The sequence below is a fragment of the Xylanimonas oleitrophica genome, assembly GCF_003244315.1.
Taxonomy (GTDB): Bacteria; Actinomycetota; Actinomycetes; order Actinomycetales; family Cellulomonadaceae; genus Xylanimonas_A; species Xylanimonas_A oleitrophica.
This window is the reverse complement of record NZ_QKWH01000007.1, coordinates 57672-113070: the sequence shown is the minus strand read 5'-3', so window position 1 is coordinate 113070 and position 55399 is coordinate 57672. Positions and strand designations below refer to the sequence as shown.

Here is a 55399-nt window from a genome sequence, read left to right as displayed (position 1 = left end):
CCCGACGGCACCGGCGAGCTCGCCGACGCCCTGGCCGCCGAGGACGCCGCCGTGCACGTGCTGCACCGCACCGGCAAGGGCGGCCTCGGCGCCGCCTACGTCGCCGGGTTCCGGTGGGGGCTCGAGCGCGGCTACGAGCTGCTGGTCGAGATGGACGCCGACGGGTCCCACCGCGCCGTCGACCTGCCGCGCCTCCTCGCGCGCGCCGCCGCCCCGGACGGCCCAGACCTCGTCGTCGGCTCCCGCTGGGTGCAGGGCGGGGCGGTGGTGAACTGGCCGTGGTACCGCTCCGCGCTCTCCCGCGGCGGCAACACCTACGTGCGCCTGGCCCTCGGCATGCCCGTGCGCGACGCCACCGCGGGGTTCCGCGCCTACCCGGCCCGTACCCTGCGGCGCATCGACCTCGGCTCGGTCGCCTCGCACGGCTACTGCTTCCAGGTGGACATGACGTGGCGCGTGGTGCGCGACGGCGGACGTGCCGCGGAGGTGCCCATCACCTTCGTCGAGCGCGTGGCCGGGGTGTCCAAGATGAGCCGCGCCATCGTGGTCGAGGCGCTGACGCGCACCACGGCGTGGGGGCTGGCGCACCGGGGCCGTCAGCTGCGTTCCTTGCTCCGCGGCACGGACAGGCGGCGCTGACCGACCCCTGGGTGGGCAGCAGCACGACGCCCTCGGCGCGGCGACCACGACGACGAGGGCCGGCACCCGTCACGGGTGCCGGCCCTCGTGGGTCGGTCGGGGTGGGCGCTCAGGCGCCGCGGCGCAGCTTGCCCGCGCGCAGCAGCTCCAGGCGCTCGTCGAGCAGCTCCTCGAGCTCGGCCACGGTGCGACGCTCCAGCAGCATGTCCCAGTGGGTGCGCTGCGGCTTGGTCGCCTTGGGCTCGGGCTTCTCGGCGTCGCGCAGGAGCGCCTCCTCGCCGCAGCGGCACTCCCACACCGGGGGGACCTCGGCGTCGGTGGCGAACGGCAGGATGATGGTGTGCCCGTTGGGGCAGTCGTAGTAAGCCTGGAAGCGGGGAGCGAAGTCGACGCCCTCGTCCGACTCCATGCTCTTCGCACCGATGCTCATACCGCGCAGGGACCGGTCAGGCATGTCGTCCTCCTGGGGAGTCGGGTTCGGATGACCCCTCGTGCCGGCTGCGGCACCCGGGGTCGGAGCATGTCAACGCTTGCCCACAGCGGCTTGTTCCAGGACACCCTGAGACCCGCGACACAGCACAAGCGATGCTGCGTGTCAAGGGTCCTCGGTCTTGCCCCGACTCGCAAACCGACACGCGCATCAGGTGACACATCCCACGCGCACAAGCCTCCCGCACGGGACCGCGAGCGCCGGGCGCGACACACTGGTGCGGGAATGAACCGGGCGGGGGCGTGGTTCTTCGTGCCAGTACATGCAGATGCATGGACCTTCTTTCGACCTTGGAGCTGAGCAGCGTGCAGTTCGGGATCTTCTCCGTCAGCGACGTGACCACCGACCCGATCACGGGTCACACCCCGGACGACACGGAGCGTGTGCGCAGCATGCTGAGGATCGCCCGGCACGCCGACGAGGCGGGCCTGGACGTCTTCGCGACGGGGGAGCACCACAACCCGCCGTTCGTCGCGTCCTCGCCCACCACCATGCTCGGGTACCTGGCCGGGGTCACCGAGAACATCGTGCTGTCGACTGCCACGACCCTGATCACGACCAACGACCCGGTCCGCCTGGCGGAGGAGTACGCGATGCTCCAGGTGATCTCCGGCGGCCGCATGGACCTGATGATGGGGCGCGGGAACACCGGTCCGGTCTACCCGTGGTTCGGGCAGGACATCCGTCAGGGCATCCCCCTGGCGATCGAGAACTACGCGCTGCTGCGCCGCCTGTGGACCGAGGACGTCGTCGACTGGCAGGGCAAGTTCCGCACCCCGCTGCAGGGCTTCACCTCCACCCCGCGCCCGCTGGACGGGGTGCCGCCGTTCGTGTGGCACGGGTCGATCCGCAGCCCGGAGATCGCGGAGCAGGCCGCCTACTACGGTGACGGGTTCCTGCACAACAACATCTTCTGGCCCATGAGCCACACCAAGCAGATGATCGCGTTCTACCGGCAGCGGTTCGAGCACTACGGCCACGGCCGGGCCGACCAGGCGATCGTGGGCCTGGGCGGGCAGGTGTTCGTCCGCAAGAACAGCCAGGACGCGTGGGACGAGTTCCGCCCCTACTTCGACGTGGCGCCCGTCTACGGCCACGGGCCCTCGATGGAGGACTTCACGCGTGAGACGCCGCTGACGGTGGGGTCCCCGCAGCAGGTGATCGACCGCTACGGGGCGTTCGTGGAGGAGGTCGGGTACTACCAGCGTCAGATGTTCCTGATCGACCACGCGGGGCTGCCGCTCAAGACGGTCCTGGAGCAGATCGACATCCTGGCCGAGGACGTGGTGCCTGAGCTGCGGCGCATCGTGGAGGCCAAGCGTCCTGCCGAGGACGTGCCGCTGAACCCGCCCACGCACGCCGAGCGCGTGGCTGCGGCGAAGGCCGCCGGGGAGGCCGGGGCCGGCCACGTGGGCGGTACGGAGGACCGGTGGACGGGGCTGCGCGCCGAGGAGGCCGACCCGGACCAGGCGCAGCCGCGCGCCGGGCGCGCCTTCGGCCTGTGACCCTGCCGCGCCAGCGCCGTGCGAGCCCGGCGACCCCGTCTCGAGAGGATCTTCCCGTGAGCACCCCCCGCACCCTCGCCGTCGTCTCGGCGGGCCTGTCCAACCCGTCCTCGACCCGTCTGCTGGCCGATCGGCTCACGGGCGCCACGGCGCGCGAGCTGGAGACGCTCGGTCACGACGTCACGGTGGAGACGATCGAGCTGCGCGACCACGCGCACGCCGTCATGGACGCCATGCTCACCGGGTTCCCGACGGGCGACCTGGCCACGGCGATCGAGCACCTGGTCGCGGCGGACGGCGTCATCGCCGTCACGCCGCTGTTCACCACCACCTACTCGGGGCTGTTCAAGTCGTTCGTCGACATCCTCGACAAGGACGCCCTGGGCGGCATGCCGGTGCTGCTGGGAGCCACGGGAGGCACGGCCCGTCACTCCCTGGCCGTGGACTACTCGATGCGCCCGTTGTTCACCTACCTGCACGCGGACGTGCTGTCGACGGCGGTGTTCGCCGCGACCGACGACTGGGCGGGCGCCGGTGACCAGGTCAACCCGCTGCCGCGGCGCATCGAGCGGGCCGGCAAGGAGCTGGCCGAGCGGGTGCACGTGCGGCAGAACGTCGGCCCGGCAGACCCGTTCGCGTCCACGCCGAGCTTCCTGGACATGCTCGGCGGCGCCTGAGCACCCCGCCCGGCCACCCGCCCGGCCACCCGCCCGACCTCAGAGCACCGAGGTCGGCTCCGTCAGCTGCAGGCCGTGGGCCTGGGCGACGCCCACGTGCATGACCTGCCCGGCGTGCACGTTGAGCCCGCGCGCCAGCACGGGGTCGGCGCGCAGGGCCTCCTGCCAGCCCAGGTCCGCGAGCGCCACGGCGTAGGGGAGGGTGACGTTGGTCAGGGCGTAGGTGGAGGTGTGGGGGACGGCGCCGGGCATGTTGGCGACGGCGTAGAAGACGGAGCCGTGCACGGGGTAGGTGGGCTCGGCGTGGGTGGTGGGGCGGGAGTCCTCGAAGCAGCCGCCCTGGTCGATGGCGATGTCGACGAGGACCGAGCCGGGCTTCATGCGGGCGACGAGGTCGTTGCTGACCAGGACGGGGGCCTTGGCTCCGGGGACGAGGACGGCTCCGACGACGAGGTCGGCGTCCAGGACGGCCCCTTCGAGGGTCCAGGCGTTGGAGGCGAGGGTCTGGACGCGGCCGAAGAGCTCGCGGTCGGCGGCCTTGAGGGCGTCGGGGTTCTTGTCGAGGAGGGTGACGCGTGCGCCCATGCCGACGGCGATGCGGGCGGCGTTCATGCCGGAGACGCCGGCGCCGATGATGACGACGTGGGCGGGGGCGACGCCGGGGACCCCGCCGAGGAGGGTGCCGCGGCCGCCGGCTGCCTTGAGGAGGGTGGCGGCGCCGACCTGGGGGGCGAGGCGGCCGGCGACCTCGGACATGGGGGCCAGGAGGGGCAGGGTGCCGGCGGGGGTCTGGACGGTCTCGTAGGCGATGGCGGTGACGTCGCGGGCGAGGAGCTCTTCGGTGAGGGCCTTGTCGGCGGCGAGGTGCAGGTAGGTGAACAGGACCTGGCCGGGGCGGATGCGGTGGTACTCGGCCTCGATGGGTTCCTTGACCTTGAGGATGATCTCGCCGGCGGCCCAGGTGGCGTCGGCGTCGGGCTCGATGAGGGCGCCTGCGGCGGCGTACTCGGCGTCGGGGATGGCGGAGCCGGTGCCGGCGCCGGTCTCGACGTGGACGGTGTGCCCGTGGCGGACGAGCTCGTGGACGCCGGCCGGGGTGAGGGCGACCCGGTACTCGTGGTTCTTGATCTCCTTGGGGACTGCCAGGTGCATGGGTGTCGCCTTCTCGGTCGTGGCTGACGGGGAGCAGGTGGCTGGGGCGGGGGTGGCCCGCGTCACCCATTCTTCCGTGCTCGCGTGCATTTCTTCGGCCGGGCGGTCAGATTCCGTGGAAGATTCTGTATGGTCGGGCCATGCCCTCGGATGATTCGCCCGCACCTGGCGCGGCGCCGCTCTCGCCGAACGATGTTCGGCCGGCGGCGACGGGGCTGGAGCCGCGCACCACGGCACCGGTGGTGCTCGACGCCGTGGACCACCGGTTGCTGGCGGAGCTGGCCGCTGACGCGCGGATCCCGAACAACGCGCTGGCGCAGCGGGCGGGCATCGCTCCCTCCACGTGCCTGGCGCGGGTGCGGGCGCTGCGGGACAAGGGGGTGATCCGCGGGTTCCACGCGGACATCGACCCGGCGTTGTCGGGCAGGCCGCTGCAGGCGATCATCGCGGTGCGGATGCAGGGCAGCGCCCGTTCGCGCCTGACGTCGTTCCTGCGGGAGCTGGGTGCGCTCCCCGGGGTGCTGAACGTGTTCCTGCTGGGCGGGGCGCACGACTTCTTCGTGCACGTGGCGGCGCCGGACGCCGACGGGCTCAACGACTTCGTGGTGGAGAACCTGTCGGTGAACCCGGGGGTGGCGTTGACGGAGACGAACCTGATCTTCCAGCACGTGCGGGCGCCCGTCTTCTGACGGGTCGCCGCCCCCGGGCCGAGACCTCTTGCCGGGGCAGTGCGGGTGCGGGACCATGCGTGGCATTCGGGTCCCATCCGGGGACGCTGCGAGGGGAGCGAGCATGCCTGACGACGGTGCCACCACCTCCGCGGTCGAGCGCACCCCCAGCGGGGTGCGGCCGCCGACCCCGCCTGCGGTGCGCTGGGACCCGGGTGCCCGCTACCGCCCCTCGCGGCTCACCGCCCCCGCGCACTGCCTGGAGACCCGGGCGCAGACGCTGCCGGCGGGCGCGGCGCCCGGCGCTCTGTCGCCGGCCGGCGCCGGGCAGGATGCCCGCACGGCGCCCGCCCACCTCCCGGGCCGCCTGTTCCGCGGCCCGGCCCGTCGTCGCGCGGTGTTCGAGCGCGACCTGTGGCAGCCGGCCCCGCCCCGCAGCCTCGCCCGGTCGGCGGCCCTGGCCGAGGCGGTGGACCGCTACCGCCTCGGTGTGCTGGACACGACGGGCCTGGTGCGCGCCGTCGGGCACGTGCTGGCCGCCTGAGTGTCTCGGCGTGAGCTGGTCGTGCTCGGCACGGCCAGCATGGTGCCCACCCGCAGGCGCAACCACAACGGGTACGTGCTGTTCTTCGACGACCAGGCGATCTTGTTCGACCCTGGTGAGGGCACGCAGCGGCAGATGACGCACGCCGGGGTCTCGGCCACAGACCTGACCCGCATCGCCCTGACGCACCTGCACGGCGACCACTCCCTGGGTCTGGCCGGGGTGGTGCAGCGGATCTCGGGGGACCAGGTGCCGCACACCGTCCCCGTCTCCTTTCCCGCCTCAGGGCTCGGCTGGGTGGAGAACCTCGTGCACGCCTCGGCGTTCACCCACCACGAGCGGCTGGTGCTCCAGCCGCTGGAGGCCGACGGGGTCGTGCCGCGCCTGGCGGGGGAGCGCGGTGCCGGCGTGAGGCTGACGGCCCGCCGCCTGGACCACACGATCGACACGTTCGGGTACCGCCTGGACGAGCCCGACGGCACCTCCCTGGACCCGGTCGCCCTGGCCCGGCACGGCGTCGCGGGGCCCGACGTCGGCCGGCTGGTGCGCGAGGGCACGTTCACGCCCGACGGCGGGCGCCCCCTGTCCGTCACCGAGGTCGGCGTGCCCCGCCCGGGGCAGTCGGTCGCGTTCGTCATGGACACCCGCCTGTGCGACGCCGTCGGCGAGCTCGCCGACGGCGTGGACCTGCTCGTCATCGAGTCCACGTTCCTGCACCGCGACGCCGACCAGGCCACCCGCTGGGGGCACCTGACCTGCCGGCAGGCCGCGCAGGTCGCCGCGGACGCCGGGGTGCGCCACCTGGTCCTGACGCACTTCTCCCAGCGCTACAGCGACCCGCGCGAGCTCGAGGACGAGGCGCGCGAGGTGTACGACGGCCCTCTCACCGTCGCCGCCGACCTCGACCGCGTCCCCCTGCCCCGTCGGCGCACCACCACCCCGTGACCCCGTGACCCCGATGACCCCGATGACGTCGCCGCCGCCCCGGCCTGGCAGGAACCCCGCCGCGAGCGCCACGGGCCCCTTGCTGACCGCCGCGGAACTGGCCAGGGCTGTCGACGCCGCGGCAGACCCGGAGGTGGCGGCCTCCTCGCGACGGTTCTTCCAGACGGGGCCGGGGCAGTACGCCGAGGGGGACCGGTTCGCCGGGGTGCGCGTCCCCGTGCTGCGGGCCCTGGCGCGTGAGGCGGCCGCCATGCCCCTGGGGGAGGCGTCACGCCTGCTGACCAGCGAGGTGCACGAGCACCGCCTGGCGGCGCTGCTGGTGATGGTGGACGGGTTCTCCCGTGCCTCCCGGGCTCGCACCCGGGACGAGGCGGTCCGCGACGAGCTGCACGACCGGTACCTGGACGCGGTGCGGGCCGGGCACGTCGACGGCTGGGACCTGGTGGACACCTCGGCCCCCACGCTGGTGGGGGCGTGGCTGCTGGGCCCTCCCGCCCACGACCTCGCCCCGGTGCTCGACCCGCTGACCGCCTCGCCGAACCTGTGGCAGCGACGCGTCGCGATGCTCGCCACCTTCGCCTTCACCCGCGCGGGTGACCCTGGCCCCGCCCTCACCTACGCCCACCGCCTCCTGGACGACAGGGAGCCGCTGCTGCACAAGGCCGTGGGCTGGATGCTGCGGGAGGTCGGCAAGCGGGCCGACGCCGCGGCGCTCGCGGACTTCCTGGAGCGGCACGCCCACGCCATGCCGCGCACCGCGCTGGGGTATGCGACCGAGCACCTGGACCCCGGGGAAAGAGCGCGGCTGCGGGCCCTGTGAGCCGCCCTCCCCAAGGCGCCGCGACAGCCGAACACGCGATTCCTGCCCGAATTCGGGCAGGAACTTGCCGCACGCGGGGACGAGGTGCAGGCTTCCGGTCATGACACCGGATCGCGCGCTCGTGGACCACGTGGTGTCCACGACCGGTCTCAGCCCGGCCGAGGCCACCCGTGTCATCGAGGACGTCGTGGCCTTCCACGCCGAGCCGCTGGAGGAGTACGTGCGCCGCCGGCACGCGCAGATGCAGACCTACGGGGCCAAGAACCCGGAGATCTTCGCGCGCATCGCGGCCGAGCTGGCCGGGCGGGTCGTGGCGGCGCCGCCCCTCAGCGAGCGGCAGCTGCGGCGCATCGTCTACGGCTGACCCGCACGACCCCTGCGGCCGCCCGCGCCAGCCCGGTCCGGCCGCTGGCTCTTCCCCGGTCCCTGGTCTGGGGCGCGGCCCGCGCGCCCGACCCGCCATCAGCCCCATCACCCACCTCGCCCATCGTCGAAGGAGAACATCTATGTGCGGCATCGTCGGCTACGTCGGCGCCCAGCAGGCGGCCCCGCTGCTGGTCGAGGGCCTGACCCGCCTGGAGCACCGCGGCTACGACTCGGCCGGGGTGGCCGTGCTCGGCTCGCGCCTGCAGGTCACCAAGAAGGCCGGGCGCGTGCGCGACCTGTCCGAGGCGCTGCCCAAGCGCCTGGCCGGCAAGGTCGGCATCGGTCACACCCGGTGGGCCACCCACGGCCCCGCCACCGACACCAACGCCCACCCGCACACCGACACCAGCGGCACCGTCGCCGTCGTGCACAACGGCATCGTCGACAACGCCGCCGCCCTGCGGGCCCGCCTCGTGGCCGACGGCGTCGAGCTGGCCAGCGACACCGACACCGAGGTGTTCGCCCACCTGGTCGCCCGCTCCGGCGCCGACACCCTGGAGGGCAAGGTCGTCGAGGCGCTCGGCCAGGTCGAGGGCACCTACGGGCTGGCCGTGGTCCACGCCGACTTCCCCGACCGTGTCGTCGTGGCCCGCCACGGCAGCCCCCTGCTCATCGGTGTGGGGGAGAAGGAGATGTTCATCGCCTCCGACCTCGCAGCGGTCGTGCGGCACACCACCACCGTCGCCCACCTCGACGACGGCGAGCTCGCCACCGTCACCGCCGGCGGGTTCACCACCTTCCGCCACGACCTGACCCGCACCACCACGCAGGCCAGCGCCGTCGACATCGACCCGTCCGCGTTCGAGCACGGCGACGTCAGCGGCGAGCCGCGCATGTACACCGAGATCCTCGAGCAGCCCGCCTCCGTGGAGCGCACCCTGCGCGGACGCCTCGACGAGCGGTTCGGCACCGCCCACCTCGGCGGCCTCGACATGGACGCCCGCGACCTGCGCGCCTTCCGCCGCGTCAAGATCCTCGGCTGCGGGTCGGCCTACTACGTGGGGCAGATGGGCGCCTCCATGATCGAAGAGCTCGCCCGCGTCCCCGCCGACGCCGAGCCCGCCTCCGAGTTCCGCTACCGCAACCCCATCATCGAGCCCGACACCCTCTACGTGGCCGTCTCCCAGTCCGGCGAGACCGTCGACACGCTCCTGGCCGTCGAGGAGATCCGCCGCAAGGGCGGGCGCGTCATCGGCCTGGTCAACGTGGTCGGGTCCGCCATCGCCCGCGCCTGCGACGGCGGCATCTACCTGCACGCCGGCCCCGAGATCGCCGTCGCCTCCACCAAGGCCCTGACCACCATGTTCGTCGGCTTCTCCCTCCTGGCCCTGCAGCTGGGACGCGTGCGCGACCTGTCCGTGGCCGACGGGCGCCGCCTGGTCAACGGGCTGCAGCGCCTGCCCGCCCAGATCGAGGAGATCCTCAAGACCGAGGACCACATCGCCGACATCGCCCGCGACCTCGCCGACGCCGAGAGCATGTTCTTCGTCGGCCGCGTCCGCGGCTACCCCGTGGCACGCGAGGGCGCCCAGAAGCTCAAGGAGATCACCTACCGCCACGCCGAGGCCTACCCCACCTCCGAGCTCAAGCACGGCCCCCTGGCCCTCATCTCCCCGAAGGTGCCCACCGTCGCCATCGTGCCCGCCGACGAGCTCACCGACCGCAACGTCGCCGCCCTGCACGAGATCGACGCCCGCGGCGGCCCCCTCGTCATCGTCACCCACCCCGAGGTCGACCTCGGCGACCTGCACGCCCGCCGCATCGACGTGCCCCGCAACGAGACCGAGCTCGACCCCGTCCTGCTCACCGTGCCCCTGCAGCTGCTGGCCTACCACGCCTCGGTCCACCTGGGCCTCGACGTCGACAAGCCCCGCAACCTCGCCAAGTCCGTCACCGTCGAGTAACCCCGCGACGCCCACCACCACGACGGCGCTCGCAGCCGCACCCCTGGGGGCGGCCGCGAGCGCCGTCGTCGTCAGGCCCGCACGTGCGGACCGGGCAGGGGCAGCGTCATGAACACGCTGTACGGGTCCTCGACGTAGGAGCCGAAGGGGCCGCACTCGACGAACCCGTGCCGGGCGTACAGGCGCCGGGCGGGAGCGAACGAGTCCTGCGACCCCGTCTCCAGACTCACCCGCTCGTACCCCCGCTCGCGTGCCACGCCCAGCAGGTGGCCCAGCACCGCCGTGGCCACACCGCGCCCGCGAGCGCCCGTCGCGGTACGCATCGACTTCAGCTCACCGTGGTGGGCGTCGAGCTCGCTCAAGGCACCGCACCCCAGCAGGGTGGCGCCGTCGGGTCCAGGTTCGCGGGCAGTGACGAACGTGATGGACGGCGCGAGCAGCGCCGTCACGTCCAGGGCGTGCACGCTGCACGCCGGGGACCCTGCGCGCATGTCCCGCAGGTGCTCGGACAGCAGCGCCGTCACGTCGGCGCGGTCGGGGGAGTCGAGAGAGACGATCACCCCCGCATCCTGCCCTGCCCGGAGCTGCTGGACGACGACGGCGCGACGGCGGCCACCCACTGGCCGCCGAGCACCGGCTAGAGCGACCGGTCGACCTCGATACCCAGCTCCCGCGCCGCACCGGTGATCTGCCGCGCCAGGTCCACGTCCCGCTGCGACAGCCCGCCCACCTCGTGCGTGCTCAGCCGCACCGTGACCCGGTCCTGCGCCACCTCGACGTCCGCGTCATGGTTCGCCGCCGCACCCAGCTCACCGATCCGCTCCGCCAACCGCTCACCCGTGGCCCGGTCCCCGGAGGTGAAGATCGCCGTGGCCACCCCCGAGTCGTTCGTCACCCACCCGTCCACGCCGTGGGACTCCAGGAACTGCTGCGCTGTGATCTGCTCCACCATCTGGCCACCGTACGCCGGGCCGCCGCGGCTCGCGGGCCGGGCCTGCGACGACGACCTCGACTCCGTCCTCAGGAGGAGCGAGCACCCTCAGATCCCCCGGCCGGCACGCACCACCCGGATGCACCACCACGGCGCTCGCGGTTCCATGGAGCGGTGAAGAACATCGGTTTCCTCTCCTTCGGCCACTGGACGCCCTCGCCGCACTCACGCACCCGCACCGGGGCCGACGCCCTGCACCAGGCGATCGACCTGGCGGTCGCGGCCGAGGAGCTGGGGGCCGACGGCGCCTACTTCCGGGTGCACCACTTCGCGCGCCAGCACTCCTCGCCGTTCCCGCTGCTGGCCGCGATCGCCGCACGCACCAGCCGCATCGAGATCGGCACCGGCGTCATCGACATGCGCTACGAGAACCCGCTCTACATGGCGGAGGAGGCCGGTGCGACCGACCTGATCTCCGACGGCCGCCTGCAGCTCGGCATCTCCCGCGGGTCACCCGAGCAGGTGGTCGACGGATGGCGCTACTTCGGGTACGAGCCCGCCGAGGGGGAGTCCGACGCCGACATGGCCCGCACCCGCGCCGAGGTGTTCCTCCAGGTGCTCACCGGTGCCGGGTTCGCCGAGCCCAGCCCGCGCCCCATGTTCCCCAACCCGCCCGGCCTGCTGCGCGTCGAGCCGCACTCCGAGGGGTTGTCCGAGCGGATCTGGTGGGGCGCCGGGTCCGACGCCACGGCCCGCTGGGCGGCAGTCAAGGGCATGAACCTCATGAGCTCCACCCTCAAGGACGACGAGACCGGCGAGCCCTTCCACGTCCAGCAGCGCAAGCAGATCGAGGCGTTCCGGCAGGCGTGGGCCGAGGCCGGCCACCAGCGCGAGCCACGCGTGTCCGTCAGCCGGTCGATCTTCGCGCTCGTGAACGACGAGGACCGCGCCTACTTCGGCCGCGGCGAGCAGGAGCACGACCAGATCGGCATGATCGACGAGACCACCCGCGCCATCTTCGGCCGCAGCTACGCCGCGGAGCCCGACGCGCTCGTGGAAGAGCTCCGCAAGGACGAGGCCGTGGCCGCCGCCGACACCCTCCTGCTCACCGTGCCCAACCAGCTCGGCGTCGACTACAACGCCCACGTCATCGAGGCGATCCTCACCCACGTCGCCCCAGAGCTCGGCTGGCGCTGAGGCCCCTGACGCCCGGCGGCCGCGCTCGCCCCGGGCGTCAGGCACGTCACCTGCTCAGGGCCTCGTCGATCGGCGTCGTCCCCGCGTTGAACCGCACGGTGCGCCCCACCAGGTCCTCACGCCCGGCGACGGCGGCGACGACCGCCGCCACGTCGGCACGCGGCACCGTGCCCGGCTCCAGGCTGCCCTGCGGCTCGTCGACCGCGATCGCCCCCGTGCCCGGGTCGTCCGTCAGGCCGCTCGGACCCAGGATCGTCCAGCCGGGGGCATGAGCGCGCACGTGCTCGTCCGCCGCCGCCTTCGACTCGGCGTACGCGAAGAACCCGTCCGACTCGGGCACCCCGTGATCCGGCCGCGCACCGAAGTAGGACACCATCACGTACCGCCCCACCCCGGCCGCGAGCGCCGCGTCCACCGACCGGATCGCCGCGTCGCGGTCCACCGCGTACGTCCGGGCCGGGTTGCCGCCCCCGGCGCCGGCCGACCAGACCACCACGTCGGCTCCCGCGAACGCCGCGGTGAGCGCCTGCGTGCTCGCGTCCTCCACGTCCAGCAGCACCGGGTTCGCGCCCGTCGCCCGCACGTCCCCGGCCTGGTCCGCACGCCTGATCAGCGCGTCCACCTCGTGCCCCGCGCGCACCAGCAGCGGCTCTGCCAGCAGCGCGACCTTCCCGTGCCCACCCACGACCACGATCTTCGCCATGCCGACCTCCTCGGTCCTCGGTCCTCGGTCCACGTCCTGCGTGCTGTCGATCGTGGCAGACACCCCCGCACCCCGCTGCAGACGAGCCCTCCACCGGTACCGCAGGCCCGCCGGTGGCGGGTGGGCCCACCCCGTCGTACTGCTGAGGGATGGCCATGAGCGAACCACTCCAGCCCCACGCCTCCGAGCCCCGCGAGGAGATCGCCGCAGCAGACGCCGGCACCGGCGCCCCCGAGCCGGCCCCCGGGTTCGGCATCGGCGGCGAGGAACCCGACGCCCCGCACGACACTGACGACACGGACGACCGGGCCGCACCCGACGCCGACCCTGACCAGGACACCCCGTTCCGCACCCCGGGCACCTCCGGCGCCGACCCCGACGAGCTGCGCGAGACCCTCCGCCAGAACGACTGACCCCACGGGCCACGCTCCTGCACGCACCGGGAGCCAGTGCGCGCACGGCGCTCGCGGACGTGGCAGCATCCGTGGCAGCATCACGCAGGTGACGGCTCCTGAGGATCGGCGGCTGAGCGACCTGGTGCGCCTGCGGCGGGTGCGTGACCGGATCGACCGGGACCACGCGCAGCCGCTCGACGTGGAGGCACTGGCGCGCGGTGCGCACATGTCGTCCGGGCACCTGAGCCGGGAGTTCCGTCGCGTGTACGGGGAGTCGCCGTACAGCTACCTGATGACGCGGCGCGTGGAGCGGGCGATGACGCTGCTGCGCCGAGGCGACCTGACGGTGACCGAGGTGTGCTTCGCCGTGGGGTTCTCCTCGCTGGGCACGTTCAGCACCCGGTTCACCGAGCTGGTAGGGGTCGCGCCGAGCGTGTACCGGCGTACCGCGGCCGGCACGACGGCGGGAGTGCCGGCGTGCCACGCCCTGCTGGCGACGCGACCGGTCAGGAATCGAGAAGCGCGCCCGCCAGGGGCGGCCTAGCGTCGGTGCCATGAACCCGACGAGCGTCACCGTCCACCACGCCTTCCTCCCGCACACCGACCCCGAGGCTTCGCTGTCGTTCTACCGCGACGTCCTGGGGTTCGAGGTCTGGCGCGACGTCGGCTACCAGGGCATGCGCTGGGTCACCGTGGGGCCGCCAGGCGGCGCGGGCACGTCGATCGTGCTGCACCCGCCGGCGGTGGACCCAGGGCTGACCGAGGACGAGCGGCGTACGATCCTGGAGCTGATCGCCAAGGGGAGCTACGGTGCGCTGACGTTGGCCACCGACGACCTCGACGCGCTGTTCGCCCGGGTGCAGGCCAGCGGTGCGGACGTGGTGCAGGAACCGATGGACCAGGACTACGGGGTGCGTGACTGCGCGGTCCGTGACCCTGCGGGCAACCTGCTGCGCATCAACGAGGTGCGCTGAGGCGACGGCACCGGGACGGACGGTCCGCGTACCAGCAGGGGGAGAGACGATGAGCACGGTCACCAGCACCGACAGCACGCAGGCAGCCGCGGCGGCGGCGCGTGCGGACAGCCATGACGTGATCCGCGTGCAGGGCGCACGGGAGAACAACCTCAAGGACGTCACCGTCGAGATCCCCAAGCGGCGGCTGACGGTGTTCACGGGGGTGTCCGGCTCGGGCAAGAGCTCCCTGGTGTTCGGGACGATCGCGGCCGAGTCGCAGCGCATGATCAACGAGACCTACTCAGCGTTCCTGCAGGGTTTCATGCCGAACCTGGCGCGCCCCGAGGTGGACGTGCTCGAGGGCCTGACGACGGCGATCGTCGTGGACCAGGAGCGGCTGGGTGCCAACCCGCGCTCGACCGTGGGCACCGTGACGGACGCGAACGCGTTCCTGCGCACCCTGTTCAGCCGGCTGGCCGAGCCGCACGTGGGCTCGCCGAACGCGTACTCCTTTAACGTGCCGTCGGTGACGTCGGCGGGCGCGATCTCGGTGGGCGGCAAGAAGGCGGTCAAGGCGACGTTCAACCGGCTGGGCGGCATGTGCCCCCGCTGCGAGGGGCGTGGGCAGGTCAACGACATCGACCTGGGCGAGCTGTTCGACGAGACGAGGTCGCTCGCCGAGGGGGCCATCACGGTGCCCGGGTACACCCCGGACGGCTGGTACGTGAAGCTCTTCAGCGAGTCGGGGTTCCTCGACCCGCACAAGCCGATCAAGGACTACACCGAGCGCGAGCGGCACGACTTCCTGTACCGGGAGCCCACCAAGGTCCCGGTGGGCGGCGCCAACATGACGTACGAGGGCCTGGTCCCCAAGATCCAGAAGTCGATGCTCTCGAAGGACAAGGACGCGATGCAGCCGCACGTGCGCGCGTTCGTCGAGCGTGCGGTCACCTTCACCACCTGCCCCGAGTGCGACGGCACCCGCCTGGCCGAGCACGCCCGCACCTCCACCATCGGCGGCGTGAGCATCGCCGACGCCTGCGCGATGCAGATCACCGACCTGGCGGACTGGGTGCGCGCGATCGACGACCCCTCGGTCGCGCCCCTGGTGGCGGGGCTGCAGCACCTGCTCGACTCCTTCGTGGAGATCGGCCTGGGGTACCTCTCCCTCGACCGCCCCTCGGGCACGCTGTCCGGGGGAGAGGCGCAGCGCACCAAGCTGATCCGCCACCTGGGCTCGGCGCTCACGGACGTCACGTACGTGTTCGACGAACCCACCATCGGCCTGCACCCGCACGACATCCAGCGGATGAACGAGCTGCTGCTGCGCCTGCGCGACAAGGGCAACACGGTGCTCGTCGTCGAGCACAAGCCGGAGACCATCGCGATCGCCGACCACGTCGTCGACCTGGGGCCCCGCGCCGGCACCGCCGGCGGCACGATCTGCTACCAGGGCACCGTGGAGGGCCTGCGCACCAGCGACACCCTCACCGGCCGCCACCTCGGCGACCGCGCCACCCTCAAGGACACCGTGCGCACCCCGACCGGGGCGCTGGAGATCCGCGGCGCCAGCACCCACAACCTCCAGGACGTCGACGTCGACGTCCCGCTCGGCGTCCTCACCGTGGTGACCGGCGTCGCCGGGTCCGGCAAGAGCTCCCTCGTCCACGGCGCCCTGGGCCGTCGCGACGACGTCGTCACCGTGGACCAGAGCCCCATCCGCGGCTCGCGCCGCTCCAACCCCGCCACCTACACCGGTCTCCTCGAGCCGATCCGCAAGGCGTTCGCCAAGGCCAACGGCGTCAAGCCCGCCCTGTTCAGCGCCAACTCCGAAGGGGCCTGCCCCGTGTGCAACGGTGCCGGTGTCATCTACACCGAGCTCGGTTTCATGGACACCGTCACCACCCCGTGCGAGGAGTGCGAGGGCAAGCGGTTCCAGGCGGCGGTGCTGGAGCACAAGCTCGGCGGGAAGGACATCAGCGAGGTCCTGGCCATGTCGGTCGCCGAGGCCGAGGAGCTCTTCGCCTCCGGTGAGGCCCGCACCCCCGCCGCGCACGCGATCCTGCGCCGCCTCGCCGACGTCGGCCTCGGCTACCTCACCCTGGGTCAGCCACTGACCACCCTGTCCGGCGGCGAGCGCCAGCGCCTCAAGCTCGCCGTGCACATGGGGGAGAAGAGCCCCGTGCTCGTCCTGGACGAACCCACCACGGGCCTGCACCTGGCCGACGTCGCCCACCTCCTGCGGCTCCTGGACCACCTCGTCGACACCGGACGCACCGTGGTGGTCATCGAGCACCACCAGGCCGTCATGGCCCACGCCGACTGGATCATCGACCTCGGCCCCGGAGCAGGGCACGACGGCGGCCGCGTCGTGTTCGAAGGAACCCCCGCCGACCTGGTCGCACAGCGCTCCACCCTCACCGGGCAGCACCTGGCGCAGTACGTCGGCGCCTGAGCCACCGCCACCCGGGCGGCACGGCAGGAGAGGGGAGGGGAGGCCACCATCGCCGCCACACCCAGGACCACCACCCGCATCGAGGTCCACGCCACAGCCCAGCAGACCTTCACCTACCTCGCCGACCCCAGGAACCGGCCCCGCTGGCAGGCCAGCCTCCTGACCGTCCACCTGCTCGACCCCGGACCCCCGCACCCCGGGACGCGCTGGAGCGAACGCACCGCCGTCGGCGCCGTCCCGCACCTGCAGATCGTCGAGCTCCGAGCCCCCGGCACCGACGGCGACCCCACCGGCCTCTGGAGCGAGGCCGGCACCTGGCACGGACTGCGCGCGGCGCTCGCGATGGTGCTCAAGCCGGCCGAAGCCGACTCGTCGCGCACCGTGGTGCACGCCGCCTTCGAGATCGACGGCGCGCGGCCTTGGTCCCCGCTGGTCACCGTGCTACGGCTCCTGGCACCCGCAGCCGTACGGTCCGACCTGCGGCGCTCCGCCCGTCACGTGGAGAGGGCGGCCCACGGCGCGCGTCCGCGCTCGGAGCGCCTCTGACCGGGGGTGAGGGAGCACCTCGAAACAGCCCGGTTAACGCGCACTTCCTCAGCAAGGTAGAAGGGGACTTCTTCGGCGCTGACGAAAGTCGCACCCAAACGGCGCTCTCTCGCGAGGGCCGAGAATTCTGCCCCTTAGCGCGTATCGAGGGAAAAGACCCGTCGCACACCCCTTCGCGGCGACATGTTCCACGTCGGAGCATCTTGCCGACGCCACCGACATGCGCCCGGAGCAACAGTCGAGGCGGGCCGCCGACGGGCAGCCCGGAATGTCACCGTTGTCCTGTAAGCATGTCGACATGAGCGCACTCACCGTCACCGAGCCTCGTGAGCAGGGCGACCAGGGCGAGCGCGGTGTCAGCACCGTCCTGGACGCTGCGCACGCCGCCCGGGTCGCCGAAGCGGTCGAGCACGCCGTCAGCGACGCCACGAGGGAGCGCTACGCGAGCGCGGTCCGTCGCTTCGACGCATGGGTGCGCCTCAACGGCTACGCGGACCGCCGCTGGTCGGCGGAGGTGGTCGCTGCCTACCTGGCCACCTTGTCGACGAGCCCCAGCAACGTGCAGGTGAGCCGGGCGGCGATCCTCGACGCCGCGCGCCGCGTCGACGTCGAGACGTACAACGCCCTGCGAGACAACCCAGGCCTCAGGGCGACGATGCGAGGGCTCACCCGCGAGTCCCGAGGGTGGGAGCGTCAGAAGGCTCGCGCGTTCTCCCGCACCGACATCCGCGAGATGGTCGAGCGCGCCGCCACCACCCCCGCCGGTCAGCGGGACAAGGCGATCCTGCTGCTCGGCGTGAGCCTCGGGCTGCGCGCCTCAGACCTCGTGTCGGTCAAGACCAGGGGAGTGGTGGAGGTCCGCGGTGGCATGGAGGTGGTGGTCCCGTACTCCAAGACCTCCGACGAGCCGATCACCCTCGCACTGCCCGAGATCGGTGGACCGCTGTGCGCGGTGTCCGCCCTGCGCACCTGGCTCGCCACGCTGGAGAAGATCGAGGACGAGCGGCGCGGGCACGTCGTCCGCCAGGTCCGGCGCGGGGGATACACCGTCGAGCCCGGAGCGGTCTCGACCGAGGTCATCGGCCGCATCGTGACCAGGATGGCGGCCAGCGTGGGGCTCCCCGCCGGCCGGGGCGGGTACACCGCACACTCCCTGCGAGCCACGTTCGCCACCAACGCCCTGCAGGCCGGGTACAGCGAGCAGGCCGTGAGCAGCGTGGGCCGCTGGTCGTCCCTCCAGGTGCTGCGCGGCTATGACCGCTCCACACGCTGGGACTCCCGGCTGACCGCCGGCGGGTGGCTGGGCCGGTAGGCCGGCAGGGGGCACACGAGCACTGGGCACACGAGCACTGGGCGCTGCGGGTCAGCCGATCGAGCCGGCCCGCGCGTAGGCCTCGACGAAAGCGACCGCCACCGCCGCCGCGCCCACCGCCGCCACGACCCGCGGGCCGACGGCGCGAGCGCGTACGCACACCATCCCGACCAGCGCCAGGCCGACCGCACCGATCGCCGTCCAGTACACGGGCGAGGTCGTCGCCCCCACGACGGTCAGGCCGTAGACCGCCTCACCCGCACAGATGCCGCCCAGGAGCCCAGCGCCAACGGCGGCCCGGTAGCCCCTGTCGCGCAACCACGCGGCCGCCACACCCACGAACGGACCGACCACCACGCCCACCAGCCCGAAGAACGACGGGTCGTAGTACGCCCCGGCCAGGTCGGCAGCCACCGCGTACCCCAGCACGAGCAGCACGAAGCTCGACGCACCGAGCACCGCGGCCGGCCATGTACCGACCCGGGACCACAGCACCAACGACGCCGCCAGCACCGTCCACCCGCTGGCCGAGTTCGCGAACGAGGCCAGCGCCTCGGGCAGGAAGCCCTGGGCGGGGAACGTCAGCATCCCCAGCGCACAGCTCCCCAGCAGGACGACGAGCACTGGCCCGACGGCCTGGAGCCGGAGAGCACGCGGTACCAGAACAGAGGTCTCAGCCACGGTCCGACGCTCGCAGACGCACGCGCGCCGCGCGTCCACCCGGGGGAGGACGACCATGCGCGCCGTCTCCCACCACGGCCTGACACGCCCCGTGGGAGCACAGCCGCGGGACTCCTGCCGCGCGGCAGGCAGGACAGCGGGGGGGGAGCAGCGCGCGGCCGACTGCCGAGCGGGTTCAGTCGATCGGGGGATCCTGACGGTCCCCGGGCAGCACGGGCGTACACCGCCGCGTGTCGTGGAGGTGCGGGACAGTCGGCAGGTGATGCGGCACCACCGGGGTCCCGGCCGCCACAGGGGCGCCGTCGTGCTGACTCGCGACACCCGGTGACGGCGCCGAGCGCGGCGCCACGCAGACGATGCAGACGATGCCCACCGGGCGCGTCCACAGCGCCGCCGTGCGTCACCTCCGTGCGGCCGGCGCAGGGCGCGCGGGAGAAAACGAACCACACGCACGCTCACCGCCGCGATCGTCCGACACGCTCCGCCGCCATCGGCGAGGGCCGCGAGACAGCTGTCGAGAGGGGCTGGTCGCACGCGATCCGAACTGTAGAGGTGCGTGCTCGTCAGGTGCGAGTTCTAGGGCGGGGTGCTCGAGGTTCAGACGGGGCTGGCGTCGACCCTGGAAGTGCAGGGACAAGGGTCGCAGCTCTCGCCGCGACCCTTGTCCCCTTCACTACGCGAGCTTGCTGTTGATGCGGTCGTCGTCGAGCGGCTCGTACTTCGAGTCCACGAACGACTTGAACACCTCGACGAGGTTCTCGCCGTTCGCGTGGGCTCGGCGGACGACCTCGAGGATCGTCGCGCGCCCACGTCCGAGAGCCTGTTGCTTCTTCAGGTCCTCCTTGCGCGGCTTGATGACCTTGCCATCCTGGGTGACTGCGGCCTGCTCCAGCTGAACGTAGCTCAGCGTGCTCGTCTCGTAGAAGCGACCCGCGCTCATGAGGAGGGTGGCCCGCGCCCAGTCCCTGGGGACGAGCACGAGCGCTCTACCGTCCGCGACGGGAAGGTCGAGCACAGCAGTAGTCCACCGCCTGCGCTGTGGGTCCCACACCTGTCGCTCCACCTTCTTGGTCCCGTGGCCTGCAGCGGTGAACTGCGGGAACTGCGCCACCATCTGAGCGGTGAACTCGGCCAGCGGCCCGAAGATGATGCGAGTGGTCAGGTCCGAGGTGATGTCCTCTGCGACGCCCTCGACGAACAGTGGGATGTCCTCGATCTGGGTGAGGATCCCCACGTCGACCAGCATGCGCGCGTCGCCGCGCAGCGCCTCCCAGATCCACTCGCCGACGTCGTCGGAGCCGCCGTGCCCCTGGATCCCGGACTCCGCGAGACCGAGGCGCGTCTCCCAGGGCTCCGTGAACCGCTGGAGCAGCGCGAGTCCGCGTCGCTGGTCGGACTGTGTGTTGCTCAGGGCGCAGGCGGTCACTTCGTGGAAGAACGTCTCCATGCACTGGATCGCGTCGGCGGCGAACGGCTGCGGGGCGCCAGAGAGACGGATCGCGTGGGGGTCGACGAACATCGGCTTGTCGGCGCTGACGTCGACGTCGAGGAACGGGACCGGGCCCGGGATGTCGTAATGCGTCGTCACTTGCATGAGAACTCCTGTCTCGTGTAGCGAGCGCGACACACACCCGCACCGGTCGTTGGACCGACGCGGGCGCAGTAGAGTCCGAACTGCCTACCAAGCAGGCTCGAGCCCCATCTCGCAACGTCGAGATGGGGCTCGACGCTTGTGCGGCGCATCACACAGCGTATCCGAACGCACGCACAAAACCCATGGACACGCCGACCGAGGCACAAGATGTTGTGGCCGGGGGGTGGGTGTGGCGCCACATGAGCGATGTGCGGCTAGGTCTGCCTGTCAGAGATGCGGCATTCAGTACGGTGCACCGGGCTGGGAGTGCTCGTGAGCGCTCTTGGCTGGCCCCGGCCTTGGACAGTGAAGTGCGGCGACGTGGCAAGAGCCAGGAGGTCCTGGTGGCGGTCGCGCCAAGGCGGTGTCTGCCCTGACCTGCACAGACGCGCACTTTGCTGTGAGGTCCGAACTCTTGCATCTGATGCAACTCGCACTCTTCGTGTACCGATAATGCACATTATGTCATTCTGCGAGGAAACAGCCCTTCCCCGGATCGCAGCCTGATCCCGGCAGGGACGCCACAGGTCCCGCCGGCACGAGCGTCAGTGCGTGACCTTGAGCCCGACGACGCAGCCGACGATGCCGGCGATCAGCAGCAGCCTCACCACCGACGCCGGCTCTGAACCCGTAGCCATCGCATAGAGAACCGTCAGCGCCGCGCCGATCCCGACCCACACGGCGTACGCCGTGCCGACCGGCAGCTCCCGCATCGCCCAGGCCAGCCCGCCCATGCTGGCGAGCAGCCCGACACCGAACACGACGCTCGGCCAGAGTCTGGTGAGCCCCTCAGAGCGACCCAGCGCGGTGGCCCACACGGCCTCCAGCACACCCGACAGCACCAGGACGAACCACGACATGACCCCACTCCCCGGTGTCGTCTTGTCGCGCGCCGGGTACGACACCCCTCGTCCGGGAGCCTCAGGAGCGGCTCTGACCCGAGGGTCGCACAGCACGCCCGCCTGCCACCAGCCCGGACGCTCGGCAGGCTCGAGGTCGTGGCGTACACTGAATCGGACATACACCCCAAACCATTGTGTATGGCACAACACACTGCCTTGAATGACATAACGCGAGCCACCGTCGTCGTCGGGCCGCGGTCATGGCCCGCACGCCGCACCCCCGGCAGAACGCGCTCCCCGCAGGAGCGTTGAGCGATGAGACAGGTCGGGGGCGCCGCCGTGCGGCGCCCCCGACCCCCTCCCTGCCTGTGGCGCGCCGCCCCCAGCCCCAGAGTCGGCGTCTCGCTGGACGCGAGACATGGACCGCTCCCCTGCTGGCGCCCGCGTGGGCGCGCCTTACTCCTCTCCTCCAGCCCCCTCCGCGCTGGCCAGCAGGAGCGGGAGCGCCGCACGCAGATCGGCGAGGTACGACTCGGTGCGATCGGCTCCGGCGTCCGTGATGAGACCCGCGAGCTCGAGCGACACCAGGCCGTGGACGTACGCCCACAGGCGGGTCGCCCGGTCCGCCGCGCCGGGACGGTCGCAGCCGGCGGCCCGCTCGACGGCGCGGACCAGCACCTGGAAGGTGGGATCCGATCGGCCGCGCGACGCCACACCGGACGCCTCGGTGAACATCACTCGGTAGTAGTGAGGGTTCTCGAGCGCGTTGGTGCGGTACGCCTGCCCCAGGCTGATCAGGTCGGCTCTGGGGTCGTCGGTGTCCGCGACCGTGGCCAGCCGCGCGGCGAAGCGTTCGAAGCCCTCGTCGACCACCGCGTCCACGAGCGCCTCACGGCTCCCGAACAGGGAGTAGACGGCCGCTGTGGTGGTGCCGGCGGCGGCGGCGACCGCTCGCAGGGACATCCCGACGACGCCGCTCTCCGCCACCGCGCGGGACGCCGACTCCAGCAGCGCGCCGCGCAGTGCCGCGTCGTGGGTGCGAGGTCGAGCCATGCAGGCATCGTACGGCCTTGTCGCAGGGTTCGTAACAGTGTTAGATAACAGCGTTACAGAACTACTCACGGCAGGAGACCCCATGTTCGAGCTGTCCGACCCGGCGCGCCTGACGGCCGGGGCCGTCATTCTGTCCGCCATCACCGTCGCCAGCGGCGGGTGGTTCCTCACCCGAGTCGTGCGCGGCCTCGCACCGGCCACCGAGTTCCAGAAGTCGTTCTTCCGCGCCGGCCACGCTCACGCCGGGGTCCTCATCATCCTCGGCCTGATCTGCCTCCTGCTCACCGAGGCCACGACGCTGACGGGCTTGTGGTCCTGGCTCTCGCGGGTCGGCGTCCTCGCCTCGGCGATCCTGATGCCCGCAGGGTTCTTCCTGTCCGCCCTGGGAGCGGGACGCACACGCCCCAACCGGCTGATCGGGCTGCTGTGGGTGGGCGCAGGGTTCCTGGTCGCCGGGCTGACGACCACCGGCGTCGGGCTGCTGACGGCCTGACCCCGTGGCGCCGCCGGCCGTGCCGGCGGGAGCGCACGGCCCTGCGCCGTGCGCTCCCGCCGCGATCCTCGGTACCGTCGTCACACCGAGACACCCACCGAGACACCCACCGAGACACCCGCCGAGACACCCGCCGTGCGGGCCACGCCGCCGACCACGAAGGACCCCTGTGCCCTCCTCGAACACCGAGACCCCGCAGCCCGACCCCGCACCCGCAGCCCGCGCCGCAGGACGCCGTGGCACCGTCGCCCTCGCCCTCGCCGGTCTCGCCACGCTGCTGTTCGTGCTGCTGCGCAGCACCCTGGCGGGCACCTCTCCCCTGGCCGCGTCGATCGCCGACGGCGACACCGGGCACCGCATGATCGCGATGGGCGGTTTCGTGCTCGCGGTGGGCACCAGCATCGTGGCGGTCCTGGTGGCCGTCCGAGCCATCGCCGAGGACCGGGGCCGCCGCCGTGGCATCGCCGCCGTGATCCTCGCCCTGGGCTCACCCATGGCTGCCGTGGCGCTCACGGCGTTCCCGGGCTGACCGCGGGGCAGCGCTGCGCCCGCAGGCGTCAGACGGCACCCAGCGCCCGCATCAGCAGGACGAAGCTCAACGCACCGAACGACAGCACGAAGTTGTTCAGGAAGTGCATGAGGAGCACGTGCCAGAGGTTCCGGCGCCACAGGTACACCAGGTTGAACAGCACGCCCACCACCATGTACGGCACGGTGCCCACCAACGACCCGAAGTTGTAGTAGTGCACGGCACCGAAGAGCGCACCGTTGAGGAGCACGCCCGCAGTCGCCACCAGCCTGTTGCCCCACAGCGGCAGCTTCACCAGCAGGGTGTGCCGGAACACCGCCTCCTCGACCAGCACGATCGCCAGCGGCCCCAGCGTGGCCACCAGCAACACCACCAGGTCCCAGCCCTGCGCCGTCACCGGGTCGATCAGTGCGGCGTCGTCAGCCCCACCCGCGGCGCCACCCGCGCCACCGGCCGGCACCACGGCACGGACCAGCGAGACCACCACCTGCATGAGCACCGCGCCCAGCACCACCAGGCCGGCGTTCAACCAGAAGCGGCGACGGAACCGCTGCCAGTGCGCGCGCAGCAGGTGCCGGTAGAGCGCGAGCACGGCCACGCACAGCACCACCCGCACCAGCGCGTCGATCACGATCACCGCACGCCCCTCGCCGAACACCTGCGTCGACAGGTACGCCACGAGGAACACGACGGGGATGCTCACCACCGCGAGCCAGTCCCCGCTCCCCCAGGCAGCACGCGTCTGCGCCCAGGTCCGGGGCAGCGGTTCGGTCGCGGCAAAGCTCGAAGGCCCGGTCACGCGATCAATGTAGGCGGCCACCAGCCCCCGCGCGCGCCGGACCCGCACCGGCGCGCACCGGCCGTGCCCACCAGAGACCCGCGCCCGACCGGCCGTGTCACCCCCCTGCCCTAACGTGACCGACGACGCCGCAGGTCAGCGGCGCGAGGCACGTCAGGAGGAACGTTGGTCGCCCCACCCCGGCTCACCCTGCTCACCATCGCCGAGGCCGTCGACCGCTACCTCGCCAATGTCCGCAAGGAGACCGTCCGCGGGGTGCTGTCCCCCGCCACCGCCCGCAGCTACGAACGCGACGTCACCGAGCTCGCCCGCCTCCTCGGGCCCGAGCGCGTGCTCGACGACGTCACCGGCGACGACGTCGACGACGCCCTCGTGCGCTACCAGTCGCGGCCCGACGGCCGCTACAACGACCCCTCCCGCAAGTCCGGCCCCGGCCGCTCCACCGCCACCGTCAACCGATTCCGTCAGTCCGCCACCCGCTTCTTCTCCCACGCCGCACGCGAGTGCTGGGTCCAGGCAGACCCCATGCTCTGGGCAGCACCACCAGCCCCTGTGCGCGGCGGCCTCCGCGTCGCCCGCACCGCCCTGTCCGCCTCCGCCGCCCAGGCCCTCCTCGAGGTCGCCACACCACCCGACACCACCCCCCGACGCCGCGACCAGGACCTCGCCCAGCGCGACCGCCTCGTCGTCGCCCTCCTCCTGGTGCTCGGCCCCCGCGTCTCGGAGCTCGCCGGCGCCGACGTCGCCGACTTCACCCGCGAACCTGCCGAGACACGCTGGCGCATCCGCGGCAAGGGCGGCGCCGTCCGCACCGTGACCCTCAGCCCACCCCTGGCCACCGCCCTCGAGGCCTACCTCACCACCCTGCGCCCCCGACTCGCGGCCCGCCGCCCCGACGACGACGACACCCAGCGCGCCCTCCTGCTGTCATGGCGCGGCCGCCGCGTCGACACCCAGACCATCCGCAGCCTCCTGCGGCGCACCGTCGACCGCATGCCCGAGCCCTACCGACGCCCGGCCACCCCCCACGCCCTGCGCCACACCACCGCCACCCTCCTGGTCGCCGAGGGCTGGGACGTCAAGGTCGTCGCCGAGCTCCTCGGCCACGCGTCCATCGCGACCACCGGCGTCTACCTCGACCGCATCGAGGGCGAGCTCGCCGCCGCCATCCGCTCCCACCCCCTCTCCACGGCGCTCGCGGACGGGTGAAACCGGGTGTGAGACGCGCGACGCCGCCAGGGTGGGGGCGGTCCTCACCTGGGACGACGCCGCGCGCCCACCCTGCGGTCGTGCAGGGCGCGGGCTACCTTGACCAGGTGCCCCTCCCCACCCCGGCCCGGTCGTCCCGTCTCCCCCGCCTGTCCGTCACGCTGCCGGCGGACGTCACGTGGAAGGGGGTGCGTCGGGCCGCGGCCCGTGCGGCGCTGGTCGCCGCCGCGGTGCCTGTGGCCACGGGGGCCGCTCTGATGGTCGCGGACATGTTCCGCACCCGGCGTCACCCGCTCGACAAGCCGTTCCCCACGGCAGACCCCGTCGACAACACGGTGGGTGCGACGACCACGACGGTCTACACCTACGGCGACGACCTGTACGAGGCGATGCTCGAGGCCATCCGCGGTGCCCGTCGGTACGTGTTCTTCGAGACGTACATCTGGAAGGGGGACGAGGTCGGCGCCCGGTTCCGAGAGGCTCTGTCGGAGGCGGCGGCGCGCGGCGTGGACGTCTACGTGGTCTACGACGGGTTCGCCAACCTGGTGGTGCCGTCGTCGTTCTTCCGCTTCGGGCCGGACATCCGGGTGCTGCGGTTCCCGTGGGTGCGGCCGGGAGTGCTGCTGTCTCCGGTACGCGAGTCGGGTCGTGACCACCGCAAGATCCTGGTGGTCGACGACGAGGTGGGGTTCGTCGGCGGCTACAACATCGGTTCGTTGTACGCGAGGCACTGGCGTGACACGCACCTGCGGCTGCAGGGGCCGGCCGTGTGGGAGCTGCGCAACGCGTTCGTCGACTTCTGGAACCGGTGGCGCACCCCGCAGCTGCCGGTGCTGCAGGACGTGGGTTCGACGGCGTGGCTGCCGCAGCTGCGTGCGGCGCGCAACGCGCCGAGCGACCTCGTCTTCCCGATCCGCAACATCTACCTGGACGCGATCGACCGGGCCACCAGCCACGTGCAGATCACGCAGGCGTACTTCATCCCGGACCGGGAGATCCTCGCGGCGTTGCTGGGCGCGGCTCGTCGTGGGGTGGACGTGCGGGTGCTGGTGCCCGAGCGCTCGAACCACGTGGTCGCGGACTGGCTGGCGCGCGGTCACTACGCGACCCTGCTGCGTGGCGGGGTGCGGATCTTCCTGTACACCGGGGCGATGATCCACGCCAAGACGGCGACGATCGACGGACGCTGGTCCACGGTGGGCACGGCGAACATCGACCGGCTGTCGTTGACGGGGAACTACGAGATCAACCTGGAGATCGTGGACCCGGACGTCGCTGCGACGCTGGAGCGGGTGTTCGAGATGGATCTCGGCAACTCGCGCGAGCTGACGCTCGACGCGTGGGAGTCGCGCTCGCGTCTCAACAAGGTGGGCGAGCGGCTGGTGTCGCCGTTGGCGCCGCTGCTGTAGAGGCGTGCGGCGCCTGGCTCACGAGCGGGTCGGGAGTCAGAGGGTGAGGGACTCGCCGGGGGCCAGGGGCGCGTAGGCGTGGTCGCCGGCGACGGCCTTGTTGCCGAGCTGACGCTCCACGACGGCACGGCCGACGTCGCTCAGCAGCGCATCGTGCACGGGCACGACGTAGGGGGCGCCCGCGGCGAGGGTGTAGTCGATGGCCTCGCCGAGCTTCATCCACGGTCCGGCGACGGGCGTGAGCAGCACGTCGACGGGGCCGCCAGGCTGGTCGAAGCTGTCGCCGGGGTGGTAGACGGTGCGACCGCCCAGCTCGATGCGGTAGGTGACGTTGACGATCCGCGGGACACGCGAGTGGATGGCGGCGTGCTGCCCTCCGCCGACCATGACGCGCGCCTCACCGATGCGCAGCACCTGCCCGGGGCTGGCCCGGTGGAGCCGCGGCGCGGGTGCGCCGGAGGCGATCAGTGCGTCCACACCGGCGGGGGTGGCGAGCACCTCGAGCTCCTCGTCGGCGTGCAGCGCTGCGGTGAGCGCGGCGACGTCGAGGTGGTCGGGATGGTCGTGGGTGACCAGGACGGCGCCCACCGAGTCGAGCGCGGGCGCGGCAGGGGCGAACGTCCCAGGGTCGATCGCGAGGCTCGTGCCGTTGTGGTCGAGGCGCACGCAGGCGTGCCCGTGGAAGGTCAGCCGCATGGCCCGCCTCAGCCGGCCTGGCGCTTGGCGCGGCGGGCGGCGAGCTCGTCGCCCTCGTGCTGTGCGGGGTCTTCCTCGCCGGCGAGGGACTCGCTGGGCATCTTGGACAGCGTGCCCTCGATCTCGCGCCACACACGGCCGACGGCGATGCCGAAGACGCCCTGGCCACCCTGGACCAGGTCGACGACCTCGTCGGGCGAGGTGCACTCGTACACCGAGGCGCCGTCGGACATCAGGGTGATCTGGGCCAGGTCGTCGACGCCGCGCTCGCGCAGGTGCGTGACGGCGGCGCGGATCTGCTGGAGCGAGACGCCGGTGTCGAGGAGGCGCTTGACCACCTTGAGCACGAGGATGTCGCGGAAGCTGTAGAGCCGGTGGGTGCCGGAGCCCGTGGCTGGCCGGATGGACGGCTCCACGAGGCCGGTGCGGGCCCAGTAGTCGAGCTGCCGGTAGGTGATCCCGGCGACGCGGCACGCGGTGGGGCCGCGGTATCCGGTGGCCGAGTCCTGCTCGGTCAGGTTCTCCCCGAAGAGGAGCCCCTGAGCGCCGTGCGCAACAGCGCCGGCCGGGTTCCCGGCCGTGGCGCTCGCCTCACCGCTGCTGTTCACTCGTGCCTCCTGTGGGGTGTCTGGGTCCACGCTAGGTCGCCGGAGGGGCCAATTCAACGAGAACGGCTCCTCGGCGCGCCGCGTGTCGCAACCTTCGACCTCTGGTCGAGGGTCGTTCCTCCAGGTCGGACCCGGAAACCTCCACCTTAGACCTGTGGTGGAGGTTCAGGGTGAATCTGCGCCAGGGGTGGGCCCGGAGAAGTCCTCCGGCTCGACGTGCTCGAGGAAGTCGCGGAACCGCTCCACCTCGCGCTGCTGCTCGACGTCGACCACCTCGACCCCGGCGGCGGCCACCACCTCGGCGGAGCAGAGCAGGGGCGCGGCGGTGCGCACGGCGAGCGCGATCGCGTCGGAGGCGCGGGAGTCGACCCGGGTGCCGTTGGACAGGACGAGCTCGGCGAAGAAGATGCCGCCGTCGAGCGCGACGATCTCCGCTCGCTCGAGGGTGACGCCGGTGGCGCCCAGCAGGTCGCGCATCAGGTCGTGCGTCATGGGCCGGGGGGTGACGAGCCCGGCCTGGGCCATGGCGATCGCGCTGGCCTCGCGCGGCCCGATGACGATGGGGACGGCGAGCTCGGCGGCGGAGTCGAGCAGGAGCACGACGATCTCCTGGTCGCGCTGCTGCTGGCGCACGCCGAGCACCTCGACCGGCACCATCGGGACCTCCCCGGGTGCGTCCGGCTCGTCGAACGGCGTTCCTTCGCCCATGTGCTCCACGCTACGCCGCACACGCCTGCCAGGGCAGGTCGGATCGGGCAGGTCGGATCGGGCAGGTCGGATCGGGCAGGTCGGATCAGGTGAGGTCGCTGATGCCTCGGCGCACCCACCCGGTGTGCAGGCGCACGAGCAGCTCACCCACCTCGCTGGCGAGGCTGGCGGCGTGGGCTCGGGCCGAGGGGGTCTGCTGGCTGCGGTAGGGGGCGACCAGCTGGTCGACGAGCGCGACGTGCCGGTCGGCGGAGGTGCGCAGGGTGCGCAGGTGGCGCGGCTCGATGCCGTACTGGGCCAGCTGCGCGGCCGCGCGCACGACGTCGGGCGCCCCGGCGTCGAGACCGCCGCCCACCGCGGGGTGCAGGAGGCCCGCCTGGACGAGCGCCTCGACGAACGGCTCCTCGACCCCGGTCGCCTCGGCCACGGACGTCACCGTCCAGCGGCGGCGCGACCCGTCGGAGCCGACGCCGGTCCCGCCGGCGAGCCTCGGGGCGGGGCCGGGGGCGGGCTCGCCCGCGTCCATCTCCGCGAGGCGTTCCTTGATGACCTTCAGCGGCAGGTAGGAGTCCCGCTGCTCGGTGAGCACGAACCGCAGCCGCTCGACGTCCGCCGGGCTGTACTGCCGGTAGCCCGAGGGCGTGCGCACGGGGTGGATCAGGCCCTGCTCCTCCAGGAAGCGCAGCTTGGAGTGGCTGATGGTCCCGAACTCGGGCTCGAGCGTGGCGAGCACGTCGGAGATACGCATGGTGGCGTGGCGGGAGATCCCGCGCGGCCAGGGTTCGGGTGACTCGTCCTCGTGCCCGGCCTCACGATCGGCGGACCAGGCCGGGACCCGGCTCACGATCCGGGCGCCGTCGTCTCCCGCGGCGCCTGCGGGCTCGCCTGGAACGACATGCGGAACTTGCCGATCTGCACCTCGTCGCCCGTGGTGAGCACCGCGACGTCGATGCGGTTGCGGTTGACGTACGTGCCGTTCAGCGAGCCGATGTCCCGCACCACGAAGCGGTCGCCCTCACGCACGAACTCCGCGTGCTTGCGGGACACGGTGACGTCGTCGAGGAAGATGTCGGCGTGCTCGCTGCGACCGGCGACCGCGCGGTCGGAGTCGAGCAGGAACCTCTCCCCCACCCCGGCGCCACGCTGCACCAGCAGCAGCGCCGAGTGCCGCGGCAGCGCACCGACCGCGGCGGCGTCCTCCGCGGTCAGGGCCACCCGCTGGACCTGCTCCTCCTGGGGCACGCCGATGCGACCGAGCGTCGCGGTGGTGTCCGTGGGTGCGGGCTGCGGGATGGGGCGAGGGTCCGTCATCAGTCCTCCTGGAAGGGCCGGTGCGACGGCGTCGCGGCCGTGGGCGGGTCACCGCACGGTGTGGGCCGTCATCCGTTCAACCTACCTCGTCGGGCCCGCTCGACGGAACCCGCCACCCGGGGTGTCGCGGCGTCCTGCCTGGTAGGACGTCTGAACTCGTCCGCGCCTGCCCCGGGACCTGCTCGCCGGTGTCAGCCGTCGGACTCGTCCGGGCGGGCGAACCGCGGCTCGCTGAGCTCCACCACCGCGTCGACCACCACGACGTCCTCGCGCGTGGTGGCGGCCGTCGCCCCGTCCGTACGGATCTGGGCCAGCCCACCGCCCGGGATCTCCAGCGCCCGGTCGAGCGTCGCCGGGTCCCCGATGGCCGTCCAGCGGTAGGGCGAGGACAGCACCTGGCCGTCGACGGCGATCCCCGCGTCGGTGTCTACGAACGCCGACGACGTGACCAGCCGCACCCCGTTGACCTGCACGGCCTCGGCGCCCGCGTTGCGCAGCTCCTCCAGCACGTTGAACAGCTTGGCCGCCCGCAGGCGCGCCCCCGGGTCCGACACCTCGATCTGCACGCCCGGTCCTTGCGCAGGCAGCCGCCCGGACAAGATGCCCTCCGACTCCGCCCGACGCTGCGCCACCTCCAGCGCGGCCTGCGCCTGACCCGTGCCCGACTCGAGCTCGTCCCGGCTGCGCTGGAGCCGCGAGACCTCACCCTCCAGCTGCTCGGCACGGACCGTCACCTCGTCCAGCAGCCGCACGAGGTCGTCCTGCCGCAGCGAGGACAGCTCGTCCTGGCCGGACTGCCGCACCTGCACCACCAGCGCGAACCCGAGCAGACCGCACAGCACCCCCGCGAGCACCTGGGAGCGCGTGGCCCGCGGGCGCATCACGCGTGCGAGCCGCTGCCACGTGCCGGCCACACCCGACGGAGTCTCACCGCCCGCGACCGGGTCCGGGCCATGATCGTCTGTGCCGTGATCGAGCGTGTCGCGCTCCGTCGACCCACCAGCCCCCGCCGCGCTGGCGCCTGTCGTGCTGGCGCCCGCCGACGCAGCGGCGGCTGCCAGCACCGCCGCTCGCTCCTCGGGCTCGAACACCGGCTCGTACGCACGCGCCGGCGCGGGGGGCGGGGGCGGCACCGGACCGGGACGGGTCGCGTCAGGCAGCGGCGGGGGTGGCACCGGCGGCAGAGCGGAGCCGTGCTCGCTCTCCCCCAGGTCGTGAGCGTCGTCGTCCGTCGCAGGGCCGGTCCCACCACCCGGCTCGCCGCCCCAGCCCCAGCCGGGGTCGTCCGAGGTGTGGTCGGGAACGTCGTCGTCCCCGCCGCGCGGCGCGCCTTCGTCCGTGCCCTCCCCGAGGGTGGTGTCTGCGGCGCTCGCGGCGTCGGCGGCGTCGAAGGCCGGGTCCGCACCTGTGCCGCCGGTGCCTGGGGCGTCGGCGGGCAGGGGCTGCTCCTCGGGGACCGCAGGCGTGGCGTCTGTTCCGGGGCCGGGCGTCTGCCGTGCCGCGGCCTCGGGGTGCGGTACCGGTGCGGCCTGCGGGGTGCCCGGGCCGTCCTCGTGCTGGTCGTCGTCGGCGGTGCTCACCGTGACCTCACGCCTTGAACAGGTGGCGGCGGATGGACGCCGCGTTGGAGAAGATGCGGATGCCGAGCACGACCACCACGGCGGTGGACAGCTGGGACCCGACACCGAGCTGGTCGCCGAGGAACACGATGAACGCGGCGACGAGCACGTTGGACAGGAACGAGACGAGGAAGACCTTGTCGTCGAACAGGCCGTCCAGCATGGCGCGGAACCCGCCGAAGAGCGCGTCGAGCGCGGCGACCACCGCGATGGGCAGGTACGGCTGCAGCCCCACAGGGACGGTGGGCTGGAGCACCAGCCCGGCCACGACACCTACGACGAGGCCCACCACGGCGATCATGCGTTCTCCGTCCTCACTGCTGGTCCTCCTCGATGCTGCTGTCGCCGTCCGCGCCGGAGCCTACCGGCTGCGCGTGCCGCAACGTCTGGGCGCCGGCGCCCGGCAGCTGCAGCGACGACTGCGCCACCACGCTGGAGCGGATGCCGTACTGGGACCCCAGCAGCTGCAGGTAGGCGGGCACGTCGGAACGGGCCAGGGCGGTCTGCATCGCCTCCGCGTCACCGACAGCACGCACCACGTACGTGGGCCCGTTCAACGGCATCAGGTCCACCAGCACCGCGTCACCGGCGTTGCGCACCGCGGACGTCGCCGTCAGGCGCTGGTCGTCGATGCTCACCCCCTCGGCTCCCGCGGCCCACAGCGCGTTGACCACGATCTGCAGGTCGGCGTCGCGCACGCGCACGTCGGTGTCCTCGTCCCCGACCAGGCCACCACCGCCGTCGGTCAGCGAGACCACCAGGCCCGGCCCCGTCACGGCCAGGGACCCGTTGCGCAGCCCGTCGACCCGGATCGTCTCCAGCAGCTGAGGGTCCTCCGTGGACAGCGCCGACTGCTGCAGCGCAGAGATCTCGGCCGACAGGCTCTGCGCCGCCCCGTCGAGCTCCGCCACCTGCGCGTTGCGGTCCAGGATCTGCCGCTCCAGCACCTCACGCGCCTCGGCGACCCCCGGCTGCGGCACCCGCAGCTGGTGGGACGCCGCCGCCGTCGCCAGACCGAGCACCAGGGCCAGCAGCGCCATCCCCGCCCGCGCGGCCGGCGTCCGACGCCGCACCTGACCGGCGGCCTCCGCCTCCCGGCGCCTGGCCGCGGCCTCCGCGTACCCCGGGTCGAGCGGGCGCTCCATCACCTCGATCAGGAGCGTCATCGACGCGTCGGGCCGCGACGGCCGCGAACCCTGCCCGCCCACCGGCCCGGACGTCTGCGCCGTCACGCCGCCCCCGCCGTGCCACGCTCGGCCAGCACCAGCCGGCGCGTCTGAGCCACGTACTGCAGACCCGCCAGCCAGTACAGACCCACGCCCCACCAGGTGAACGCCCAGCCCACCACGTGCGCCACCGCCCCCACCGCACCGGGCACCTCGGCCAGCAGCAGCAGCGGGAACGCGTACAGCAGCGAGAACGTGCCCGCCTTGCCCACGAGGTTCACCTGCAGCGGCCCGTACCCGTACCGGGCCAGCAACGGCACCAGGCACGCCAGCATCACGTCCCGCGCCACGATCACCGCCAGCACCCACAACGGCACCACACCCCGCCACGCCAGACCCACCAGCGTCACGAAGATGAACAACCGGTCCGCCGCAGGGTCCAGCAGCTGCCCCAGACGGCTCACCTGGTCCAGCCGACGCGCCAGCACACCGTCCAACCAGTCCGTGAACCCCGACACCGCGAGCACCACCAGAGCCCACACGTCGTGCCCCGACACGATCAGCACCGCGAACACCGGCACCAGCGCCAGACGCAGCATGCTGATCAGGTTCGGCACCGTCCAGACCTCGGACCCGACCTCCCGCTCCTGCTGCACGCCCACCTCCGCGCCGACCCGCCAGGCTCCGGGACGCACTCCCGGCCGCCGCCATCCTACGCAGCCGCGCCCCACCGCAGGTCACACCAGCCACCGCACCCACCTCGCGCACACCACCAGACCCCCGGTGAGCCACCTCACCCACCCCCACCATGGGCCTCGGCGCTCGCAGCGCGTACGATGGACCGAACCCCATCGGAGTTCGTCGCTCTTCCCGCATCGTTGTCGTGCGCCCCGCTCCCGGCCTCAGCCGGAGCCGGGCAGTGTGTGTCTGTGTTCCGGGAGCCGCGACCGCGTGCCGCCACCATCGGCCGGCCCGCAGGACTCCCGCTCCCACAACAGAGACGGTGCACACCTATGCCCACCACTGACATCGCCGCGCCCATCGACGCCCCCACCGCCGTCACCGCCGAGCCCGGCTTCGACTCCCTCGGCCTCCCGCCGGCCCTGGAGGCCGCCGTGGCCGACCTCGGCTTCACCACGCCGTCGGCCATCCAGGCCCAGGCCATCCCCGCCCTGCTCTCCGGCCGAGACATCACCGGTGTCGCCCAGACCGGCACGGGCAAGACGGCCGCCTTCGCCCTCCCCCTCCTCGCCGCGGTCGACCCCTCCCTGCGCAAGGTCCAGGCCCTGGTCCTGACACCGACGCGCGAGCTGGCCATGCAGGTCGCCGAGGCCGTCGAGTCCTTCGCCAGCCACCTGCCCGGCGTGCACGTGCTGCCGGTCTACGGCGGCGCCCCCTACGTGCCGCAGCAGCGCGCCCTGCGCGACGGCGTCCAGGTCGTCGTCGGCACCCCGGGCCGCGTCATGGACCACATGGAGCGCGGCTCCCTCGTGCTCGACGACATCCGCTACCTCGTCCTGGACGAGGCCGACGAGATGCTCCGCATGGGCTTCGCCGAGGACGTCGAGCAGATCTTCGGCAAGGCACCCGCCCGCCGCCAGGTCGCCCTCTTCTCCGCCACGATGCCCCCCGCCATCCGAGCCGTGGCCGAGACCCACCTGACCGACCCGGTCGCCATCGCCGTCTCCCGCCAGTCCTCGACCGTCACCAGCGTGCACCAGACCTACGCGATCGTCCCCTTCCGCCACAAGGTCGGAGCCCTGGGCCGCATCCTCGCGACCTCGGACGCCGACGCCTCCATCGTCTTCTGCCGCACCCGGTCCGCAGCCGAAGAGGTGGGCTCCGCCCTCATCGAGCAGGGCATCTCCGCCGCCACCATCTCCGGCGACGTCGCACAGAAGGAGCGCGAGAAGATCGTCGAGCGCCTCCGCTCCGGCGCCGTCGACGTCCTCGTCGCCACCGACGTCGCCGCCCGCGGCCTCGACGTCGACCGCATCGGCCTCGTCGTCAACTTCGACATCCCCCGCGAGGCCGAGGCCTACGTCCACCGCATCGGCCGCACCGGCCGCGCCGGCCGCACCGGCCGCGCCGTCTCCTTCGTCACCCCCCACGAGCGCGGCAAGCTCAAGCACATCGAGGCCACCATCAAGGCCCGCCTCGAAGAGATCGAGATCCCCTCCCCCCGCGACGTCTCCGCCCACAAGGCCGCACGCCTCCTCGAGAACGTCCCGGCCCGCACCGAGGCCGGCCGCCTCGACCTCTACACCCAGCTCGTGCGCGACCAGGTCATGGTCGGAGACGGCGAGCAGCCCGGCGTCGTCGACCCCGACAAGGCCGTCCAGCTCGCCGCCACCCTCCTCGCCCTCGCCGTCGGCGACGACGGCCCCCGCATGCGCGCCGAGCAGGAGCAGTACGAGCGGGAGCAGACCGAGGGCCGCGCCGCCCGCCAGGCACGCGAGACCCGCAAGCACGAGACCACCGACAGCCGCGGCGCTCGCGGTGAGCGCTTCGAGCGCCGCCCGGCACGTGGTGACGACGGCCGCGGCACCGGCATCCGACGCCCCGCTGCGGGCACCCGCTACCGCGTGGCCGTGGGGCACACGCACGGCGTGAACCCTGGCGGGATCGTGGGCGCCCTGACGGGCGAGGGCGGCCTGACCGGGTCGGACGTCGGCAAGATCGACATCTTCGGGTCGTTCTCCCTGGTGGACATCACCGCGCCGCTCGACGACTCGCAGCTGGACCGCCTGGCGCGGGCCCGGGTGGCCGGCAAGGCCCTGCGCATCATGGTCGACCGTGGTGTGCCGGAGCCGCGCGGCCCGCGTCGCGACAGCGTCCGCGAGCACGCCGGGCGTGAGCACCGGGCGCCGCGGACCGAGCGCGGCCCGCGCCAGTACCGCTGACGCCGAGCAGGACCCACGACGAGGGCGCCGGGTGCGCCGGAGAGATCTCCGGCGCACCCGGCGCCCTCGTCGTCCAGCCGGTCTGCGACCGCCGGCTCAGGGACGCTCAGACGCCTGCCCGTGCCGGGCCACGAGCTCGGCGAGGCGCCGCGCCTCGGCCATCCCGCGTTCTCCGTCCGCGCGCTGGATCCCCATCACGGCCAGGGTGGCGCCGTCGGACAGGTCGAGCCGCACCCAAGGGTCGTGCACGCTGAACCGCACGGCCACGATCTGTGCCCAGTCGAGCCGTCGCGTGTAGATCACGTTCCGCACCCGCAGCCCCTGGGGCGACGGCACGGCGTGCACCCCGCCGAGACGCCACAGCAGCCACGCGGCCACCACGGCGAAGAGGGCGAACGAGAGCCGGCTGCCGGGGTTGGACCCGATGGGCCCGCGCGAGACGAAGGCCACGAGGACGGACCCTCCGACGGCGATGACTGCCACCACCCACGCAGCGACCTGGCCCCAGCGGGGGCGGAACGTGCGGTAGTCCTCGGTCTGCTCCACGGGCACCACGCTGCCACGGCGCGGGGACGCTCACCGCCCCGCGCCACGCCGGCACCTGCCGGCCGAAGTCAGAGCCGGCTGGCGAGCACCGCTGTCACGAGGATGCCGCGGGCGCCGACGTCGTACAGGGCGTCCATGATGCGGTTCATCTCCTTGCGCGGCACCAGCACGCGCACCGCCGACCAGTCGCGGTCGTGCAGCGGCGAGACGGTGGGCGACTCGAACCCGGGCGTCACGGCCACGGCTGCGTCGACCAGGTCGTTGCGCACGTCGAAGTCCATGAGCACGTACTCGCGCGCGGTAAGCACGCCCTGGAGGCGGCGGGTGAGCACGTGCAGCCCGGCGGGCTCGGCTCCCCCGGCACGGCGGATCAGCACGGCCTCGGAGCGAAGGATCGGCTCTCCGAACACCTCGAGTCCCGCGGCACGCAGGGTGGTGCCCGTCTCGACGACGTCGGCGATCACGTCGGCGACGCCGAGCTGGACCGAGCTCTCGACGGCACCGTCGAGGTGCACGATCGCCTCGGGCTCGACGCCCTGCTCGGCCAGGTGGCGAGCCACCAGAGTGGTGTACGACGACGCGACACGGCGCCCCGCGATCTGCGCGACGTCGGTCAGGGTCCCGGCCGGCGCGGCGAACCGGAAGGTGGAGCGTGCGAATCCCAGCGGCAGGTGCTCGACGGCGTCGGCGCCGGAGTCGAGCAGCAGGTCGCGCCCGGTGATCCCGGCGTCGACGGTGCCGGAACCGACGTAGACGGCGACGTCACGGGGGCGCAGGAAGAAGAACTCGACGTCGTTCTCGGGGTCCGCGAGCACGAGCTCGCGGCCGTCACGGCGCTGCTTGTAGCCGGCCTCGCGGAGCATCGCGACGGCGGGTTCGGACAGGGAGCCCTTGTTGGGCACGGCGATGCGGAGCATCAGGACCTCGTTCGGGTGTCAGGAGGGGTGGACGACGACGGTGCGCGCGTTGCGCTCGTGCGGGCAGGGGCCGCGGCACGAGGCGGCGCTCACAGATGCGTGTACACGTCCTCCAGGGTGAGGCCCTTGGCCACCATCAGCACCTGCAGGTGGTAGAGCAGCTGGGAGATCTCCTCCGCCGTGCGCTCGTCGCCCTCGTGCTCGGCCGCCATCCAGACCTCGGCCGCCTCCTCCACGACCTTCTTGCCGATCGCATGCACGCCCGCGTCCAGCTCGGCGACCGTGCCGGACCCGGCGGGGCGCGTCACGGACTTCTCGGTGAGCTCGGCGAACAGGGAGTCGAAGGTCTTCACGCGGACAGCCTACGGGCCGGACCCGTGCCGTCCGGGCTCGGTCCCGTGGTGCGGGACGGACGTCACAGCGGGTTCTGCACGCTTGGCACACTATTTATCACCAGAGGGCGACGGGACGGCGCGCACCGTAGCCTGCCCACGGCCGCCGCCACGCCGGAGGGAGCAGGCATGACCGCACGCGAGGACCAGACCCTCAGCGCCGTCGAGGACGCGCTCTCTGGCGGGAGCCTCACCGACCTGAGGGCCGTGCTCGGCCCCCTCTCCCCCGCCGACGTGCTCTCCGTGCTCGAGCGCCTCGGCCGCAAGGACCAGGCGGTGCTCTACCGCCTCCTGTCCAAGGACGTGGCGCTCCAGGTCTTCGAAGGGCTCGACGCTCCCCTGCAGAGCGACCTGCTCAGCGGGCTGCGCGACGACGAGGTCACGTCGCTGTTCGCGGGCCTGGACCCTGACGACCGCGTGAGCCTCCTCGACGAGCTCCCCGCCAAGGTGGCCGGGCGGCTCCTGCGCGGCCTGTCGGCTCCCGAGCGCGCCAAGACCGCCGAGGTCCTGGGGTACCCGCACGGCTCGATCGGCCGGCGCATGAGCCCTGAGCACGTGGCCGTCCGCGTCGAGACGTCGGTGGCCGACGCTCTCGCGCGCGTGCACGCACACCTCGACGACGCCGAGACCGTCTACACCCTGCCGGTGGTGGACGCCGGACGACGCCTGGTCGGTGTCGTCAGCCTGCGCGACCTGCTGCGTGCCGGCCCGCACGAGGCCGTCGGCTCCGTCATGACCGCCGCCCACTGGGTCGAGGCCACGACCCCTGCCGAGACCGCGGCCCGCGAGTGCGCCGACCGCAAGCTCCTGGCGCTGCCGGTCACCGACGCCGACCGACGCCTCGTCGGCCTCCTGACTGTCGACGACGCTCTCGCCGTGCTCGAGGCAGCCGAGTCCGAGGACGCCGCCCGGGCCGGCGGCACCGAGCCCCTGCGCCGCCCGTACCTCTCGACCCCGGCCGCGACGATCGTCCGATCCCGCGTCGTCTGGCTCCTCGCGCTGGCCGTGGGCGCCTCCCTGACCGTGCAGGTGCTCGACGCGTTCGAGACCACGCTCGAGCAGATGGTGGTGCTGAGCCTGTTCGTGCCGCTCGTGATCGGCACCGGTGGCAACACCGGCAACCAGGCGGCCACCACGATCACCCGCGCCCTGGCGCTCGACGACGTCCGGCCGCGGGACGTGCTGCGGGTGCTCGGCCGCGAGGCGCGCGTGGGCCTCGCCCTCGGTGCGATGCTCGGCGCCGTCGGCCTGTGCGTCGTGGCGCTCCTGTACGGCACCCAGGTCGGTCTCGTGATCGGTCTGACCCTGCTGATCGTGTGCACCCTGGCCGCCTCCGTGGGCGGCGTCATGCCCCTGGTCGCCCGCTCGCTGCGCGTGGACCCGGCCGTGTTCTCCAACCCGTTCATCACCACGTTCGTGGACGCGACCGGGCTGGTCGTGTACTTCCTGGTGGCGCGGGCCGTGCTCGGCCTGTGACCGGGCGCTGACCGGCCTGTGGCCGGCAGATGACCGGCAGGTGACCGGCACGGCCCGCACCGCTCAGCTCGCGGCCGGGAGCGCGCGCAGCGTCACCGCCGTCGCGACCGCCGCCTGCGCCGCCTCGTAGCCCTTGTCCTCCCGGGAGCCTGCCAGGCCCGCCCGGTCCAGCGCCTGCGCCTCGTCGTCGCAGGTGAGCACCCCGAATCCCACGGGGACGCCGGTGCGCACGCTCACGTCGGTCAGCCCTGTCGTCGCCGCGGAGCACACGTAGTCGAAGTGCGGCGTCCCGCCCCGCACGACGACGCCGAGGGCCACGACGGCGTCCGCTCCTCCCCCGGCGGCCCGCGCCGCCGCGACCGGCAGCTCGAACGACCCGGGGACGCGCACCTCCAGCACCTCGGCGACCCCCGCGTCGTGCAGGGCCCGGCGGGCGCCGTCGAGCAGCCCTGCCATCACCCGTGCGTGCCAGCTCGCCGCCACGACCACGACGCGCAGGCCCCGGCCGTCCACCGCGAGCGCGGGTGCTCCCGCGCCGCTCATCGCGTGCTCCCGGCGTGACGTGCGGGTGCCTGGTCGCTCATGGGTTCCTCCGGGGGGTCGACGGTGCCTTCGACGGCGGGAGCAGCGGGGCCGGCGGGGGCCGGGTCGAGCAGGTGACCCATCGCCGTCCGCTTGGTGCTCAGGTAGTGGTGGTTGTGGGGGCCGTGCCCGACGACGAGCGGCAGGCGCCGTCGGACGTCGATGCCCGCGGCCCGCAGGGCGTCCACTTTGCGGGGGTTGTTGGTCAGCAGGTCGACCCGCCGCAGCCCGAGGTCCCGCAGGACGGCGGCGGCCGCCCCGTACTCGCGGGCGTCCACCGGCAGTCCGAGCGCCACGTTGGCCTCGACGGTGTCCCTGCCGGCGTCCTGCAGCGCGTACGCCGCGACCTTGGCGGCGAGTCCGATGCCGCGGCCCTCGTGCCCCGTGAGGTGGACGACGGCGCCACCGTGGGCGGCGACGTCCGCGAGGGCGGCCCGGAGCTGGGGCCCGCAGTCGCAGCGCAGGGAGCCCATCGCGTCACCCGTGAGGCACTCGGAGTGCACGCGGACGCGCGGCGTGCCGGCGGCGGCGGGCGTGTCGCGCGGGCGCAGCGCGAGGTGCTCGTGCCCGGTGAGCAGGTCCCGGTAGGCGTGGACGACGAACGTGCCGTGGGCGGTGGGCAGCACCGCCTGGGCGACGTGCTCGACCCGGACGGCGCCGCGCGGCGTCGGGCGGGAGCGGGCGTGGTCGCCCGCGGCAGCGGCGCGTGCGGGGGGCTCGTGACGGGTCCGCCAGGCGGCGACGTCGGCGACCGTCAGCAGCACCAGGCCCTCGGACGCGGCGAGACGCTCGGCGTCGGGGCGGCGCAGCATCCCGCCGTCGTCGTGCACCAGCTCCGCGATGAGGCCCACCTCGCCCCGCCCGGCCAGGCGCACCAGGTCCACGGCGGCCTCGGTGTGCCCGGGCCGCTCGAGGACCCCTCCGGGGGCCGCGCGCAGCGGTAGCACGTGGCCGGGCCGCAGGAGGTCGCCGGGAGCGGTCCCCGGGTCGGCGAGGGCGCGCAGGGTCCGGGCCCTGTCGGCCGCGGAGATGCCGGTCGCGACCCCGGCAGCGTCGACGGCCACCGCGTACGCCGTGCCCCGCGGGTCCTCGTTCCGGGCGACCATCGGCGGCAGGTCGAGGGCGTCTGCCCGGGCCGCGGGCATCGGCGCGCACAGGTACCCGGACGTGTGACGCACCGTCCAGGCGACCCAGCGCTCGTCGACGTCCCGGGCGGCGAGGACGACGTCGACCTCGTCCTCCCGCTCGTGGTCGTCGGCCACGAGGACAGGTCGCCCGGCCGCCAGCGCGGCCAGCGCGCGGGGGACGACGTGCTCGAAGGTCGGCGGCTCGACGGTCAGGTCCTCGGCGTTCCCGTGCTCGCTCATCGGGCGCCGCCGGTGGCCAGGAGACGCTCCACGTACTTGGCGAGGATGTCGACCTCGACGTTGACCCTGTCGCCCGGCCGCAGGCTGCCGAGGGTGGTGGCCGCGAGGGTCGCGGGGATCAGGGCGACCTCGAGCGCCGTCCCACCGTCGTCCTGCTCGCCGTCGTGCAGCGCAGCCACGGTCAGGGAGACCCCGGCGAGGGCGACGGAGCCCTGGGGCGCGAGGTAGACCCCCAGGTGCTGCGGGACGGTGAGGAGGAGGCGGTCCCACCGCGGGCCTGGGGTGCGTGAGCGGAGGGTGGCGACGCCGTCCACATGCCCCTGGACCACGTGGCCGTCGAGGCGTCCGCCGGCGAGCACGGCCCGCTCGAGGTTGACGCGGTCGCCCGCCCCCAGCCCACCCAGTGCCGTCAGGTCGAGGGTCTGAGGCATGACGTCGGCCGTGAACGCCCCGTCCCCGGTCAGGCCGGTGACGGTGAGGCAGACGCCGTCGACGGCGATCGACGCCCCCGGTCGGGTGTCCGAGGTGACCAGCGGCCCCTCTACCGTCAGGACGGCGTCTCGCCCCTCGGGGCCCGGGACGACCGAGCGGACCTTGCCCTGCTCCTCCACGATGCCGGTGAACATCAGATCTCCTCCTCCTGCGCCCGCGGGCGCGTGCGGTCGGCCCCAGGGGCCGTGGTGACGGGACGCCTGCGCGCGACGAGCAGGGCGTCCTGGCCGAGCCGGCGGACCTCGGCGGTGCTCCAGCGCCGGGCGTCGGCGAGCGTGGTGGCGCCGTAGGGACCGACGGCGGCCTGGCCTCCCCCGAGAGCGACCGGCGCGAGGTAGGCGTGCACCTCGTCGACGACGTCGGCGGCCAGGAGCGCGGTGGCCAGCGCCGGTCCGCCCTCGACCAGCAGGTGCCGCACCTGTCGGGCCGCGAGCACGTGCAGCACGGTGGCGACGTCGTGCGTGCGCAGGTGCAGCACCTCGCCGCCCGGGCCGTGCAGGCGGGCGGCAGCGGGGACGTCGCGCTCACCGACGACCACGCGCAGCGGCTGGTGCTCGGCGAGGGAGCCGGTGCGGGTGCGTGCGGTGAGCGCGGGATCGTCGGCGAGCACGGTGCCGGTGGTGACGGCGACGGCGTCCACGGCGGCCCGCACGGCGTGCGCGTGGGCGCGGGCCTGCGGCCCGGTGATCCAGCGGCTCGAGCCGTCCTGCGCGGCGACGCGTCCGTCGAGACCCGTCGCGAGCTTCAGCGTGACCCAGGGGCGGCCGTGGAGCACGGCGTGGTGCCACGGGCGCACCAGCCGGGCCGCGGCGTCGGCGCGGACGCCGGCGACGACCCGCACGCCGCGGGCTCGCAGCAGTGCCGCGCCGCCGCCCGAGCGGTGCCCGGGGTCGTGCAGCGCGTGCACCACCTCCGCGATCCCCGCGGCCAGCAGGGCCTCGGTGCAGGGCGGCGTGCGGCCGGTGTGCGCGCACGGCTCCAGCGTCACGACGGCGGTGGCCCCACGGGTGTCGTGGCCTCGCCAGGCAGCGTCCGCGAGCGCCTCGGTCTCGGCGTGCGGGGTACCGGCTCCGCGGTGCCATCCCTCGCCCAGCACGGGGCGCGGACCGGTGCCGTGGCCGGGCGGGCCCAGCAGCACGCATCCGACGCGGGGGTTGGGGCCGTGCGCGGGACCGCGGGCGGCGAGCTGGAGGGCGCGGTCCATCGCGGCGGGCACGTCGAGGCGTGCGGGTGTCGCGGTGCCGGCGGGTGGGGCGCTGGCCATCGGTCCTCCGGAGCGTCGGTGCTCCGGGGGTCGACGGCGAGAGGGCGTGCCCCGGCTGCGGGCCGGCGCACGACGGCGTCACGGCGCACGCCGAAGGCGTGCGCCGTCCATGCGTCCTCCCATCCGGACTTTCACCGTCGGCCCTGGAGTTCCACCAGGTCAACCACTCACCACCGGCTGGTGCCGGGAGGCTCGTGGGTCGCGGGCTGTCACCGCCGGTTCGGAATTACACCGACCCCGGAGCATGTCTGAGGGCCGATCCTGCGCCGAGGCGGGGTCTGGGCGCAAGTCGGGCTCTGGTGCGGTCCGGTCTGCGCCTGTCGTGCCGGGCGAGGGCGGCGGAGCCGAGGGGGCAGGGCGCCGGGGCCCGGGTCCGGGTCGGTGCTGGGCCGGTCAGTGCACGTGCGCGGTGGCGAGGTCCCGCAGCGCGGCGATCTCTCCTGCGACGTCGTCTGCCCCGTAGACGGCGGAGCCGGCCACGAAGACGTTCGCGCCGGCGTCGGCGGCCTGCTCGATGGTGCTCCGGGAGATGCCGCCGTCCACCTGGACCCAGACGTCGAGCCCGCTCTCGGACACAGCCTGGCGGGCGCGGCGGATCTTGGGCAGCGTGCCCTCGATGAACGACTGGCCGCCGAAGCCGGGCTCGACCGTCATCACCAGGATCATGTCGACCTCGGCCAGGAGGTCGAGGAACGGCTCCACGGGGGTGGCCGGGCGCAACGCCACCCCCGCCCGTGCTCCTTGGCGGCGCAGCTCGCGCGCCAGGCGCACGGGGGCGGCGGCCGCCTCGGCGTGGAACGTCACCGATGCCGCGCCGGCCTCCGCGTACGCAGGTGCCCACCGGTCCGGGTCCTCGATCATCAGGTGCGCGTCGAGCGGTACCGGGGAGACCTGGGCGAGCCGCTCGAAGACGGGCAGGCCCAGCGTCAGGTTCGGCACGAAGTGGTAGTCCATGACGTCCACGTGCGCGTAGTCGGCGTCCGCGATCTTGTGCAGGTCCCGCTCGAGGTTGGCGAAGTCGGCGGACAGGATGCTCGGGCTGATCAGGGCTGCCATGGCGCCAGCCTAGAGCCGCACGAGCGTCGTGGCGGGATCAGTGCGCCTTGCGCAGCAGCGTCAGGTGCATCGCGTCCGTGCCGTGCACGTGCGGCCACAGCTGGGCGTCCTGCCGGTCGCCGAGCGGGAGGTCCGTGCCCGGCACCACGACCGAGCGCAGGGCTGCACCGGCGTCGAGCCGCTCCACGCCCTCGCGGCGGCGCAGCACGTCCTCGACGACCAACCGGGTCTCGGCCAGGTGCGGCGAGCACGTCACGTACGCGACGACGCCGCCGGGCCGCACCGCGTCGAGCGCCGAGCCCAGCAGGTCGCGCTGCAGACCGGTGAGCACCGCGAGGTCGGCCGGGGTGCGCCGCCAGCGCGACTCCGGGCGGCGGCGCAGGGCTCCCAGGCCGGTGCAAGGAGCGTCGACGAGCACCCGGTCGTACGCGCCGGGCTCCTGCTCGCCCACCTCGCGGCCGTCGCCGGTCCGTACGCGCTCCACGACGCCGTCGGGCACCGCGCGCAGCGCCCGCTCCACCAGCCGGGCACGGTGCGGAGCCACCTCGTTGGCCACCAGGCGGGCGCCGCGCTGCGCCGCCAGCCCCGCCAGCAGCGCCGCCTTGCCGCCCGGCCCGGCGCACAGGTCGAGCCAGCGCTCGTCGGGGCCGTCGAGGGGGGCTGCGGCGAGCGCGAGCGCCACGGCCTGCGAGCCCTCGTCCTGGACGCCGGCACGGCCGTCGGCCACCGCCGGCACGGCCAGGGGGTCCTGGCCGCCCAGCACCAGCGCGGTCGGCAGCCAGCGGCCGGGCGCGAGGTCCACGCTGTCGGGTGCCCCGGCACGCACCTCGTGCGCGGACACCAGGCCGGGCCTGGCCACGAGCGTCACGCGCGGTGCGGTGTTGTCCGCCTCGAGGAGGGCGTCGATCTCGGCAGGGTCGCGTCCGTCGCCCGCGAGCGCCTCGCGCAGGGCGCGGGTGACCCACAGGGGGTGGGAGCCGGTGAGGGCGGAGGCGGTGAGCGGGTCGGGGGCGTCGGCGCGGATCTGCTGGAGCCAGTCGTCGAGGGGGGTGCGGGCGACCTTGCGCAGGACGGCGTTGACCATCTGGGCGGGCCCTGCTCCGACGTGCTGGCGTGCGAGGCCGACGGTCTCGGAGACGGCGGCGTGCTGGGGGACGCGCATGCCGAGGATCTGGTGGGTGCCGAGGCGCAGGACGTCCAGGAGCGGGGGGTCGAGCCGTTCGAGGGGGCGGTCGACGCAGCGGGCGAGGACGGCGTCGTAGCGGCCGCGCAGGCGCAGGGTGCCGTAGGCGAGCTCGGTGGCGAAGGCGGCGTCGCGCCCGGTGATGCGGCGTTCGCGCAGGAGCGGGGGCAGGACGAGGTTGGCGTAGGCGTCCGAGCCGTCGACCTCGCGCAGGACGTCGTAGGCGGCGGTGCGTGCGGGGTCGGTGCCACGACGGCGCTGGGAGGGGGCCTGGGCGGTGCGGGTGCGGTCGCCGCGCGAGCGGGCGGCGCTGCGCTGGCGTCCTCGGGCGTCGCGGCGGTCGTCGCCGGGGCGGTGGTCGGCGTTCATCGGGTGCCGTCCTCGGTGCGCAGGCTCTCGCCCAGGAAGGTGCCTTCGTCGAGCCGGGCGCCGCGGGCCCAGTCGGGGGCGGGCATGGGCTTCTTGCCGACGGGTTGGACGAGGCCGAGCTGGACGGCGTGGGTTGCGGTGCCGACGAGCACGTCCTTCTTGCCGGGGCGTACCTCTCCGGGGGCGAGGTCGGTGACGTCGGGGCGGGGGGTGACGGGTCCCAGGCCGAGGCGGGCGGGTGCGCCGTCGGGGCCGGGGGTGGTGGTCCAGGCCCCGGGGGCGGGGGTGCAGCCGCGCACGTGGCGGTCGACCGCGAGCGCCGGGTCGCGGAAGTCGACGGCGGCGTCGTGGGGGGTGAGCTTGGGGGCGAGGGAGATGCCGTCGGTGGGTTGGGGCTGGGGGTGGAGGGTGCCGTCCTCGAGGGCGTCGAGGGTGGCGACCAGGAGGGTGGCGCCGGAGCGGGAGAGGCGGTCGAGGAGGTCGCCTGCGGTGTCGCGGGGACGGACGGTCTCGGTGAGGGTGCCGAGGACGGGGCCGGTGTCCATGCCTTCGTCGAGGAGGAAGGTGGTGGCTCCGGTGACCTCGTCGCCGGCGATGACGGCGCGCTGGACGGGGGCGGCGCCGCGCCAGGCGGGCAGGACGGAGAAGTGGAGGTTGACCCAGCCGTGGCGGGGCAGGGCGAGGACGTCGGGGCGCAGGAGGTGGCCGTAGGCGACGACGGGGGCGGCGTCGATGTCGAGCTCGCGGACGCGGGTGACGAAGTCGTCGCCGCGGGGGGTGTCGGTGATGACGGGGATGCCGGCTTCCTCGGCGGCGACGCGCACGGGGCTGGGGTGGAGCTTGCGGCCGCGGCCCGCGGGGGCGTCGGCGCGGGTGAGGACGGCGGCGACCTCGTGTCGGGAGGCGAGCAACGCCTGGAGGGAGGGGACGGCGGGCTCGGGGGTTCCGGCGAAGAGCAGACGCACCCGGTGATCCTACGTGGCGGGGCGGCTGCTCCCCCTGCCGGGGGGCCGGTGACGGGCAGGTCAGCGGGTGGTGACGGGCAGGCCGAGGGCGCGCAGGTCCTGGCGGAGGGTGTCGGTGGTGGTGAAGTGCAGGGCGTGGAAGCCGAGGGCGGCGGCGGCCTGGACGTTGACGGGGCTGTCGTCGACGAAGACGGCGCGGGCGGGGTCGACGTCGAACCTCTCGCACAGGTGTTCGAAGATCGCGGGATCGGGCTTGGCCAGGCCGACGCGCCCGGAGACGACGACGCCGTCCATGAGGTCGACGGCGGGGGCTGCGTGCGCGGCATGGTGGAAGGTCTCGGCCCACCAGTTGGTCAGTCCGTACAGGCGCAGGCCGTGCTGCTTGAGCTCGGTGACGAGGTCGGCGGAGCCGGGGACGGGGCCGCCGAGGGTGTCGGCGTACCTCTCGAGGTAGGTGTCGACCAGGGGCGCCCAGCGAGGGTGGGTCCGGGCGACCTCCGCACGGCCCTCGGCGAAGGGGCGCCCGGCGTCCTGGCGGAGGTTGAACGCCATGAAGTCGAACTCGGCGAAGAACCGGTCGACCTCGGCAGGGTCGAGGCCGCTGTAGGCGCCGCGGGGGTCCCAGCGCACCAGGACGTTGCCGAAGTCGTACACGACGGTGTCGACGGCGGGATGGTTCACAGCATCTCCTCGGGGTCGAGCCGGACGCGGACGGTGCCGGGCTCGCGCCGCGCCGACCGCACGGACAGGGAGGCGCGCAGCTGGCGGGCCAGCTCGAGGCCGTCGTGGGCGGGCACCCGCACCACCAGGCGCACGGGGGCGGCGTCGAACAGGCTGCCGTCGCCGGGACCTGGGCTCGTTCCGGGGCCGTCCACGTCGGTCTCCACGGGCCCGAGCGTCGTCTCCGGGGTGGCGAGCGGCACGCGGGCCACGAGCGCGGCCACCGCGGCCCGGTCTCCCGTGACGGCCGCGACACGCACCGCCGGGGGCAGGGCCAGCTCGGCGCGCTCGGCCAGCTCACGGTCGGCGAAGCCTGCCGGGTCGAACCGCACGAGCGCGCCGGTCGGTGCGGGGGCCGCGTCGCCGACGAGCAGCACCTGGCCGCCCGCGCTCGCGGGCCGCACCAGGTGGGCGGCGGCGAGCCACCGGTGCAGGGCTCGGGTGCCGGTGGCCAGGTCGAGGGAGGCGGTGGCCACGGCGGCGTCGAGCAGCAGGGCCGCGACGTACCCGCCGTCGGCGACCGGCTCGGCCCCGGGGGTGGCGACCACGACGGCGGGGCGGGCAGGCACGCGGTCGAGCACGCCGCCGGGGGCGGTCGAGGCGGACAGCCGCACGGGCACGCCCGGGAACGCTCGGCCCAGCTCCTCGGCGGTGCGCTCCGACCCCACCCGCACGGCGCGCAGGGCGGTGCTGCCGCACTCCCCGCAGCGCCACCCGCCCGCCAGGCGACCGCACCAGCGGCACTGCGGCGTCGAGGAGGTCCCGGCCAGGCCCAGCGGTCCGTGGCAGGCGTCGCACCGCGCGGGGGTGCGGCACCGCACGCACGCCACCACCGGCAGGTAGCCGGTGCGCGGGACCTGCACGAGCACCGGCCCCTGCTCCAGCGCCTGCCGGGCGGTCCGCCACGCCGCCGTCGGGATCCGTGCGGCCGCACCGGCACCCTCGTGAGCCAGCTCCACCGACGTCAGGGCCCGCACCCGCGGGGCCCGTGCACGGACCACCTCACGGGGGGCCGCCACCTCGTGCGCCCACCCCGCGAGCATCGCCTGGGCCTGGACGGTGCGTCCCGGTGACCCGACGAGGCACGCGGCACCCTCCAGGTCGCTGCGCAGCGCCAGCACGTCGCGGGCGTGCGGGTAGGGGGCGTGCGGCTCCGCGAGGGTGTCCTCCCCGTCGCCCCAGAGCACCACCAGGCCCAGGTCGGCGACCGGGGCGAACATCGCCGCGCGCGTGCCCACCACCACCCGGGCCTGGCCCCGGGCCGCGGCGAGGAACGCGCGGTAGCGGGGGGCGGCACCGTCCTCGGCCAGCAGCCGCACCACGCCCGGCACCCCGGCCACCTCCAGCGCACCGGCGAGCACTCCCACGTCCCGCGCGTCGGGGACCACCGCCAGCACGCCCCTGCCGGCGGCGACAGCGGCGCGCGCCGCCGTCGCGACCGCCGCGGCCCAGTGCGGCACCGTGGGGACCCCGCCGTCCTCGGCAGCGGGAGCAAGACCGGGCAGAGGCGTCCACACGGCCTTCGGGGCTCCTCCCCCGGCCGTGTGGGCCAGGAACGCCTCTCCGCCCCTGTACGGGGCCCACAGGCCCGCCCACGAGGGCGGCGCGGAAGCCAGGTCCGGCAGGGCCGGCAGCACGGCGTCCAGGTCCGGTGCCGCGCCGCCCTCCTTCTCCGTGCGGGCATGACGCGGCGGCACCGCCAGGCGCAGCACGTCCGGCACCGTCCCCGCCCAGCGCTCGGCCACCGCGCGCACCAGGCGCAGCACCGACGGTGTCAGCACGGGCTCCGGGGAGACGAGGCGGCGCAGCGGCACCAGGCGCCCCTCGTGCTCGGAGGTCGCCGCCCGCGCCACCACGAACCCGTCGACCTCCTGCGGACCGAACCGGGCCCGCACCCGCGCCCCGGGCACCACACCCTGCGACCACGCGGCCGGCACCAGGTAGTCGTACTCACGGTCCAGGTGCGGCGGCTGCAGGTCCAGCAGCACGCGGGCCACCGGCAGCTCCTCGGCGATCTCCTGGGCACCCAGCGGCGCCCGGCGCCGCCCCCGCGACCGGCTCGCGGCCGGCCCCGCGACGTCCTCGAGCCCCAGCAGGGCGTCCTGCTGGGGCTCGTCGACCGGCGTGCCGGTGTCGCTCGTCGGGTCGGTCACGGACGCCATCCCACCATGCCCCGCCCACGGCCTCGCCGGACGCCGGGCACAGGGGCCAGGTCAGACCGCGGCACGCAGGGCGTCGACGCGGTCGGTGCGCTCCCAGGTCAGGTCCGGCAGCTCACGCCCGAAGTGCCCGTAGGCGGCGGTCTGGGAGTAGATGGGGCGCAGCAGGTCCAGGTCGCGGATGATCGCCGCGGGACGAAGGTCGAACACCTCGCGGATCGCCGCGGTGATGCGCTCGACCGGGACGGTCTCCGTGCCGAACGTCTCCACGTACAGGCCCACCGGGTGCGCCCGGCCGATCGCGTACGCCACCTGCACCTCGCAACGGCGCGCCAGGCCCGCCGCGACCACGTTCTTGGCCACCCACCGCATCGCGTACGCCGCCGAGCGGTCCACCTTCGACGGGTCCTTGCCCGAGAACGCGCCACCACCGTGGCGGGCCATGCCGCCGTAGGTGTCCACGATGATCTTGCGCCCCGTCAGCCCCGCGTCGCCCTGCGGGCCACCCACGACGAACTTGCCCGTCGGGTTCACGTAGAGGCTGTGACCGCCGGTGTCCAGCTCCACGGTCTCCAGCACCGGCGCCACGACGCTCTCGGCCACCGCGCGCGCGAGCTTGTCCTGCGTCACGTCCGGGTCGTGCTGGGTGGAGACCACCACGGCGTCCAGGCGCACCGCCCGGTCACCGTCGTAGCCGATCGTCACCTGCGTCTTGCCGTCCGGGCGCAGGCCCGGCACCTCGCCCGAGCGCCGCACCTGCGCCAGCCGCTCGGCCAACCGGTGCGCCAGCCAGATCGGCAGCGGCATCAGCTGCGGCGTCTCGTCGGAGGCGTAACCGAACATCAGGCCCTGGTCGCCGGCGCCCTGCGCGTCGAGCGGGTCGGAGTCCGCGGCGTCGTCACGCTGCTCCTGCGACTTGTCGACCCCCTGGGCGATGTCGGGAGACTGCTGACCGATCGACACCGACACCCCGCACGAGTCGCCGTCGAACCCCATCGCCGACGACGTGTAGCCGATGCGGCGCACGACGTCGCGCACGATCTGCGGGATCTCGACGTAGGCGTTCGTGGTGACCTCGCCGGCCACGTGCACCAGACCCGTGGTCACCATCGTCTCGACCGCCACGCGCGAGGTCGGGTCCTGCTCGAGGAGAGCGTCCAGGACGGCGTCGGAGATCTGGTCGCACACCTTGTCAGGGTGCCCCTCGGTCACCGACTCGGACGTGAACAGGCGCAGGGCATCGGTCATGCGGCACACCCTACGGCGCGCGCAGCGGCACCGTCACACCGCACCACGCGCGAGCCGCTCACGCTCCGAGACGCGTCCCGCCACACGAGACGCGGGGCTCAGCGCAGGATCTTGACGACGGCGTCCCAGATCGCATCCGCCACCTCGCGCTTCGAGCCGACGGCGTGAGCCGTCTGCTCCCCCGCCGCGTCCAGCACCCACACCTCGTTGTCTTCGGTGCCGAACCCCTTGCCCGCACCCACCGCGTTGACGGCCAGCAGGTCAGCCCCCTTGCGGCGCGCCTTGCGACGCCCGTGCTCCAGCACGCTCCCCGCAGCGTCGCCGGTCTCGGCCGCGAACCCGACCACCACCTGGTCGGCGCGCACCCGATCACGCACCAGACCGGCCAGCACGTCCGGGTTCTCCACCAGCTCCAGAGGCGCCGGACCCTGCCCGGGAACCTTCTTGATCTTGGACTCGTGGGTCCCTGCGGGCCGGAAGTCCGCCACCGCCGCCGCCATCACCACGGCGTCGGCGTCCGCCGCCGCGGCACGCACGGCGTCCCGCAGCTGCGCGGTCGTCTCCACACGCACCAACGTGTCCGCGGCACGCTCCGCGCCCGGGACCTCGAGGTTGGCCCCCACGAGCGTCACGCGCGCCCCCCGCACCCGGGCGGCCTCCGCCAGGGCGACCCCCTGGCGGCCCGTGGAACGGTTCCCGATCCACCGGACCGGGTCGATGGGCTCTCGCGTGCCCCCGGCGGACACCACCACGTGGCGCCCCGCCAGGTCACGAGGAGCGGTGCGCTCCGCGAGCACGGCCAGCGCCTGCCGCGCGATCTCCTCCGGCTCGGGCAGGCGCCCGGCACCGGTGTCCTTGCCCGTCAGACGCCCTGACGCCGGCTCGATCACGTGCACGCCCCGCTCGCGCAGGGTCGCCACGTTGGCCTGCGTCGCCGCGTGCTCCCACATCTCCGTGTGCATCGCGGGCGCCATGACCACCGGGCAGCGAGCGGTCAGCAAGGTGGACGTCAGCAGGTCGTCCGCCCGCCCGCTCGCCGCGCGGGCCAGCAGGTCGGCCGTCGCCGGCGCGACGACCACGAGGTCGGCTCCCTGGCCCAGCGCGACGTGCGGGACGTGCTCGACGTCCTCGAAGACCTCCGCCGTCACGGGCTCCCCGGACAGCGCCTCCCACGTCGGGGCGCCGACGAAGCGCAGCGCCGCGTGCGTGGGGACCACGCGGACCGCGTGGCCCGCCTCGCGGAAGAGACGCAGCAGGAGCACCGCCTTGTACGCGGCGATGCCCCCGCTGACGCCCAGGACGATCCTCATGCGGACCCCGAGCTCCTCGTGACGCTGACCGGCGTTGCCGGGATCAGAAGCCGGCGGGGATCGGGCGGCTGCCCTCGGGCTGCTCCACCGCGGTGGAGGTCAGCAGACCCTCGTTGATCTCGCGCATCGCGATCGACAGCGGCTTCTCCTGCGAACGGGCGTCCACGAGCGGACCCACGTTCTCCAGCAGACCCTCGTTGAGCTGCGAGTAGTAGGCGTTGATCTGGCGCGCGCGCTGGGCGGCGTACAGGACCAGGCCGTACTTCGAGTCCGTCTTCTCGAGCAGCTCGTCGATGGGCGGGTCGGTGATGCCGATGGGCTGGGCCACGGTTCCGGCCATGGTTCACACTCCAGAAGGAAGCGGGACAGGGACTGGGGGACAGTCTACCCGCCGACCTGTGCGGTCCCTCCCACCGGTCCGGCCACGCCGCCGGCTACCGCACCCGTCACCGGGATCCCCATGACGCCCACCAGCGCGTCGGCCGCCCGGTGCACGTCGTCGTTGACGATCGTCACGTCGAACTCCTGCTCGGCAGCGAGCTCGACCCGCGCCGTGGCCAGCCGCCGCTCGCGCTCCTCGGCGTCCTCGGTGCCCCGCCCGACCAGGCGGCGCACCAGCTCGTCGAAGCTCGGGGGCGCCAGGAACACGAACCGCGCCTCGGGCATCGAGTCGCGGACCTGACGGGCACCCTGGAGGTCGATCTCGAGCAGCGTCGGCACCCCTGCGGCCAGGCGCTCCTCCACCGGCCCGCGCGGCGTGCCGTACCGGTGCCGCCCGTGCACCACGGCCCACTCGAGCATCTGCCCCTCGGCGACCATCCGGTCGAACTCCTCCGGGCTGACGAACAGGTAGTGCACCCCGTGGACCTCGCCGGGCCGCGGCGGCCGCGTCGTGGCCGACACGGACAGCCACACCTGCGGGTAGCGTCGGCGCACGTCGGCCGAGACCGTCCCCTTGCCCACCGCCGTCGGTCCGGCCAGGACCGTCAGGCGGGCAGGCGGCGCGTCGACGTCGGGCGCCGGCGAACGGTGGTCCTCGGGTGCCGGCGCGCCGGCGGGTGTCGCAGAAATGTCAGCCAAACCTCTCGATGAGCGCCGCGGTCTGGTGAGGTCCCAGACCTCGGACGCGACGGGTCTCGGCGATCCCGATCTCCTCCATGATCGCCCGGGCCTTCACTTTACCGACACCCGGGAGCGACTCGAGGAGCGAGACGACCTTGAGCTTGCCGACGACGTCGTCGGTCTGCCCCTGCTCGATCACGTCCTTGAGCGAGCCCTGGGAGTACTTCAGCCGGTTCTTGATCTCCGCGCGCGCACGGCGCGCCTCGGCAGCCTTCTCGAGGGCCGCCGCACGCTGCTCAGGGGTAAGGGGAGGAAGGGCCACGCAAGTCACCTACTCAGTCGAGCCGATGGGGTGGGTACTGCTACGTCAACTGCTCCGTCGAAACTAACCGTGACCTGCACGAGCGGCAATCGGTGGTGACCGGCGTGGCGCCGCTCGCCCCGAGGCACGAGCGGCGCCAGGCACGACCAAACGGGCATCCCGGGCGTATCCCCTGCAGGCCCACCCTGCGGCGCCGGAGGCGTCAGTCCCGCAGAGCCGCCGACGCCTCCCGGGCCGCGCTCGCCGCCGCCGCACGCAGGCCGTCGACATCGGGACCGGCCTGCAGGACGCCGCGGGAGGACGACGCCAGCACCTGCCGCCGAGCCACGCCGAACACGGCGGCGAGCTCGGCCGCGCCGGCACCCTGGGCGCCCACCCCGGGCGCCAGGAGGGGCCCGTTGACGGCGGCGAGGTCGGTGCCCGTCGCACGCGCCGCGTCCCCGATCGTCGCCCCGACCACCAGACCGACCGAACCCATCGGGTCAGCGCCGGCGTTGAGGGCGGCCGCCTGGGCGGCCACCGACGCCGCCACGCTGACGCCGCCTGCCGTCGTCGCGTGCTGCACCTGCGGACCCTCCGGGTTGGAGGTCAGGCACAGCACGAACAGGCCGCGCCCGGTGCGCGCCGCCAGCTCGGCCGCCGGCGCCAGCGAGCCGAAGCCCAGGTAGGGCGAGACGGTCACGGCGTCACCGGCGAGCGGCGAGCCGTCCCCGAGGAACGCGTCCGCGTAGGCGCCCATGGTGGAGCCGATGTCGCCCCGCTTGGCGTCCACGACGGTGAGAGTGCCCGCGGCCCTGGCGGCGGCGATCGTCTCCTCCAGCGCGGCGACGCCCGCCGCCCCGTGACGCTCGTAGAACGCGGCCTGGGGCTTGAGCGCCGCCACTCGCCCCCCGAGCGCGTCCACGACCCGCAGCGAGAACTCGCGCACGCCCGCGGCGTCGTCCGCCAGCCCCCACGCCGCCAGGAGCTGCGCATGGGGGTCGATGCCGACGCACAGCGGACCGAGGTCGTCCGTCGCGGCGGCCAGGCGCGCCCCGAACGGGACGACGCCGGCCGCCTGCGCCTCAGGCACGGGCCGCCGCCTCGAGCCGGGCACGCGTGGCCTCCGTGTGCTCCTGGAGGCTCGCCACCGTGAACGGGCCCGCCAGGATCGCCTCGATGCCCTGCACCGCCGCAGCGAGCTGGTCCACGGTGGTGACGATCGGCTTGTCGGCCGCGGTCGTCGCCGCCCGGATCTCGTAGCCGTCGGCACGCGCGCCCTGCCCCGACGGCGAGTTGACCACGAGGTCCACCTCACCGTCGGTGATCAGGTCGACGATCGTGGGCTCGCCGTCTGCGCCACGACCCTGGGAGAACTTGCGCACCACCGTCGCAGGGATGCCGTTGCGCACGAACACCTGAGCGGTGCCCGCCGTCGCCAGGATCTCGAAGCCGAGGTCGGCCAGGCGCTTGACCGGGAAGACGACCGAGCGCTTGTCGCGGTCCGCCACCGAGACGAACACGCGACCCGAGGTGGGCAGGCCGCCGAACGCCGCCGCCTGCGACTTGGCGAAGGCCCGCGGGAAGTCGGCGTCGAAGCCCATGACCTCGCCCGTGGACCGCATCTCCGGACCCAGCACCGTGTCCACCACGTGGCCGTCGGCGGTGCGGAAGCGCTTGAACGGCAGCACCGCCTCCTTGACCGCGAGCGGCGCACCCAGGTCGATGGTGCCGCCGTCGTGCTCGGGCAGCACGCCCTCGGCCCGCAGGTCCGCGATCGACTCGCCCACCATGACGCGGGCGGCCGCCTTGGCCAGGGACACGCCCGTCGCCTTGGAGACGAACGGCACCGTCCGCGAGGCGCGCGGGTTGGCCTCCAGCACGTACAGCACATCGGAGACCAGCGCGTACTGGACGTTGAGCAGGCCACGGACCCCCACGCCCCGCGCGATGGCCTCGGTCGAGCGGCGGATGCGCTCGATCTCCGCCTCGCTCAGCGACACGGGCGGCAGCACGCAGGCCGAGTCGCCGGAGTGGATGCCGGCCTCCTCGATGTGCTCCATGAC

At 73.7% G+C, this 55399-nt stretch carries 60 protein-coding genes and 2 riboswitches (2 of these 62 only partly in view); of the genes, 22 read left to right on the top strand and 38 right to left on the bottom strand.

Going from position 1 to position 55399, the window contains the following annotated elements; translation table 11 throughout:
- Positions 1-639, top strand: the 3' portion of a protein-coding gene (locus DNL40_RS10660) for a polyprenol monophosphomannose synthase (RefSeq protein WP_111251233.1). The gene continues 117 nt to the left of window position 1, outside the view; only the last 639 of its 756 coding nucleotides appear in the window; the start codon falls outside the window, past its left edge; the stop codon is at positions 637-639.
- A gap of 109 nt (positions 640-748) precedes the next feature.
- Here DNL40_RS10660 and DNL40_RS10655 read toward each other — a convergent pair whose 3' ends face one another.
- Positions 749-1093, bottom strand: a complete 345-nt coding sequence (locus DNL40_RS10655) for an RNA polymerase-binding protein RbpA (RefSeq protein WP_111251232.1) — start codon at positions 1091-1093, stop codon at positions 749-751.
- Between the two features lie 341 nt (positions 1094-1434).
- On the opposite strand from DNL40_RS10655, the gene DNL40_RS10650 reads away from it, so the two are divergent.
- Positions 1435-2634, top strand: coding sequence for an LLM class flavin-dependent oxidoreductase (locus DNL40_RS10650; protein ID WP_111251231.1), 1200 nt, complete (start codon positions 1435-1437; stop codon positions 2632-2634).
- A 56-nt stretch (positions 2635-2690) separates the two neighbouring features.
- A complete protein-coding gene (locus DNL40_RS10645) occupies positions 2691-3311 on the top strand; it encodes an FMN reductase (protein WP_111251230.1) in 621 nt (206 codons plus the stop codon).
- Between the two features lie 39 nt (positions 3312-3350).
- Here DNL40_RS10645 and ald read toward each other — a convergent pair whose 3' ends face one another.
- Positions 3351-4463 (bottom strand): alanine dehydrogenase, encoded by a 1113-nt coding sequence (gene ald, locus DNL40_RS10640; RefSeq protein WP_111251229.1) that lies wholly within the window; start codon positions 4461-4463, stop codon positions 3351-3353.
- A 140-nt stretch (positions 4464-4603) separates the two neighbouring features.
- On the opposite strand from ald, the gene DNL40_RS10635 reads away from it, so the two are divergent.
- The 6 genes from DNL40_RS10635 (at position 4604) to glmS (ending at position 9770) form a co-directional block, all read left to right on the top strand.
- On the top strand, positions 4604-5152 hold the full coding sequence (locus DNL40_RS10635) for an Lrp/AsnC family transcriptional regulator (protein ID WP_111251228.1): 549 nt from the start codon (positions 4604-4606) through the stop codon (positions 5150-5152).
- 103 nt (positions 5153-5255) lie between these two features.
- On the top strand, positions 5256-5675 hold the full coding sequence (locus DNL40_RS10630) for a hypothetical protein (protein ID WP_111251227.1): 420 nt from the start codon (positions 5256-5258) through the stop codon (positions 5673-5675).
- Entirely contained in the window at positions 5676-6620 is a 945-nt protein-coding gene (locus DNL40_RS10625) for a ribonuclease Z (RefSeq protein WP_111251226.1), read from the top strand.
- Between the two features lie 13 nt (positions 6621-6633).
- Positions 6634-7440, top strand: coding sequence for a DNA alkylation repair protein (locus DNL40_RS10620; RefSeq protein WP_245885848.1), 807 nt, complete (start codon positions 6634-6636; stop codon positions 7438-7440).
- A gap of 100 nt (positions 7441-7540) precedes the next feature.
- Positions 7541-7804 (top strand): hypothetical protein, encoded by a 264-nt coding sequence (locus tag DNL40_RS10615; protein ID WP_111251225.1) that lies wholly within the window; start codon positions 7541-7543, stop codon positions 7802-7804.
- Between the two features lie 142 nt (positions 7805-7946).
- Entirely contained in the window at positions 7947-9770 is a 1824-nt protein-coding gene (gene glmS / locus DNL40_RS10610) for a glutamine--fructose-6-phosphate transaminase (isomerizing) (RefSeq protein ID WP_111251224.1), read from the top strand.
- Between the two features lie 71 nt (positions 9771-9841).
- Here glmS and DNL40_RS10605 read toward each other — a convergent pair whose 3' ends face one another.
- Entirely contained in the window at positions 9842-10330 is a 489-nt protein-coding gene (locus DNL40_RS10605) for a GNAT family N-acetyltransferase (protein WP_245885843.1), read from the bottom strand.
- Between the two features lie 77 nt (positions 10331-10407).
- A complete protein-coding gene (locus DNL40_RS10600) occupies positions 10408-10722 on the bottom strand; it encodes a 4a-hydroxytetrahydrobiopterin dehydratase (RefSeq protein WP_111251223.1) in 315 nt (104 codons plus the stop codon).
- A 153-nt stretch (positions 10723-10875) separates the two neighbouring features.
- On the opposite strand from DNL40_RS10600, the gene DNL40_RS10595 reads away from it, so the two are divergent.
- Entirely contained in the window at positions 10876-11898 is a 1023-nt protein-coding gene (locus DNL40_RS10595) for an LLM class flavin-dependent oxidoreductase (RefSeq protein WP_111251222.1), read from the top strand.
- Between the two features lie 46 nt (positions 11899-11944).
- Here DNL40_RS10595 and DNL40_RS10590 read toward each other — a convergent pair whose 3' ends face one another.
- Entirely contained in the window at positions 11945-12601 is a 657-nt protein-coding gene (locus DNL40_RS10590; RefSeq protein ID WP_111251257.1) for an SDR family oxidoreductase, read from the bottom strand.
- A 155-nt stretch (positions 12602-12756) separates the two neighbouring features.
- Between DNL40_RS10590 and DNL40_RS10585 the strand changes: the two genes are divergently transcribed.
- From DNL40_RS10585 to DNL40_RS10560, 6 genes are all read left to right on the top strand, one after another.
- Positions 12757-13014 carry a hypothetical protein gene (locus DNL40_RS10585; RefSeq protein WP_111251256.1) on the top strand — a complete coding sequence of 86 codons (258 nt, stop codon included), beginning with the start codon at positions 12757-12759 and terminating at the stop codon, positions 13012-13014.
- 88 nt (positions 13015-13102) lie between these two features.
- Positions 13103-13540, top strand: a complete 438-nt coding sequence (locus DNL40_RS10580) for a helix-turn-helix transcriptional regulator (protein WP_111251221.1) — start codon at positions 13103-13105, stop codon at positions 13538-13540.
- 10 nt (positions 13541-13550) lie between these two features.
- Positions 13551-13970 (top strand): VOC family protein, encoded by a 420-nt coding sequence (locus tag DNL40_RS10575; protein WP_111251220.1) that lies wholly within the window; start codon positions 13551-13553, stop codon positions 13968-13970.
- Positions 13971-14019: 49 nt separating this feature from the next.
- Positions 14020-16407 (top strand): ATP-binding cassette domain-containing protein, encoded by a 2388-nt coding sequence (locus DNL40_RS10570; protein WP_111251219.1) that lies wholly within the window; start codon positions 14020-14022, stop codon positions 16405-16407.
- Positions 16408-16455: 48 nt separating this feature from the next.
- Complete coding sequence (locus DNL40_RS17015) at positions 16456-16953, top strand: SRPBCC family protein (protein WP_111251218.1); 498 nt, start codon at positions 16456-16458, stop codon at positions 16951-16953.
- Between the two features lie 298 nt (positions 16954-17251).
- Positions 17252-18265: a tyrosine-type recombinase/integrase gene (locus DNL40_RS10560; protein ID WP_179951036.1), complete on the top strand. Its 1014-nt coding sequence runs from the start codon at positions 17252-17254 to the stop codon at positions 18263-18265.
- A 51-nt stretch (positions 18266-18316) separates the two neighbouring features.
- On the opposite strand, the gene DNL40_RS10555 is transcribed toward DNL40_RS10560, so the two are convergent.
- The 4 genes from DNL40_RS10555 to DNL40_RS10540 all read right to left on the bottom strand — a co-directional run bounded on the left by DNL40_RS10555 (position 18317) and on the right by DNL40_RS10540 (position 22474).
- A complete protein-coding gene (locus DNL40_RS10555; RefSeq protein ID WP_245885842.1) occupies positions 18317-18946 on the bottom strand; it encodes a DUF6518 family protein in 630 nt (209 codons plus the stop codon).
- Positions 18947-19619: 673 nt separating this feature from the next.
- Positions 19620-20534, bottom strand: a complete 915-nt coding sequence (locus DNL40_RS10550) for a hypothetical protein (protein WP_146252073.1) — start codon at positions 20532-20534, stop codon at positions 19620-19622.
- 590 nt (positions 20535-21124) lie between these two features.
- Positions 21125-21439 (bottom strand): DMT family transporter, encoded by a 315-nt coding sequence (locus DNL40_RS10545; protein WP_179951035.1) that lies wholly within the window; start codon positions 21437-21439, stop codon positions 21125-21127.
- Between the two features lie 11 nt (positions 21440-21450).
- Positions 21451-21516, bottom strand: a riboswitch (guanidine-III (ykkC-III) riboswitch).
- 361 nt (positions 21517-21877) lie between these two features.
- Positions 21878-22474, bottom strand: a complete 597-nt coding sequence (locus DNL40_RS10540) for a TetR/AcrR family transcriptional regulator (RefSeq protein WP_111251214.1) — start codon at positions 22472-22474, stop codon at positions 21878-21880.
- Between the two features lie 82 nt (positions 22475-22556).
- Between DNL40_RS10540 and DNL40_RS10535 the strand changes: the two genes are divergently transcribed.
- Together DNL40_RS10535 and DNL40_RS10530 are read left to right on the top strand one after the other, a co-directional pair.
- Positions 22557-22967, top strand: a complete 411-nt coding sequence (locus DNL40_RS10535) for a hypothetical protein (RefSeq protein WP_111251213.1) — start codon at positions 22557-22559, stop codon at positions 22965-22967.
- 169 nt (positions 22968-23136) lie between these two features.
- Positions 23137-23496, top strand: coding sequence for a hypothetical protein (locus DNL40_RS10530; protein WP_111251212.1), 360 nt, complete (start codon positions 23137-23139; stop codon positions 23494-23496).
- 28 nt (positions 23497-23524) lie between these two features.
- Here DNL40_RS10530 and DNL40_RS10525 read toward each other — a convergent pair whose 3' ends face one another.
- Positions 23525-24295, bottom strand: coding sequence for a CPBP family intramembrane glutamic endopeptidase (locus DNL40_RS10525; RefSeq protein WP_146252072.1), 771 nt, complete (start codon positions 24293-24295; stop codon positions 23525-23527).
- A 165-nt stretch (positions 24296-24460) separates the two neighbouring features.
- Between DNL40_RS10525 and DNL40_RS10520 the strand changes: the two genes are divergently transcribed.
- Positions 24461-25504, top strand: a complete 1044-nt coding sequence (locus DNL40_RS10520) for a tyrosine-type recombinase/integrase (protein ID WP_111251210.1) — start codon at positions 24461-24463, stop codon at positions 25502-25504.
- A gap of 161 nt (positions 25505-25665) precedes the next feature.
- Entirely contained in the window at positions 25666-26913 is a 1248-nt protein-coding gene (locus DNL40_RS10515; RefSeq protein WP_425450774.1) for a phospholipase D-like domain-containing protein, read from the top strand.
- Between the two features lie 36 nt (positions 26914-26949).
- Here DNL40_RS10515 and DNL40_RS10510 read toward each other — a convergent pair whose 3' ends face one another.
- From DNL40_RS10510 to clsA, 9 genes are all read right to left on the bottom strand, one after another.
- Positions 26950-27609: an MBL fold metallo-hydrolase gene (locus DNL40_RS10510; RefSeq protein ID WP_111251209.1), complete on the bottom strand. Its 660-nt coding sequence runs from the start codon at positions 27607-27609 to the stop codon at positions 26950-26952.
- An 8-nt stretch (positions 27610-27617) separates the two neighbouring features.
- Positions 27618-28217: a MerR family transcriptional regulator gene (locus DNL40_RS10505; protein ID WP_111251208.1), complete on the bottom strand. Its 600-nt coding sequence runs from the start codon at positions 28215-28217 to the stop codon at positions 27618-27620.
- A 165-nt stretch (positions 28218-28382) separates the two neighbouring features.
- Complete coding sequence (locus DNL40_RS10500; RefSeq protein ID WP_111251207.1) at positions 28383-28925, bottom strand: bifunctional nuclease family protein; 543 nt, start codon at positions 28923-28925, stop codon at positions 28383-28385.
- Between the two features lie 85 nt (positions 28926-29010).
- Positions 29011-29673: a transcriptional regulator FtsR gene (ftsR, locus tag DNL40_RS10495; protein ID WP_111251253.1), complete on the bottom strand. Its 663-nt coding sequence runs from the start codon at positions 29671-29673 to the stop codon at positions 29011-29013.
- A gap of 92 nt (positions 29674-29765) precedes the next feature.
- On the bottom strand, positions 29766-30236 hold the full coding sequence (locus tag DNL40_RS10490; RefSeq protein ID WP_111251206.1) for an FHA domain-containing protein: 471 nt from the start codon (positions 30234-30236) through the stop codon (positions 29766-29768).
- 191 nt (positions 30237-30427) lie between these two features.
- Positions 30428-31816, bottom strand: coding sequence for a DUF881 domain-containing protein (locus DNL40_RS16765; protein WP_245885841.1), 1389 nt, complete (start codon positions 31814-31816; stop codon positions 30428-30430).
- Positions 31817-31823: 7 nt separating this feature from the next.
- Complete coding sequence (locus tag DNL40_RS10480) at positions 31824-32156, bottom strand: small basic family protein (protein WP_111251205.1); 333 nt, start codon at positions 32154-32156, stop codon at positions 31824-31826.
- A gap of 13 nt (positions 32157-32169) precedes the next feature.
- Entirely contained in the window at positions 32170-33087 is a 918-nt protein-coding gene (locus tag DNL40_RS10475; protein WP_245885839.1) for a DUF881 domain-containing protein, read from the bottom strand.
- Entirely contained in the window at positions 33084-33677 is a 594-nt protein-coding gene (gene clsA, locus DNL40_RS10470) for a cardiolipin synthase ClsA (RefSeq protein ID WP_111251250.1), read from the bottom strand. Before clsA ends, DNL40_RS10475 begins: the two co-directional genes overlap by 4 nt.
- 357 nt (positions 33678-34034) lie before the next feature.
- Between clsA and DNL40_RS10465 the strand changes: the two genes are divergently transcribed.
- The gene (locus DNL40_RS10465; RefSeq protein ID WP_111251204.1) at positions 34035-35924 is read left to right on the top strand and encodes a DEAD/DEAH box helicase; all 1890 of its coding nucleotides are present in this window, start codon (positions 34035-34037) and stop codon (positions 35922-35924) included.
- 96 nt (positions 35925-36020) lie between these two features.
- Here the strand turns inward: DNL40_RS10465 and DNL40_RS10460 are convergent, their stop codons facing one another.
- The 3 genes from DNL40_RS10460 to DNL40_RS10450 form a co-directional block, all read right to left on the bottom strand.
- Positions 36021-36470, bottom strand: a complete 450-nt coding sequence (locus DNL40_RS10460; protein ID WP_245885838.1) for a PH domain-containing protein — start codon at positions 36468-36470, stop codon at positions 36021-36023.
- A gap of 68 nt (positions 36471-36538) precedes the next feature.
- Entirely contained in the window at positions 36539-37387 is an 849-nt protein-coding gene (hisG, locus tag DNL40_RS10455) for an ATP phosphoribosyltransferase (protein WP_111251202.1), read from the bottom strand.
- An 89-nt stretch (positions 37388-37476) separates the two neighbouring features.
- Complete coding sequence (locus DNL40_RS10450) at positions 37477-37740, bottom strand: phosphoribosyl-ATP diphosphatase (RefSeq protein ID WP_111251201.1); 264 nt, start codon at positions 37738-37740, stop codon at positions 37477-37479.
- A 168-nt stretch (positions 37741-37908) separates the two neighbouring features.
- On the opposite strand from DNL40_RS10450, the gene mgtE reads away from it, so the two are divergent.
- On the top strand, positions 37909-39255 hold the full coding sequence (gene mgtE / locus DNL40_RS10445) for a magnesium transporter (RefSeq protein ID WP_111251200.1): 1347 nt from the start codon (positions 37909-37911) through the stop codon (positions 39253-39255).
- Positions 39256-39318: 63 nt separating this feature from the next.
- Here mgtE and ribH read toward each other — a convergent pair whose 3' ends face one another.
- The 16 genes from ribH to carB form a co-directional block, all read right to left on the bottom strand.
- Positions 39319-39798, bottom strand: coding sequence for a 6,7-dimethyl-8-ribityllumazine synthase (ribH, locus tag DNL40_RS10440; RefSeq protein WP_111251199.1), 480 nt, complete (start codon positions 39796-39798; stop codon positions 39319-39321).
- Positions 39795-41204 carry a GTP cyclohydrolase II gene (ribA, locus tag DNL40_RS10435; protein ID WP_111251198.1) on the bottom strand — a complete coding sequence of 470 codons (1410 nt, stop codon included), beginning with the start codon at positions 41202-41204 and terminating at the stop codon, positions 39795-39797. Before ribA ends, ribH begins: the two co-directional genes overlap by 4 nt.
- The gene (locus DNL40_RS10430) at positions 41201-41830 is read right to left on the bottom strand and encodes a riboflavin synthase (protein WP_111251197.1); all 630 of its coding nucleotides are present in this window, start codon (positions 41828-41830) and stop codon (positions 41201-41203) included. The genes ribA and DNL40_RS10430 overlap by 4 nt, the downstream gene beginning before the upstream one ends.
- A complete protein-coding gene (gene ribD, locus DNL40_RS10425; RefSeq protein ID WP_245885837.1) occupies positions 41830-42960 on the bottom strand; it encodes a bifunctional diaminohydroxyphosphoribosylaminopyrimidine deaminase/5-amino-6-(5-phosphoribosylamino)uracil reductase RibD in 1131 nt (376 codons plus the stop codon). The genes DNL40_RS10430 and ribD overlap by 1 nt, the downstream gene beginning before the upstream one ends.
- A gap of 106 nt (positions 42961-43066) precedes the next feature.
- Positions 43067-43209, bottom strand: a riboswitch (FMN riboswitch).
- A 144-nt stretch (positions 43210-43353) separates the two neighbouring features.
- Positions 43354-44016: a ribulose-phosphate 3-epimerase gene (gene rpe / locus DNL40_RS10420; RefSeq protein WP_111251196.1), complete on the bottom strand. Its 663-nt coding sequence runs from the start codon at positions 44014-44016 to the stop codon at positions 43354-43356.
- A 37-nt stretch (positions 44017-44053) separates the two neighbouring features.
- Positions 44054-45568: an RsmB/NOP family class I SAM-dependent RNA methyltransferase gene (locus DNL40_RS10415; RefSeq protein WP_111251195.1), complete on the bottom strand. Its 1515-nt coding sequence runs from the start codon at positions 45566-45568 to the stop codon at positions 44054-44056.
- Positions 45565-46533, bottom strand: coding sequence for a methionyl-tRNA formyltransferase (fmt, locus tag DNL40_RS10410; protein ID WP_111251194.1), 969 nt, complete (start codon positions 46531-46533; stop codon positions 45565-45567). The genes DNL40_RS10415 and fmt overlap by 4 nt, the downstream gene beginning before the upstream one ends.
- A gap of 60 nt (positions 46534-46593) precedes the next feature.
- Positions 46594-47214, bottom strand: a complete 621-nt coding sequence (locus tag DNL40_RS10405; RefSeq protein ID WP_111251193.1) for an HAD family hydrolase — start codon at positions 47212-47214, stop codon at positions 46594-46596.
- Positions 47211-49415, bottom strand: a complete 2205-nt coding sequence (locus DNL40_RS10400) for a primosomal protein N' (RefSeq protein ID WP_111251192.1) — start codon at positions 49413-49415, stop codon at positions 47211-47213. The genes DNL40_RS10405 and DNL40_RS10400 overlap by 4 nt, the downstream gene beginning before the upstream one ends.
- 51 nt (positions 49416-49466) lie before the next feature.
- Positions 49467-50660 (bottom strand): methionine adenosyltransferase, encoded by a 1194-nt coding sequence (gene metK, locus DNL40_RS10395; protein WP_111251191.1) that lies wholly within the window; start codon positions 50658-50660, stop codon positions 49467-49469.
- Positions 50661-50758: 98 nt separating this feature from the next.
- Positions 50759-51970, bottom strand: coding sequence for a bifunctional phosphopantothenoylcysteine decarboxylase/phosphopantothenate--cysteine ligase CoaBC (gene coaBC, locus DNL40_RS10390; protein WP_111251190.1), 1212 nt, complete (start codon positions 51968-51970; stop codon positions 50759-50761).
- A 43-nt stretch (positions 51971-52013) separates the two neighbouring features.
- On the bottom strand, positions 52014-52310 hold the full coding sequence (gene rpoZ / locus DNL40_RS10385; protein ID WP_111251189.1) for a DNA-directed RNA polymerase subunit omega: 297 nt from the start codon (positions 52308-52310) through the stop codon (positions 52014-52016).
- A gap of 44 nt (positions 52311-52354) precedes the next feature.
- The gene (gene gmk / locus DNL40_RS10380; RefSeq protein WP_425450773.1) at positions 52355-53050 is read right to left on the bottom strand and encodes a guanylate kinase; all 696 of its coding nucleotides are present in this window, start codon (positions 53048-53050) and stop codon (positions 52355-52357) included.
- On the bottom strand, positions 53043-53354 hold the full coding sequence (gene mihF, locus DNL40_RS10375) for an integration host factor, actinobacterial type (protein ID WP_111251188.1): 312 nt from the start codon (positions 53352-53354) through the stop codon (positions 53043-53045). Before mihF ends, gmk begins: the two co-directional genes overlap by 8 nt.
- Positions 53355-53556: 202 nt before the next feature.
- Entirely contained in the window at positions 53557-54426 is an 870-nt protein-coding gene (pyrF, locus tag DNL40_RS10370; RefSeq protein WP_111251247.1) for an orotidine-5'-phosphate decarboxylase, read from the bottom strand.
- Positions 54419-55399 carry the final stretch of a carbamoyl-phosphate synthase large subunit gene (carB, locus tag DNL40_RS10365; protein WP_111251187.1) on the bottom strand. It continues 2361 nt past the right edge of the window, so the window shows 981 of its 3342 coding nt (coding positions 2362-3342); its start codon lies off the right edge, out of view; it ends in the stop codon at positions 54419-54421. Before carB ends, pyrF begins: the two co-directional genes overlap by 8 nt.

Bases quoted from the DNA above. Each gene is read 5' to 3' on its own strand.
- DNL40_RS10635 (WP_111251228.1), top strand. From the start codon at position 4,604: ATGCCCTCGGATGATTCGCCCGCACCTGGCGCGGCGCCGCTCTCGCCG.
- DNL40_RS10655 (WP_111251232.1), bottom strand. From the start codon at position 1,093: ATGCCTGACCGGTCCCTGCGCGGTATGAGCATCGGTGCGAAGAGCATG.
- DNL40_RS10615 (WP_111251225.1), top strand. From the start codon at position 7,541: ATGACACCGGATCGCGCGCTCGTGGACCACGTGGTGTCCACGACCGGT.
- DNL40_RS10575 (WP_111251220.1), top strand. From the start codon at position 13,551: ATGAACCCGACGAGCGTCACCGTCCACCACGCCTTCCTCCCGCACACC.
- hisG (WP_111251202.1), bottom strand. From the start codon at position 37,387: ATGCTCCGCATCGCCGTGCCCAACAAGGGCTCCCTGTCCGAACCCGCC.
- DNL40_RS10600 (WP_111251223.1), bottom strand. From the start codon at position 10,722: ATGGTGGAGCAGATCACAGCGCAGCAGTTCCTGGAGTCCCACGGCGTG.
- DNL40_RS10415 (WP_111251195.1), bottom strand. From the start codon at position 45,568: ATGAACGCCGACCACCGCCCCGGCGACGACCGCCGCGACGCCCGAGGA.
- ribA (WP_111251198.1), bottom strand. From the start codon at position 41,204: ATGAGCGAGCACGGGAACGCCGAGGACCTGACCGTCGAGCCGCCGACC.
- DNL40_RS10590 (WP_111251257.1), bottom strand. From the start codon at position 12,601: ATGGCGAAGATCGTGGTCGTGGGTGGGCACGGGAAGGTCGCGCTGCTG.
- rpe (WP_111251196.1), bottom strand. From the start codon at position 44,016: ATGGCAGCCCTGATCAGCCCGAGCATCCTGTCCGCCGACTTCGCCAAC.
- ribD (WP_245885837.1), bottom strand. From the start codon at position 42,960: ATGGCCAGCGCCCCACCCGCCGGCACCGCGACACCCGCACGCCTCGAC.
- DNL40_RS10630 (WP_111251227.1), top strand. From the start codon at position 5,256: ATGCCTGACGACGGTGCCACCACCTCCGCGGTCGAGCGCACCCCCAGC.
- DNL40_RS10570 (WP_111251219.1), top strand. From the start codon at position 14,020: ATGAGCACGGTCACCAGCACCGACAGCACGCAGGCAGCCGCGGCGGCG.
- coaBC (WP_111251190.1), bottom strand. From the start codon at position 51,970: ATGAGGATCGTCCTGGGCGTCAGCGGGGGCATCGCCGCGTACAAGGCG.
- DNL40_RS10480 (WP_111251205.1), bottom strand. From the start codon at position 32,156: ATGATCGCCGTGGTGGGCCTCGTCGTAGGTGTCGTGGCCGGGCTGGTG.
- metK (WP_111251191.1), bottom strand. From the start codon at position 50,660: ATGACCGATGCCCTGCGCCTGTTCACGTCCGAGTCGGTGACCGAGGGG.
- DNL40_RS10400 (WP_111251192.1), bottom strand. From the start codon at position 49,415: ATGGCGTCCGTGACCGACCCGACGAGCGACACCGGCACGCCGGTCGAC.
- mgtE (WP_111251200.1), top strand. From the start codon at position 37,909: ATGACCGCACGCGAGGACCAGACCCTCAGCGCCGTCGAGGACGCGCTC.
- DNL40_RS10535 (WP_111251213.1), top strand. From the start codon at position 22,557: ATGTTCGAGCTGTCCGACCCGGCGCGCCTGACGGCCGGGGCCGTCATT.
- DNL40_RS10510 (WP_111251209.1), bottom strand. From the start codon at position 27,609: ATGCGGCTGACCTTCCACGGGCACGCCTGCGTGCGCCTCGACCACAAC.
- DNL40_RS10620 (WP_245885848.1), top strand. From the start codon at position 6,634: ATGACCCCGATGACGTCGCCGCCGCCCCGGCCTGGCAGGAACCCCGCC.
- DNL40_RS10540 (WP_111251214.1), bottom strand. From the start codon at position 22,474: ATGGCTCGACCTCGCACCCACGACGCGGCACTGCGCGGCGCGCTGCTG.
- ribH (WP_111251199.1), bottom strand. From the start codon at position 39,798: ATGAGCGGCGCGGGAGCACCCGCGCTCGCGGTGGACGGCCGGGGCCTG.
- rpoZ (WP_111251189.1), bottom strand. From the start codon at position 52,310: ATGGCCGGAACCGTGGCCCAGCCCATCGGCATCACCGACCCGCCCATC.
- ftsR (WP_111251253.1), bottom strand. From the start codon at position 29,673: ATGCGTATCTCCGACGTGCTCGCCACGCTCGAGCCCGAGTTCGGGACC.
- DNL40_RS10465 (WP_111251204.1), top strand. From the start codon at position 34,035: ATGCCCACCACTGACATCGCCGCGCCCATCGACGCCCCCACCGCCGTC.
- ald (WP_111251229.1), bottom strand. From the start codon at position 4,463: ATGCACCTGGCAGTCCCCAAGGAGATCAAGAACCACGAGTACCGGGTC.
- DNL40_RS10500 (WP_111251207.1), bottom strand. From the start codon at position 28,925: ATGGGCGAAGGAACGCCGTTCGACGAGCCGGACGCACCCGGGGAGGTC.
- DNL40_RS10545 (WP_179951035.1), bottom strand. From the start codon at position 21,439: ATGTCGTGGTTCGTCCTGGTGCTGTCGGGTGTGCTGGAGGCCGTGTGG.
- DNL40_RS10430 (WP_111251197.1), bottom strand. From the start codon at position 41,830: ATGTTCACCGGCATCGTGGAGGAGCAGGGCAAGGTCCGCTCGGTCGTC.
- glmS (WP_111251224.1), top strand. From the start codon at position 7,947: ATGTGCGGCATCGTCGGCTACGTCGGCGCCCAGCAGGCGGCCCCGCTG.
- DNL40_RS10585 (WP_111251256.1), top strand. From the start codon at position 12,757: ATGAGCGAACCACTCCAGCCCCACGCCTCCGAGCCCCGCGAGGAGATC.
- DNL40_RS10560 (WP_179951036.1), top strand. From the start codon at position 17,252: ATGAGCGCACTCACCGTCACCGAGCCTCGTGAGCAGGGCGACCAGGGC.
- DNL40_RS10490 (WP_111251206.1), bottom strand. From the start codon at position 30,236: ATGACGGACCCTCGCCCCATCCCGCAGCCCGCACCCACGGACACCACC.